Annotated in this window: 42 protein-coding genes and 1 pseudogene (1 of these 43 only partly in view); 27 read left to right on the top strand and 16 right to left on the bottom strand. The window is 40.0% G+C overall.

Annotation, left to right across the window (positions count from 1 at the left end):
* Both EPI11_RS19305 and EPI11_RS12480 read left to right on the top strand, forming a co-directional pair.
* A pseudogene (locus EPI11_RS19305) lies at positions 1-119 on the top strand (PorP/SprF family type IX secretion system membrane protein); the annotation flags it as partial.
* Between the two features lie 19 nt (positions 120-138).
* On the top strand, positions 139-2,004 hold the full coding sequence (locus tag EPI11_RS12480; RefSeq protein ID WP_128390311.1) for an OmpA family protein: 1,866 nt from the start codon (positions 139-141) through the stop codon (positions 2,002-2,004).
* A 163-nt stretch (positions 2,005-2,167) separates the two neighbouring features.
* Here the strand turns inward: EPI11_RS12480 and EPI11_RS12475 are convergent, their stop codons facing one another.
* Positions 2,168-2,761 carry a choice-of-anchor J domain-containing protein gene (locus EPI11_RS12475; protein WP_128390310.1) on the bottom strand — a complete coding sequence of 198 codons (594 nt, stop codon included), beginning with the start codon at positions 2,759-2,761 and terminating at the stop codon, positions 2,168-2,170.
* A gap of 1 nt (position 2,762) precedes the next feature.
* Entirely contained in the window at positions 2,763-5,537 is a 2,775-nt protein-coding gene (locus EPI11_RS12470) for a TonB-dependent receptor (RefSeq protein WP_128390309.1), read from the bottom strand.
* 91 nt (positions 5,538-5,628) lie between these two features.
* Here EPI11_RS12470 and EPI11_RS12465 point away from each other — a divergent pair, with 91 nt between their 5' ends.
* From EPI11_RS12465 to EPI11_RS12435, 7 genes are all read left to right on the top strand, one after another.
* Positions 5,629-6,693: an endonuclease/exonuclease/phosphatase family protein gene (locus EPI11_RS12465; protein ID WP_128390308.1), complete on the top strand. Its 1,065-nt coding sequence runs from the start codon at positions 5,629-5,631 to the stop codon at positions 6,691-6,693.
* A gap of 87 nt (positions 6,694-6,780) precedes the next feature.
* On the top strand, positions 6,781-7,317 hold the full coding sequence (locus EPI11_RS12460) for a 3-hydroxyanthranilate 3,4-dioxygenase (protein WP_128390307.1): 537 nt from the start codon (positions 6,781-6,783) through the stop codon (positions 7,315-7,317).
* A gap of 172 nt (positions 7,318-7,489) precedes the next feature.
* On the top strand, positions 7,490-8,416 hold the full coding sequence (locus tag EPI11_RS12455) for a magnesium transporter CorA family protein (protein ID WP_128390306.1): 927 nt from the start codon (positions 7,490-7,492) through the stop codon (positions 8,414-8,416).
* Between the two features lie 135 nt (positions 8,417-8,551).
* Positions 8,552-10,099 (top strand): L-piperidine-6-carboxylate dehydrogenase, encoded by a 1,548-nt coding sequence (gene amaB / locus EPI11_RS12450; protein WP_128390305.1) that lies wholly within the window; start codon positions 8,552-8,554, stop codon positions 10,097-10,099.
* Positions 10,100-10,243: 144 nt separating this feature from the next.
* Positions 10,244-11,404: an iron-containing alcohol dehydrogenase gene (locus EPI11_RS12445; RefSeq protein ID WP_128390304.1), complete on the top strand. Its 1,161-nt coding sequence runs from the start codon at positions 10,244-10,246 to the stop codon at positions 11,402-11,404.
* 276 nt (positions 11,405-11,680) lie between these two features.
* Complete coding sequence (locus tag EPI11_RS12440) at positions 11,681-12,676, top strand: NAD(P)H-dependent glycerol-3-phosphate dehydrogenase (RefSeq protein ID WP_128390303.1); 996 nt, start codon at positions 11,681-11,683, stop codon at positions 12,674-12,676.
* A gap of 12 nt (positions 12,677-12,688) precedes the next feature.
* Complete coding sequence (locus tag EPI11_RS12435) at positions 12,689-13,672, top strand: TerC/Alx family metal homeostasis membrane protein (RefSeq protein ID WP_128390302.1); 984 nt, start codon at positions 12,689-12,691, stop codon at positions 13,670-13,672.
* A gap of 86 nt (positions 13,673-13,758) precedes the next feature.
* Here EPI11_RS12435 and EPI11_RS12430 read toward each other — a convergent pair whose 3' ends face one another.
* Together EPI11_RS12430 and egtB are read right to left on the bottom strand one after the other, a co-directional pair.
* A complete protein-coding gene (locus EPI11_RS12430; RefSeq protein ID WP_128390301.1) occupies positions 13,759-14,709 on the bottom strand; it encodes an L-histidine N(alpha)-methyltransferase in 951 nt (316 codons plus the stop codon).
* 4 nt (positions 14,710-14,713) lie between these two features.
* Positions 14,714-15,868, bottom strand: coding sequence for an ergothioneine biosynthesis protein EgtB (gene egtB, locus EPI11_RS12425; protein ID WP_128390300.1), 1,155 nt, complete (start codon positions 15,866-15,868; stop codon positions 14,714-14,716).
* Between the two features lie 847 nt (positions 15,869-16,715).
* Between egtB and EPI11_RS12420 the strand changes: the two genes are divergently transcribed.
* The 3 genes from EPI11_RS12420 to EPI11_RS12410 all read left to right on the top strand — a co-directional run bounded on the left by EPI11_RS12420 (position 16,716) and on the right by EPI11_RS12410 (position 20,204).
* A complete protein-coding gene (locus tag EPI11_RS12420) occupies positions 16,716-18,146 on the top strand; it encodes a PcfJ domain-containing protein (RefSeq protein ID WP_128390299.1) in 1,431 nt (476 codons plus the stop codon).
* A gap of 46 nt (positions 18,147-18,192) precedes the next feature.
* A complete protein-coding gene (locus EPI11_RS12415) occupies positions 18,193-19,590 on the top strand; it encodes an RtcB family protein (protein ID WP_128390298.1) in 1,398 nt (465 codons plus the stop codon).
* Positions 19,591-19,676: 86 nt separating this feature from the next.
* The gene (locus EPI11_RS12410; protein WP_128390297.1) at positions 19,677-20,204 is read left to right on the top strand and encodes a hypothetical protein; all 528 of its coding nucleotides are present in this window, start codon (positions 19,677-19,679) and stop codon (positions 20,202-20,204) included.
* Positions 20,205-20,245: 41 nt separating this feature from the next.
* On the opposite strand, the gene EPI11_RS12405 is transcribed toward EPI11_RS12410, so the two are convergent.
* The gene (locus tag EPI11_RS12405; RefSeq protein ID WP_128390296.1) at positions 20,246-20,977 is read right to left on the bottom strand and encodes a metallophosphoesterase; all 732 of its coding nucleotides are present in this window, start codon (positions 20,975-20,977) and stop codon (positions 20,246-20,248) included.
* 200 nt (positions 20,978-21,177) lie between these two features.
* Here EPI11_RS12405 and EPI11_RS12400 point away from each other — a divergent pair, with 200 nt between their 5' ends.
* Positions 21,178-23,361, top strand: coding sequence for a T9SS-dependent choice-of-anchor J family protein (locus EPI11_RS12400; RefSeq protein ID WP_128390295.1), 2,184 nt, complete (start codon positions 21,178-21,180; stop codon positions 23,359-23,361).
* A 56-nt stretch (positions 23,362-23,417) separates the two neighbouring features.
* On the opposite strand, the gene EPI11_RS12395 is transcribed toward EPI11_RS12400, so the two are convergent.
* From EPI11_RS12395 to EPI11_RS12380, 4 genes are all read right to left on the bottom strand, one after another.
* Positions 23,418-24,563 carry an ATP-binding protein gene (locus EPI11_RS12395; RefSeq protein ID WP_128390294.1) on the bottom strand — a complete coding sequence of 382 codons (1,146 nt, stop codon included), beginning with the start codon at positions 24,561-24,563 and terminating at the stop codon, positions 23,418-23,420.
* A gap of 4 nt (positions 24,564-24,567) precedes the next feature.
* Entirely contained in the window at positions 24,568-25,005 is a 438-nt protein-coding gene (locus EPI11_RS12390) for a four helix bundle protein (protein WP_128390293.1), read from the bottom strand.
* A gap of 62 nt (positions 25,006-25,067) precedes the next feature.
* Positions 25,068-25,820, bottom strand: a complete 753-nt coding sequence (locus tag EPI11_RS12385; RefSeq protein ID WP_128390292.1) for an SDR family NAD(P)-dependent oxidoreductase — start codon at positions 25,818-25,820, stop codon at positions 25,068-25,070.
* A 107-nt stretch (positions 25,821-25,927) separates the two neighbouring features.
* Positions 25,928-26,803, bottom strand: coding sequence for an aldo/keto reductase (locus EPI11_RS12380; protein WP_128390291.1), 876 nt, complete (start codon positions 26,801-26,803; stop codon positions 25,928-25,930).
* A 409-nt stretch (positions 26,804-27,212) separates the two neighbouring features.
* Here EPI11_RS12380 and EPI11_RS12375 point away from each other — a divergent pair, with 409 nt between their 5' ends.
* From EPI11_RS12375 to EPI11_RS12340, 8 genes are all read left to right on the top strand, one after another.
* Positions 27,213-28,217, top strand: coding sequence for an AAA family ATPase (locus EPI11_RS12375; RefSeq protein WP_128390290.1), 1,005 nt, complete (start codon positions 27,213-27,215; stop codon positions 28,215-28,217).
* Positions 28,218-28,338: 121 nt separating this feature from the next.
* A complete protein-coding gene (locus EPI11_RS12370) occupies positions 28,339-29,205 on the top strand; it encodes a DUF58 domain-containing protein (protein ID WP_128390289.1) in 867 nt (288 codons plus the stop codon).
* A 27-nt stretch (positions 29,206-29,232) separates the two neighbouring features.
* Positions 29,233-30,849: a BatD family protein gene (locus EPI11_RS12365; RefSeq protein WP_164879168.1), complete on the top strand. Its 1,617-nt coding sequence runs from the start codon at positions 29,233-29,235 to the stop codon at positions 30,847-30,849.
* A 2-nt stretch (positions 30,850-30,851) separates the two neighbouring features.
* Positions 30,852-31,856: a vWA domain-containing protein gene (locus EPI11_RS12360; RefSeq protein WP_128390287.1), complete on the top strand. Its 1,005-nt coding sequence runs from the start codon at positions 30,852-30,854 to the stop codon at positions 31,854-31,856.
* 1 nt (position 31,857) lies between these two features.
* Positions 31,858-32,892 carry a vWA domain-containing protein gene (locus EPI11_RS12355; protein ID WP_128390286.1) on the top strand — a complete coding sequence of 345 codons (1,035 nt, stop codon included), beginning with the start codon at positions 31,858-31,860 and terminating at the stop codon, positions 32,890-32,892.
* The gene (locus tag EPI11_RS12350; protein WP_128390285.1) at positions 32,892-33,689 is read left to right on the top strand and encodes a tetratricopeptide repeat protein; all 798 of its coding nucleotides are present in this window, start codon (positions 32,892-32,894) and stop codon (positions 33,687-33,689) included. The genes EPI11_RS12355 and EPI11_RS12350 overlap by 1 nt, the downstream gene beginning before the upstream one ends.
* A gap of 215 nt (positions 33,690-33,904) precedes the next feature.
* Positions 33,905-35,674 carry a BatD family protein gene (locus tag EPI11_RS12345; RefSeq protein ID WP_128390284.1) on the top strand — a complete coding sequence of 590 codons (1,770 nt, stop codon included), beginning with the start codon at positions 33,905-33,907 and terminating at the stop codon, positions 35,672-35,674.
* Positions 35,675-35,700: 26 nt separating this feature from the next.
* A complete protein-coding gene (locus EPI11_RS12340; protein WP_128390283.1) occupies positions 35,701-36,450 on the top strand; it encodes a tetratricopeptide repeat protein in 750 nt (249 codons plus the stop codon).
* A 178-nt stretch (positions 36,451-36,628) separates the two neighbouring features.
* Here the strand turns inward: EPI11_RS12340 and nadD are convergent, their stop codons facing one another.
* The 6 genes from nadD to EPI11_RS12310 all read right to left on the bottom strand — a co-directional run bounded on the left by nadD (position 36,629) and on the right by EPI11_RS12310 (position 40,596).
* Positions 36,629-37,210 (bottom strand): nicotinate (nicotinamide) nucleotide adenylyltransferase, encoded by a 582-nt coding sequence (nadD, locus tag EPI11_RS12335; protein WP_128390282.1) that lies wholly within the window; start codon positions 37,208-37,210, stop codon positions 36,629-36,631.
* A 4-nt stretch (positions 37,211-37,214) separates the two neighbouring features.
* The gene (locus EPI11_RS12330) at positions 37,215-37,784 is read right to left on the bottom strand and encodes an acyltransferase (protein ID WP_206619118.1); all 570 of its coding nucleotides are present in this window, start codon (positions 37,782-37,784) and stop codon (positions 37,215-37,217) included.
* Between the two features lie 9 nt (positions 37,785-37,793).
* Complete coding sequence (gmk, locus tag EPI11_RS12325; RefSeq protein WP_128390281.1) at positions 37,794-38,366, bottom strand: guanylate kinase; 573 nt, start codon at positions 38,364-38,366, stop codon at positions 37,794-37,796.
* A 53-nt stretch (positions 38,367-38,419) separates the two neighbouring features.
* Complete coding sequence (locus tag EPI11_RS12320) at positions 38,420-39,280, bottom strand: YicC/YloC family endoribonuclease (protein WP_128390280.1); 861 nt, start codon at positions 39,278-39,280, stop codon at positions 38,420-38,422.
* A gap of 71 nt (positions 39,281-39,351) precedes the next feature.
* A complete protein-coding gene (locus EPI11_RS12315) occupies positions 39,352-40,245 on the bottom strand; it encodes a DMT family transporter (RefSeq protein WP_128390279.1) in 894 nt (297 codons plus the stop codon).
* Positions 40,246-40,596 (bottom strand): arsenate reductase family protein, encoded by a 351-nt coding sequence (locus EPI11_RS12310; protein ID WP_128390278.1) that lies wholly within the window; start codon positions 40,594-40,596, stop codon positions 40,246-40,248.
* A gap of 119 nt (positions 40,597-40,715) precedes the next feature.
* Between EPI11_RS12310 and EPI11_RS12305 the strand changes: the two genes are divergently transcribed.
* The 3 genes from EPI11_RS12305 (at position 40,716) to EPI11_RS12295 (ending at position 43,950) form a co-directional block, all read left to right on the top strand.
* Positions 40,716-41,171, top strand: a complete 456-nt coding sequence (locus EPI11_RS12305) for a DinB family protein (protein WP_128390277.1) — start codon at positions 40,716-40,718, stop codon at positions 41,169-41,171.
* Positions 41,172-41,363: 192 nt separating this feature from the next.
* Positions 41,364-42,485: a porin gene (locus tag EPI11_RS12300; protein WP_128390276.1), complete on the top strand. Its 1,122-nt coding sequence runs from the start codon at positions 41,364-41,366 to the stop codon at positions 42,483-42,485.
* 19 nt (positions 42,486-42,504) lie between these two features.
* Positions 42,505-43,950: an anion permease gene (locus tag EPI11_RS12295; RefSeq protein WP_128390275.1), complete on the top strand. Its 1,446-nt coding sequence runs from the start codon at positions 42,505-42,507 to the stop codon at positions 43,948-43,950.
* An 83-nt stretch (positions 43,951-44,033) separates the two neighbouring features.
* On the opposite strand, the gene EPI11_RS12290 is transcribed toward EPI11_RS12295, so the two are convergent.
* The gene (locus EPI11_RS12290) at positions 44,034-44,798 is read right to left on the bottom strand and encodes a DUF3298 and DUF4163 domain-containing protein (RefSeq protein WP_317125641.1); all 765 of its coding nucleotides are present in this window, start codon (positions 44,796-44,798) and stop codon (positions 44,034-44,036) included.
* Between the two features lie 100 nt (positions 44,799-44,898).
* Here EPI11_RS12290 and EPI11_RS12285 point away from each other — a divergent pair, with 100 nt between their 5' ends.
* The 3 genes from EPI11_RS12285 to porZ form a co-directional block, all read left to right on the top strand.
* Complete coding sequence (locus EPI11_RS12285) at positions 44,899-46,044, top strand: cystathionine gamma-synthase (RefSeq protein ID WP_128390273.1); 1,146 nt, start codon at positions 44,899-44,901, stop codon at positions 46,042-46,044.
* Between the two features lie 197 nt (positions 46,045-46,241).
* On the top strand, positions 46,242-47,585 hold the full coding sequence (gdhA, locus tag EPI11_RS12280) for an NADP-specific glutamate dehydrogenase (RefSeq protein ID WP_128390272.1): 1,344 nt from the start codon (positions 46,242-46,244) through the stop codon (positions 47,583-47,585).
* A gap of 156 nt (positions 47,586-47,741) precedes the next feature.
* Positions 47,742-48,477, top strand: partial view of a type IX secretion system anionic LPS delivery protein PorZ gene (porZ, locus tag EPI11_RS12275; RefSeq protein ID WP_128390271.1) — the start only. It continues 1,544 nt past the right edge of the window; only the first 736 of its 2,280 coding nucleotides appear in the window; the start codon lies at positions 47,742-47,744; the stop codon falls past the right edge of the window.

The following is a 48,477-nucleotide window of genomic DNA, read 5'->3' as shown; positions in this document are numbered from 1 at the left end:
ATGCTTACGATCATATCATCTCAGATCTTAATGTAACAACTCCTGCATCGCATGAGATCATGTTATTATTCGATCTGAACTTCCCGAAAAAAGTATCCCGTTCACCACGTTATTTTTAATCTAAAAGCGACTTAAAAAATGAAGAACTTATACATTACCCTAAGTTTTATGCTCGCCACTATGGCAATGAGCGGTCAGACAAAGGAAACTAAAGCAGCGGACAAGCTATATGCTAAACTGGATTATATTGATGCAGCAAAAGCATACGAAAAGCTAACGCCAAGCCCTTATGTTTACAAACAGATAGCAGAGAGTTACTATAACATCTTTAATTCTAAAGATGCAGTAACCTGGTATGCAAAAGCAACAGCAACGCCACAGGATGCTGAAACCTATTACCATTATGCTCAAATGCTAAAGGCAGAAGGTAAATATGAAGAGGCTAACAAGCAGATGCAAAAGTTTGCATCGTTAGCACCAAGTGATCAAAGAGCAGTTTTGTTTAACCAGGACCCAAACTATTTACCAAAGCTAAAAAGCCAAAGTAAATTGTTTGATGATAAAGTACTTGACATTAACGAAGACAAATACGGATCTTTTGGAGGTGTATTAGCTAATGATAATACTTTCTACTTTGCAAGTTCAAGAAATACATCAAGAAGAAATGCTGTAACAAACGAACAGCCTTATCTTGACCTGTATAGCGCTACTTATAATGCAAACGGTACTTTCAGTGCTCCGACAACAGTATCAGATCTTAATACGAAATGGCATGATGGTCCTGCTGCAATAAGTGCAGACGGGAACACGATGTACTTTAATAGCGAGAGCTTTAACGAGCGCAAGCAGTTTGAAAGAGATAAAGCAAACAATATTAAAATTGGCCAGATCTATCTTTACAAATCGGTAAAAGAAGGTGGTAAATGGGGCGAGCCTCAATTGCTTCCATTCAACGACAAGCGTTGGTCTACCATGAATGCATCAATCACTAAAGATGGTAAAACACTTTATTTTTCATCAAACAGAGAAGGTACTCTTGGAGATCAGGATATCTGGAAGGTAGAAGTTAAAGGTAACAACAGTTATGGTGAGCCTGTAAATCTTGGACCTAAAGTGAACACTGAGGGTAAAGAAAGCTATCCGTTCATTACAGATGATAACAAGCTATACTTCTCGTCAGACCGTCCAACAGGTTTTGGAGGACTTGATATATTTGTTATGGATCTTACAAAAGGTGGAGAAATTAAAAATGTGGGTGCTCCTGTAAACACAAACAAAGACGACTTTGCTTTTTCATTTAACACAACAAAAAACATTGGTTTCTTCTCAAGTAACCGTGCTGGGATCGATAAGTTATACATGGCTACTCCGGTATGTGGTGTAGAAGCTATTGTAATCGTTAAAGATGCTAAAACAGGAAGAGTACTATCTAACGCTAGTGTTTCTATACTTGATGATAAAAACAACGTGATAGAAACCCGTGCAGCTGGACCGGACGGTAAAGTTACTTACAGTGTAGATTGTAACAGGGCTTACACGATCCAGGCTTCTATGAGAGGTTATGAGAACAACAGCTTCCCTATTGCTAAAACAAATGGTGGTATTGTTAACGTAGCAGCAGATCTTGTTCCTATCGAAGTGCCTATCGTAACTCCGGTTATTGTACTTAATGAAATATTCTTCGAATTCAATAAGAGTAACATAACGAGAGAAGCGGCATTCGAATTAGACAAAGCTGTAGAGGCTATGAAAGCTAACCCAACCATTGTTGTTATGGTTAAAGCACATACAGACAGCAGAGGTACTGATAAATACAATATGAATTTATCAAACCGCAGAGCTAAATCTACAGTTCAGTACATCATCTCTAAAGGCATTGCTAATGAGAGAATCTCAGGACAGGGTTATGGCGAAAGTGAACCTAAGGTTAACTGTGGCGACAACTGTACTGATGAGCAGCATGCACAAAACAGAAGAAGTGAATTCCTTATTGTGAAGAAATAATTTTCTAAGCAATCATAGAATATAAAAAATCCCGCCATTGGCGGGATTTTCTTGTTTTAAGGCATTTTGTTCTTTTGCTAAGCAAAGTATGTGGATTTTGCTAAACAAAGTCTTAAATGGCTTTATTCTGTGCTTTAGAGCTATTTTAAGGTTGGGTTTGTAATTAGTAAACTTTAATGTTGTCGATAAAGTATCCTGTGCCGGATGAACCGTTTTCAATCGTTGCTTTTAAAGCAAGATGAACAGTACCCGAATGTCCCGAAAGATCGATAGCGCCAGAGTATATAAATTTATACCAATCGTTATATAAGGTTGGTGTTATTGCCTTTAGAGGTATCCATGTTGCAGTAGCTACATCGGTACTATTATAGTTGGTAGAAATAAAAACTTCCAGTTTAGCGCCCTGTTGTGCAAGATGATGCTGTGCCGATTGAAAGCTTAATGTTCTTTTTTCGTTACCCAAGGTTATTGCAGGCGTTATCAGCCATGTAGTAACAGCATCGGTAGTTGCAGCGTTTGCAACAAATTCGGTGTAGCCATTTTTGTCGAACACTTCTTCTTTCCAATATAGGCTTCCTGTTTCGGAAAAGTTGGTGAATCCCGGAATGTCAAGTTGAGTGCCATCCTGTGCTTCCTCAAAATCTTCCAGGTATACAAGAGGGGTAAAGGGGGCTAATGCGGTATCATCATCCTTAACACAGGAAGTTAGTGTCATCACTATGGCTGCCAATAATGTTATCTTAATTGAATTCTTCATGCTAATTAAAATTGATGTACAGGTTGATAAAGAAGGTACGGCCATAGCCATAATAGTATTTAGGGCCAAAAGAAGGCGTTCCACCTGCCATATCATTTTTTAGTTCTTCATAATTAGTATTCCTTGATTGCTCAAAACCGCCTGTTTTATAGGTTTTATTCAGGAGGTTATTTACGCTTGCAAAAAATCCGAAATAGGTTTTTCGGGCTACTTTCCACGACTTGCCTCCCACAATATTGAAGAGGTAAAAGGCATCAAATTTTTCCTGTTTTAGTAAACTTCTGGCTTCTTCTTCGCTTATACCTTCAAAAACATTTCCGGGACTATCCGGATTTTCAAAAAAATTCTTTGTTCGAAGTAATGCAGATGCATCAATATAATTTCCTGCAAGGTAATTTACATTTGCGCCTATCCACCAGTAGTTGGGGTCACGATATTCTAGTCCTAAAGACGCAGCTTGTTGTGGCATTCCTGGTAGTCTGTAATTTTTTAAATAAGCCTTGCCAAAATTTACGGTTGTTAAAGGCGAACCTATTACGGTAGTGCCGTCATCGTTACTGTTTATAACTGCGAGCGCATCGTTGTTTAGTGTTACATTAGGGTTGTTATTGTAGGTATATTGCCCGATTGCCAGCGATCCCATAATTTTAATGGTTCTGCTAAGCGGATATTCCATGCCAAGCTCAATCCCCATCATTTTCTTATTGATCCCGGTTACATTTTCGGCAACAAAAGCATCGGCATCTTCACCTTCAAAAATGCCTTCACCATAAAACGAAGACGTTTCGGCTGCATTTTGTATGGTCGAATAATATCCGGTAAGCCTCGCTTTGAATTTTTGCATCCTGATCACATACGTCATGTCGATGTTAGAAAGTGTTTCGTTTGTAATGCCGTCCATAACCGCGTTGTTAATGCGCGCATTAGCAAAGGTGTTGCGCAGTGAGGGCGCTTTACTCATACGAAGGGCATTAAGAAAAAACAAATGCCTGCCACTTAATTTATAGGTCAACCCTCCTTTAAAACCAAAATTCTCGAATGCCATTTTTTGGCTTTTGCCGAATGAATTAGCAGGGTACAATCCGTTACGATACAATCCTTCCCGTTGATAGTTGGATCGTGAAAAAGACTGAGCCAGATAAAAATCTACTTTGCTATAGGTGAACTTAAACTGCGTAAAAGCATCGATTACATCGGCAGATAAGTTATAATTGTAGCCAAAGGTATCGCCTTTACCCACTTGCCTGTCAGGGTTGTTAAGATCTGCCTGGGCAAAATCGCCTCTGTAAAAATGATCGATATCCTTAAAATACTGCCCACCTAAAAGATCAAGAAGGTTTTGATAATTGTGTGAGCGTAGCTTTTTATAAGCAGCTCCGGCATTTAACGTAATAACAGAAGACAGGCGGGTGTATAAAATAGAATTTGCGGTAAAAGTCTTGTCATCGGTACGGTCTTCATACAAAATGTAACTGCTGTGCCCATCGGTATTCAGGCTGTTAGCCATGCGCATTGCCTGCCAGTCCAGTTGCCTTTGGGTTAAAAACGGAGCATTTGCTGCTTCTGCCGGATCATCAAAATAATTTGGCGTTTTAGTGTAATAGGTTGGATCGGGGTTGGGTGCATTTTGGTAATCCAATCGGCTGTTGCCAATTTTCCCGAACTGATAAGCGATGTTAGACGTAAGGTTCGTTTTGCTGTTTATTTTCCAATAGTGGCTAAACATCATAACGGGTTCTTCGATATCTTTCTCTCGCGAATTACGCTTTTTGCCATTATCCCATCCCCAATAGGCATTGTATTTTACCCCGGCAATATTGGTCACTTCCTGTGTGTTGGGCGAGTTGCGGCCGCGGCTGCTTTGCGCATATATTCCGGTAAAGTTGAGGCTGTGTTTTTCATTGAATCGTTTTTCGAAACTAAGAAAGAGCGAATTGCCTTTATAATTGGTACCTTCAAAATAACCATTATCTGCACCGCGATGCGAAGCAGAAACAACATAGGCAAATCCATTTTTATTTAAACCTGATGCATGAGTCGCCATTGCGCGGTAATTGTAATTGGTATTTGTACCTGCAAACGATAGCCGCGTGCCTGGTTTGTAAATTGAAGCTCTGGTGTTAATTTCTTGTGTGCCCAGCAGATTGCCAAACGTATAGTCAGACGGTGCCGAACCCATTGTGAACTCCTGATTTCGGGTGGCATCATTAAGTCCGCCCCAGTTGGCCCATTGCGGTCTGCCATCATACACGCGGTTCATAGTAATGCCATTTATCATTGTTGTTCCGTACTCGCTATCGAGGCCGCGAATTTTAAACCGTGCCTGTCCCCAGTTAAAAGCAGCTGCCTGCTGAAATACATCGCGCGAAGCCTGTAATAGTCCGGCAGTAGTTTCAGATCCGCTGTTGTCATCACTAAGGTCATTATCTGTTAAGGTAATAATTCCGAGCTGCTGTTCTGTAGTAATGTCTTCTTCCAGAGTAATTATGCCGAGGTCAAGCGGTCTTCCGTTAATAACCTTTAAACTGAAAGTTTGTGGTATGTAATTGGGATGGCTGATAACTAATAGATGTTCACCATCTGGAATGCGGTCCAGTACAAAAATACCATCGGTATTAGTAAAGGTTGTCTTACCTGTGTTCTGTAATGCTATAGTTACAGCAGTCATGGCTTCCTGCGATTTTGAATCGATCACCCTGCCCAGTACCGTTGCTGTTTGTGCCTGTATTCCCTGTGTTTGCAGTAATAAGAAAATGAAGAGTAAAAGTCTGCCCATTAAAAATATCTGTAGGTTTTACCATGTTAAGTATGCCAAATGTAAATTAATTAAATATAATATTTACTTTAGATGAAAAATAACCATTAAAATGTCTAAAAACCTGACTGCCATTATTCTTGTACTGATGTCTGTGCTAACTACAGCAGGGCAGGAGAAGAAATTTAAGGTGCATACGGTAGCATTTTATAATGTCGAGAATTTGTTTGATACCATTAACGATTCCGGTAAGAGTGATGACGATTATTTACCCAATGGGTCTGAAAGCTGGACAGGCAAAAAGTACCGGAATAAACTACACAATATTGCAAAAGTGCTGTCGGAAATTGGCAGGGACGATGCTGCCGATGCACCTGTAATTATAGGGATTGCCGAAATAGAGAACCGTCGGGTTTTAGAAGATCTGATAAAACAGCCCGTGTTAATGGCTAAAGAATACAGTATCATTCATTTCGATTCGCCCGACAGCAGAGGTATCGATGTGGCACTGTTGTACCGCAGGAAATATTTTAAACCTACAAGTTACATCAACAAACCGTTGATCATTATAGACAGCCTTTCGGCGAATAACACTACAGGTAAAAAGAAAAAATCCCAGAGGATTTTTACCCGTGATCAACTTTTGGTTACCGGAGTATTAGATGGTGAAGAAATGCATTTTATTGTGAACCACTGGCCGTCGCGTTATGGTGGAGAAAAGAAAAGCAGCCCCAACCGTGAAGCTGCGGCTGCGCTAAATAGAAAGATAATCGATTCACTTTATCGCATTAACCCCTATGCAAAAGTGATCAGTATGGGTGATTTTAATGATGGTCCTTACAACAACAGCATAAAAAAAGTGCTGGGAGCTAAAGGATTAAAAGACGATGTTAAACCGGGCGGACTCTTTAACCCTATGGAAGAACTTTCAAGAAAAGGTGACGGATCTGTAGCATATCGCGATGCATGGGATCTGTTTGACCAGATGATCGTATCCGAACCACTTTTAAGTAAAGATTATACGTCCTATAGGTTTTGGAAAGCCCGCGTTTTTAATAAAGACTATTTAACGCAGCTAACAGGACAGTACAAAGGATATCCGTTACGGAACGGTAATGGGGAAGCCGGTTACAGCGACCATTTCCCGGTGTATTTGTATTTAATTAAACAGATGTAGAGGTGGTTAAAAACATATTTTGCATCTTTTGTTTCATGGCAAAAGAAAACAACTTACCTTTATTCTAAATTCAAAAAACATCCGCTCATGGCACTCATGAAACCCTTTAATCTTACTAAATGGATAGACGATAACCGCCATCTTTTAAAACCACCTGTTGGGAATAAAAATATTTATCCAATGTCCGACGATTATATAGTTATGGTGGTGGCTGGGCCTAACGCCCGAAAAGACTACCATTACAATGAAACCGAAGAGTTGTTTTACCAACTGGAAGGCAGTATAAAGGTCATTGTACAGGAAGATGGTGAGCGCAAAGAAATGGAAATGCATGCCGGCGATATGTACCTGCACCCCGGTAATATACCGCATTCTCCTGTAAGAAGCGAAGGGTCAATAGGGTTAGTGGTAGAAAGAGTAAGAGCCGGACGCGGATTTACCGACGGACTGCTATGGTTTTGCGACAACTGCAACCACAAACTTTATGAAGTGTTTTTTGAACTGCACAACATCGAAACCGATTTCCTGCCACACTACCAGCACTTCTATAATTCGGAAGAATTACGTACCTGTAACAAATGCGGAACGGTTATGGAAACAGACCCAAGGTATGTAGCCGAATAAAAAACGTTATCATAATATCATCTTTTTTTGCAATTCACCACATTGCAAACAATTAACCGTATCTTTGCGCCAAAATTATTTAAACCCAAAAATGGACGGATATCCCCCCATACGATTAATTGAATAACACATAGAGAATAATTGCATTCTCTATGCTAATAGAGTATGCATTATGATCACTTTCTACAAAAACAACAATGGTTTAGTTGAAACCAAAGACGTTGCAGGCTGCACATGGATAAGCGCAGTATGCCCAACACCACAAGAGCAAAAATACCTGCTCGAAGACTTAAAAATTCCAATTGCTTTTTATAATGATATTGAAGATATAGATGAGCGCCCCCGTATTGAAATAGAAAACGGCTGGTGCCTTATCGTACTGAGAATTCCTTTTGAAAGCGGCGACGAAAGACTACCATACAATACCACCCCGTTGGGTATTATCTTTAAAGACAATATTTTTGTATCGGTTTGTTTTACAGAAAATCACCTTATTCCCGACTTTATTACCTACAGCCAGCGCAAGCAGGCAGACGTAGAACATCATTTTGACCTGGTGCTTAAACTGCTCCTGTCATCAAGTATATGGTTCCAGAAATATCTTAAAAGAATCAATCATCGTATAAAAGTAGCCGAGAATAACCTTGAAAAATCCATTCGAAATGAAGACCTACAGGAATTATTGCAGATAGAAAAATGCCTTGTGTTTTTCATTACTTCGCTAAAAGGCAATGATATGGTGTTTTACAGGATCAAGAACCTAAAGAACCACAAAGAAACCTACGATCAGGAATTGGTTGAAGACGTTGAGATCGAATTAAGACAGGCTCAGGATACCACAAATATTTACAGTAATATCTTAACGGGAACGATGGATGCCTATGCTTCGGTTATTTCAAATAACCTCAACATTATCATGAAAAGGCTAACGTCTATTTCCATTATCCTTATGATACCTACACTGGTAGCGAGTCTTTATGGAATGAACGTACCCAATTCGCTACAGGACAATCCGTATGGTTTTGCGGTTATACTTTTGGTATCATTACTATTATCGATCATTGGTGTAATACTTTTCAGAAAAAAGAACCTGTTTTAAGAGCCGTTAGAGGGCACATAATCAATAAAGATTATTAAATTCTTATTTTTTAAATGGATAGCAGTTCATAAATTGCCGATATATCAAAAATCCATTATATTTGTAAAATATAACAATTCATAACAAAAAAGTTAAATGGCAACACTTACCGACCAATTTGGTATTCAGGACGCCTTATCCCAATTAGGCATAAAGGAGATTAACGATGGTACATCAACCGGAAGCAAGAGTTTTGCTAACGGCCATATTATAGAATCATATTCGCCGGTAGACGGTACATTGATAGCAAAAGTAAAAGCATCTACTGCAGATGATTACCAGGCTGCAATGGCAAAAGCAGAAGAAGCTTTTAAAACATGGAGACTGGTTCCTGCACCTAAAAGAGGTGAGATCGTTCGCCAGATGGGTAACGAACTACGCAAACACAAAGAGGCTTTAGGTCAGCTTGTTTCTTATGAAATGGGAAAAAGCCTTACCGAAGGTCTTGGTGAAGTTCAGGAAATGATAGATATCTGTGATTTTGCAGTAGGTTTATCACGCCAGCTTTACGGACTTACAATGCACAGCGAAAGACCAATGCACCGTATGTATGAGCAGTGGCATCCGTTTGGTACTGTAGGTATCATCTCTGCATTCAACTTCCCGGTAGCGGTATGGAGCTGGAACTCAATGCTTGCATGGGTTTGTGGAGACGTTTGTATCTGGAAGCCAAGCTCTAAAACACCATTGTGTGCTATTGCCTGCCAGAACATCATCAAAACAGTATTAGAAAATAATAACATCCCGGAAGGTGTTAGCTGCTTAGTAGTAGGTAACGAGTCTGGAGATTTAATAAACAATGACAAGCGTATTCCATTAGTATCTTTCACAGGATCTACAAGAATAGGCCGTCACGTATCTAAGACCGTAGCAGAACGTTTTGGTAATACTATCCTTGAACTGGGTGGTAACAATGCTATTATCGTTTCTGAGCACGCAGATATCTCTATGGTATTAGTAGGTGCGGTATTTGGTGCTGTAGGTACTGCAGGTCAGCGTTGTACTACAACAAGAAGACTTATCATCCACGAAAGTATATACGATAAAACAGTAGAAGTTCTTAAAAATGCTTACGGCCAGCTTAAAATTGGTAACCCGTTAGACAGTAATAACCACGTAGGTCCGCTTATTGATAAAGGTTCTGTAAAAGATTACCTTAATGCTATCGAGAAAGCAAAACAAGAAGGTGGAAAAATTATTGTTGAAGGTGGTGTTATGGAAGGCGAAGGCTACGAAAGTGGTTGTTACGTTAAACCATGTATCATTGAAGCAGAAAACCACTTCCATATTGTACAGGAAGAGACATTTGCTCCAATTCTTTACATCATGAAATACAACACTATCGAAGAGGCTATCGCGCTTCAAAATGGTGTTCCTCAAGGACTTTCTTCTTCAATATTCACTAACAACATGAGAGAAATGGAATTATTCCTTTCTCAGGCAGGTTCAGACTGTGGTATTGCTAACGTAAACATCGGTACATCCGGTGCAGAAATTGGTGGTGCTTTTGGTGGTGAAAAAGAAACAGGTGGTGGCCGTGAAAGCGGATCTGATGCCTGGAAAGCTTACATGAGAAGACAAACGAACACAATTAACTACGGTAAAGATTTACCATTAGCACAAGGTATTCGTTTTGATCTATAATCATCGTTCTAAACTATAAAGTGTTTATATTGAGGCTGCCTTTGGGCAGCCTTTTTTTATGCAGGAATTTATCTTGTATACTTAACAATACTTTATAATACCTCGCTACCCTATTTTGTACCTTTGGGTAAATTTTTAAAGACTATGCTTAATTTTGAACTTTATAACCCTGTAAATCTTGTATTTGGCAGGGGCCAGATTGCTAAATTATCGTCACTTATCCCTAAAAATGCCAAAGTACTTTTGGCCTATGGTGGCGGAAGTATTTTTAATAACGGTGTGCATGCCCAGGTAACAGAAGCCCTTACCGGATATGATATTACCGAGTTTGGTGGAATAGAACCCAACCCACGCTATGAAACCTTAATGAAAGCGGTTGACGTAATCCGTGAAAAGAAGCTCGATTTTATACTTGCCGTGGGTGGAGGATCGGTAATAGACGGGGTGAAATTCATCTCAGCAGCCGTAAAATTTGAAGGAGATCCTATCGATATTCTTCAAAAGAGAATAAGGATCGAAAACAATACCATGCCATTTGGTACCGTGTTAACGCTTCCGGCAACAGGCAGCGAGATGAACTCCGGATCGGTAGTTACGATTAACAAAACAAAAGAGAAACTAAGCTTTGGCGGACCGGCAGTTTTCCCGCAATTCTCTATTTGCGACCCTGCAACCGTAGCATCACTACCTAAAAAACAGGTACAAAACGGTGTTGTAGACGCGTTTACCCACGTTATGGAGCAGTACTTAACCTATCCGCACGATGCTCTTTTACAGGATAGGATCGCCGAAGGGATTTTACAGACGCTTATAGAAATAGGTCCGGCTGTAGCCGAAAATCCTGCCGACTACAAGCTGGCGGCCAACTTTATGTGGTGCTGTACTATGGCACTTAACGGATTGATACAAAAAGGCGTACCTACAGACTGGGCTACACACATGATAGGCCATGAACTGACTGCACTCTATGAAATAGACCATGCGAGAACATTGGCTATTATTGGTCCTAATCTATATCGCGTGCTGTTTGAAACTAAGAAAGAAAAATTAGCGCAATACGGCAGAAGAGTATGGAATGTAATGGAAACAGATACTGACAAAGCGGCTCTTGAAGCAATTGAAAAAACGGTTCAGTTTTTCCATATCATGGGAATGGACACTAAAATTTCCAACTATACCGCGGATTATAAGAATACGGCCGATTTTATAGTAAAACGTTTTGAAGAAAGAGGCTGGAAAGCTTTGGGCGAACGCCAAAATATAACCTTAGATAAAGTAAAGACCATCGTAGAGATGAGCTACTAAATAATAAAAGGCATTCCGGAGTTAACCGTGAATGCCTTTTAAACACCAAAAACAAAAATTTTATTTTAACCTTGTTGTACCCCCAATTGTAAACAAAAGTCTAATAGAATAACGGGGTGAATGCCATTAGATTGCAGGCCTTATTCATAATAAAAAGTTAATATTTTCTTAAATAGTTTTTTAACATATGCTCTTTATAAGCTCCTGAATTAAAAAACGGGAATACGTTTGTTAATTTTTGAGTATTTTTGGCTTCTCAAATAATTTTAAGTAAACATGAGTGATACTCCTAAGTTCGCTGTTATAGGTGGTGGAAGCTGGGCAACAGCTATTGCAAAAATGCTATGCTCTAACGTGTCGCAAATTGCCTGGTACATGCGTAACAACGATGCTATAGAACACATAAGGCTTCAAAAACACAATTCAAACTATTTGAGTTCTGTTGAGTTTGATACCAATAAACTATTGCTTACCAGTGATATTAACGAAGCAGTAGCCTATGCCGATTATATAATTTTTGCCATACCATCGGCATTTTTAAGTACCGAGCTGGAAAAGCTTACAGTGAGCCTTGAGGATAAGATTATCTTCTCGGCGATTAAAGGTATCGTTCCCGAAACCAGCCTTATTGTAGGCGAACATTTCCATGAAAAATATGGTATCTCTTATGATAATATAGGGGTTATTACAGGTCCATGCCACGCCGAAGAGGTAGCATTAGAGCGTTTATCGTATCTTACTATTGCCTGCGGAAACGAGAAAAAGGCAAAAATTATGGGTAAAAACCTTAATAGCCATTACATAAAAACAAAAACGTCTGACGATATTGTAGGTACAGAGTATGCTGCCATGCTTAAAAATATCTATGCTATCGCTGCCGGTATTGCACACGGTCTTGGTTATGGAGATAACTTCCAGGCACTGCTTATGAGCAATGCGATACGCGAGATGAAAAAGTTTATCCGTAAAGTGCATAAGATGAAACGTAACATTAACGACTCGGCTTACCTGGGTGACCTTTTGGTTACCGGCTATTCTGTATTCTCAAGAAACAGGATGTTTGGTAACATGATAGGGAAGGGATACACGGTAAAATCGGCACAAATGGAAATGAGTATGGTTGCCGAAGGATACTATGCGGCAAAAAGTGCTTACAATCTTAATAAAGAATATGAGGCAAAAACACCTATCATCGATGCCGTTTACAGCATTTTGTATGAAGGTAAGGATGCCAAATCTGTTTTCAGCAAACTAACCGAAAAACTGGATTAAAAACCACAGCTTATGGACCACATGATCAACCATCCCGGCGTATTGACAGCATTTTCAATAATAGTGGTAATCATGCTCCTGCTGGATCTTGGTGTTTTTAACCGGAAAAGCCATGAGATCTCTAATAAGGAGGCCTTAGCCTGGTCTATTGTATGGATATCACTGGCTATGATCTTTAGTGGTGTTATTTATTATTTTCTGGGTTTTGTTCAGTTTACGCAGTTTCAAAGTGCCTACTGGATAGAAAAGGCCCTCTCTGTAGATAATCTCTTTGTTTTTATACTTGTCTTTGGATTTTTCAATGTACCCAAGCACCTGCACCACAAAGTGTTGTTTTGGGGAATCATTGGCGCATTAGTATTCCGGGCGATATTCATCTTTACGGGCGTAGAGCTCATAAACATGACCTACCTGCCCTCAATGGAGGTTTTAGGCTACAATGTGCGCATTAACGTAGTTTTGTCCATATTTGGCTTCTTTTTGGTTTTTGCGGGTATTAAATCGTGGTTTGCCAACCAGGATGACGATGAGAATAAAGATTTTTCTAAAAGTCCCGGAGCGCGGTTAGTTTACCGTTTCTTTAAAGTGAGCAAAAACTATCATGGCGATAAGTTTTTTACTAAGGAAAATGGAGAAAAAATTGCCACACCATTACTGGTAGTGGTTGCTGTTATTGAATTTACCGACCTTATTTTTGCTGTAGATTCTATTCCCGCCATATTTGCCATAGCACCAAACGATCCTTTTATTCTGTATACCTCAAACATTTTTGCCATACTTGGATTAAGAGCATTGTATTTTTTACTGGCCAACTTTATGCATATGTTTAGTAAGCTTAAGTATGGTCTAGCAATTATACTGGCGTTTATAGGTGTAAAAATGCTTATCAATCCGTTTTATCATATATCTTCACCACACTCCCTAATTGTTGTAGGCAGTGTGCTTATACTGGCTGTAATAATATCGTTGCTATTCCCAGAACCTAAAAAGGAGTAATTGTATTAAATATTGTGAAATAACTATAAATAAAAAGGAATGCAGATTGCGTTCCTTTTTATTTATAAATCGGTAGATAAATGAATTTACTTAACCCATAAACTATCTGTATAATAATGCCTGCAGTCCAGGAAGTTATTTTTTACGGTAAAGCCTGTAGCTTCTGCAAGGGCATTTATTTCTTCAAAGCTGTATTTTCTGGAAAGCTCTGTCCATATCAATTCGTCCTTTTCAAGATGAAAGGTTGTGTCCAGTACTTTACTGTAAAAACTTTGTTTTTTAAGGCTTACTAAATAACTGTTTACCTCCCCGTTTTTAGGGTTGTAATTGCTGTAAAAGTCAAACTGGTCTGATAAAATATCGGCTTCAAGTTCACGGCTCATGCGTTGCAGCAGGTTCATGTTAAAAGAACGGGTAATGCCATGCGGATCATCATAAGCCAGCTGAATTATTCTTGGATTCTTTTTAAGATCCATGCCCATAAGCAGCATATCGCCTTTTTTCATATCGGCATTAAAACGCTCAAGAAGGTCTATGGCTTCATCTTTCTTATAATTACCGATGTTGCCACCCAGAAAAAGAAATAAGTTGGGTAATGTACCTGCAGATAGTTCGTTAAGTACTTCAAAATAATCGCCGGTGCGGGGCTGTATGTCCAGATTCGGTAAAGCGGTTTTCATATTTTGCTGTAGAGCATCATTAGCTTCCTGCGATATATCGATAGGAATGTAAGTAAACTGAGCTTTTTTGTCCATAAAAGCCTTAAGCAGCTGTCGGGTTTTTATACCGTCGCCACTGCCAAATTCTACAATATTAAATTTTGTGGTAAAATTAATGGTATCAAATATGTTACCTGATTGCTGCGATAGTATTTCAAATTCGCATGCAGTAGGGTAATACTCCGGCATTTGCATGATCTGCATAAAAATCCGACTGCCATTATCGTCATAGAAATATTTAGACGATACATGTTTTTCTTTGGTAGTCAGTCCTTTTAGCACATCTTCGGCAAAGTGAGAGTGTTGGGGGGTATTCATGAAATTACAATTTTGCGAGTCGGATGCCATTAAATTGCCAACGTTCCTCAGGGTGAAAAAAATTACGATATGTAGTGCGGCTGTGATGTGGTGGTGTAGCGCAAGAGCCGCCGCGCAACACCATTTGATTGATCATGAACTTGCCGTTATATTCGCCAACAGCCCCTTCTGTTTTTCGAAAACCGGGATAAGGCAGGTAAGCACTATGTGTCCATTCCCAGCGTTTGCCCCAGTCCAGGCTGGGTGCAGCAACTTCCCACTCAAATTCTGTAGGCAGGCGCATCTTTTTCCATTCGGCATAAGCGGCTGCTTCATAAAAACTCACGTGGGTAACAATAGCATTAGGGTGAATATCCTGTATACCGGCAAGGGTGTAGTGCTGCCATTTGCCATCGGCTTTATGCCAGTACAGTGGGGAATTGATTTTGTTTTCGTTTACCCATTTCCATCCTTCATCCAGCCAGTAGTTAAAATTCTCATAGCCGCCGGCTTCCATAAACTCAAGGTATTGAGCATTAGTAACCAGTGCATTTTCAATTTCAAAAGGCTGCAGGTATACTTTATGTGGGGCTAGTTCATTATCAAAACAAAAACCATCTTCTTCAAAACCTATGCCATACACACCTTCGGAAATTGTTAAAAAACCGCTCGATTCATTTTGCTGATTTTCCCATTCTACCTCATCACTATACACGGGAGAAATGGGATTACAGGAAAAAATATATTTAATATCGGTCAGTAACAATTCCTGATGCTGCTGTTCATGGTTAATACCCATTTCGGTAAGGTCATGGAAATCGGTTTTTTCGGCTTTCATTTGTAATAACAGCTCCATGTGCATGTCTACATAATTGCGGTACTTCATCACGGTAGATGTTGCAGGACGGGTTATAGACCCTCTGTTTTCACGCAACACCCTTTTACCCACATTGTTGTAGTAGCTGTTAAATAGAAAACAAAAATCTTCATTGAAAACCGTATAGCCCGCAAGATATTTCTTTAGGATAAACTCTTCAAAGAACCAGGTTGTGTGAGCAAGGTGCCATTTGGGCGGACTCACAAACGATACCGGCTGCGGAACATAGTCTTCAGGATGTAAAAGACTGCATAATTGTTCAGTATGTTTTCTGGCAGAATGGTATTGGTCTAAAAGTGTCATGATCAAAATATTAGTCCTACTAAATTACACATTATGACGGGGGTGTAATTTTTTCTCATTTCTTTTAACACAAAAAATAACAATTTTCTGTACTGTCCGCGCAACCTTTTTAATTTTTGTGTATCTACTAAAAAAGACTGCTATGAAAAAGACTATAATCCTGTAAGGAATATAGAAGTAAAGGTCTTTTTAGTTTCATGTGCTAGCCCATTAGCCTGTGGAATTATGATAGAATAGTTCAAAAGTTGTGTTTTGTAAAAAAGGGTCGTGTTAACAGCGACCCTTTTTTTTACAGGGTTTTAGCCACAAGTTTATATTTATTCTAAATATAAATAAACATCAACATTTTGTTTATTAAGAAATTGCTCTACATTTGCACCCGAATTACAAACAAATAAAAAATAAGCACAATGCGTTTTACTCAACCTACATATAAGCTAACAAATACAGGTAACATTGTTACTGTATCAGGGCCGGGTTGTGTGTGCCACGTTTTTAGATAAGAAATTACTCTATTAAATATACAACCCGGATCTGTAAAGCTCCGGGTTTTTTTATGCTATGATGATAAATAAATTACATAATCTATACAGCTCCTCAAGTGATTGGGGGTACAGCAATTATTGTAAGGAACCGATTATTCCCTTGTGAAAGGAGGAATGTGCCTATGTGTAGGCTAAAGCCCGGTTCTGTAATGGTTCCGGGCTTTTTTATTTTCTCAAAATTCCATGATAGATAGCATAGCGAGATATAGAAGGAGCAAAAAGATAAAAACATAAAATAAATAAATGATCAAAAGAACAAAGGGTATCACTTAGTAGTAAGTGCTGCCGCAAATGGCAAAGCGATGGAAACACAGGCAGTAGCAATAGCAGTAAACAACAGGGCATCAGTATTTGAAGCCCTTGTAGAAAGAACATTCAGGGAGCAAAATACATTCCAGGGGTTTGAAGGCACGATAGAAAGCGTGCTGAGGGTTCATTTCTCGAGAATGAGCGCGCAAAACCATGTATGGAAAAGGGAAACCTTTAGGGATTTGCTTTTAATGTTCTATGCAAAAAAATGCTACACCGTGTTAAGAAACCCCGCTTATATTGAGGTATTGGCAAACATAAGTGCTTTTGGAAACAAAACAGTAAGAGACATAACAAGCTGGAAAAAAGACAGTTTAACGGCCGAAGGTCAGTTGTCATCTATCATAAGGCACTGTTTTGCACAATTTGAAGTACCGGCATTTATGGAAAATGCTTTTGGAGACGAAAGTAAAGTACAAATGTTGTGGTACATACAATTGGGCAGGGGCGATAGTGTACAGCAGTTGAGCGCTTTCCCGGTGGCGTTTACCAAAAGAATGGCGCACGAATTTAGGTCTACTATAAGAGATTGCAGTATACCAAAAGCGATTAGAAGGGCACAGGCTTTAGGCTACAATGCTACTGTAAACAGGGCCGATGCTATTGCGTGGTCTACATTGTCTGACAGTTTTGAGAACGAAGCATTTTACAGTACAGTAGTACAGTTTATGGCAAATGTAACTGATGATGTAACCTTCGATAAATTGCAGGGAGTATTGGAATTCATTGCATCCGAAAAAGCGGCTAGTGCTGCATACAGCATGAAAGGCAGAACATGGGGTGCCTTGGTGAGACAATCTGCCGAATGGCATATACAAATGGCCAAAAAGCGTGAAGCCGAAGGGTTTAGTGAATGGAAGCTGGCCCCAATAAGCAACTATGTAGTTGATGAAGGCGATTGTGTGATAAAGATTGTTCAGCTTACCACCTCTTTAGCCTTGTATGAAGAAGGTTGCGAAATGTCGCACTGTGTGGCAGATTATGATGTTGATTGTGCGGAAGGAATAAATGCAATCTTTTCTGTTAGAAGGTTTACAAAAGGCGAAACAGCCTTTGAAACTCTTGCAACGCTTGAGGTTTTTTTGAGAGGCATGGAAATAGTTGAGGCCAAAGGCAGGTTTAACGAAATGATTTGTGAAACCTCTCATCAAATAATACGCGAGTGGGCATTAAGAGAAAGGCTTGCATTGTGTTATGATTTTATAACATCTGCACAAATGGCTGCGATGCAGGCTGCAGTACCGGCATTTCCCGGAGTAGGCAACGAGCAGGAGATACAGTTAAATAACTATGCAAGAGCACTTGAAGAAAGGCCTGCTTACAGGAATACCAATGACAGTTCTGGCTGGGATACAAAAACAATTTGTATGATCATTTTTATTGCTGTCAAGATATTGATCGCATTTTCAAGATGCAGTAACTAAGGCAGTGTAACTGCTGCCTTGGTTTAATGAAAATTATAAAGAAATAATGGCAAAATTAAGATTAAGAGGCAAAGACCTCATCGATATAGGTTACCCACAAAATACATCCATCAGCATTGCTATGGAGGTTATGCTAAGGCATTTTAAAAGGGAATCTAAGGACAAAGTACTATCACTTTTAAAAGAAGTGCTTCTTGATCCTGAAAAATTTAAAGGAGATGGTATGTATGGCAAAATTGCCGAAGCATTAATGGGAGCTAAAAAAACCGAAGCGCGAAAGCTAAATGCTACAAGGGCTCCATTTACCATTTTTGGTGAAAACGAAATTGAAGAAGGAGCTAAAGAACAGTTGTTTACTGCACTAAAGCTTCCTATTAGTAAAGCTGGGGCCTTAATGCCTGACGGACACTCAGGGTACGGACTGCCGATAGGCGGAGTATTGGCTACAGCCAATGCTGTTATTCCTTATGGTGTGGGTGTAGATATTGGCTGCAGGATGTGCCTTAGTATTTATGATATTAACCCATCGTTTATAGATGGGCATAAGGATAAGTATACTAACATACTGCAAACACAAACCAAGTTTGGTGCTTATGAAGTGCACAAAAGCCCCAACGACCATGAGCTTTTTGAACGTGATGCTTTTAAAAACATTCCGTTCTTAAAAAAGCTTAAGGATAAGGCTTTCCAGCAAATGGGAAGCTCCAGCGGAGGAAATCATTTTGTGGAGTTTGGTATTGTTGAGGTACTGGAAAAAGACAATCAGTTTAAAGTGCCTCCGGGGCGTTATGTAGGCGTGCTGTCGCACAGCGGTTCGCGCGGTTTAGGTGCCAACATTGCAAAACAATATACTACCCTTGCCATGAAGCAAACACCTTTACCGGCAGCTGCAAGGCATCTGGCATGGCTGGATCTCGATACCCATGACGGACAGGAGTACTGGATCGCTATGAACCTTGCCGGAGATTATGCATCGGCGTGCCATCACGATATCCATAAAAGGATAGCAAAAGCATTGGGCGAAAGGCCCTTAGCCATGGTAGAGAACCATCATAATTTTGCATGGAAGGAAACGATAAATGGCGAAGAACTGATTGTTCACCGCAAAGGTGCTACTCCGGCACAGGAAAATGTGTTAGGTATCATTCCGGGGTCTATGACTGCTCCGGGCTATATTGTAAAAGGTATGGGTAATGCACAGTCGTTAAATTCGGCAGCGCATGGAGCAGGCAGGCAGATGTCACGCTCGCAGGCAAAACAGTCCATAACACAAAGCGAACTTAAAAAAGTGCTTAAAGACAATGGAGTAACCTTGCTGGGAGCCGGACTGGATGAAGCACCTATGGCTTATAAGGATATTGCTAAAGTAATGGCAAACCAAACAGAACTGGTTACTGTAGTAGGTACTTTTTTACCTAAAATAGTGCGAATGGACAGAGGTTAGTGATATTCCCCTTCCTAAAAAGGGGAATATCTAATAGTAAAAAATCAAAATAAAATAATTGCCCATGCGGGTTAAAAATAATAACAATGGGAATTAATACCTATGAGATAATGTACATTCAGGCAAGGGATAATTACCCGTATAATGTAGAAGAATGTATAGAAAAGCTGCAGTATGTAATTGCAGCAGATGAAGACCATGCCGGGGCGCACTGCCTTATGGGACACATTTATGAAGAACAGCTGGAAGATTATAAACAAGCCGAGTACTACTACAGGATGACTTTATATCTTGATAAAGACTATATGCCTGTTTACTATCAGTTTGCCCGTATGCTTATAAACGCAGACAAACTGGAAGAGGCACTTAAAATAATCGAAGCAGGGTACAGGGTACAGGGCATAGACAAAAGCCGTCTGGCAATGCTGCACGGTTTTTTGTATGAAAAATATGAGATGTATGCCACGGCAATCGAGTATTATATTCAGGCGAAGAAGTTATGCTTAAACACTTTTTTTATGGACGGAATGGACGATCATATTAAGAGGGTTAAGGCTAAAAAGAGCCTGAATAAAAAACCGAAAAAGAAAGACAAAAAAGAAAAGTCCGAATGATAAAAAGGCTGTCCTAACAAGGGCAGCCTTTTTATTTTTAATTAATTTCTTCCGTCTTCATCGGGATGTAAAGTATGTACAGGATCACTTTGCCAGTATTCTTTAGTATCGGCATCCATTATGGTCAAAACGCCTTTAAAAGCCGCTCCGGTATCTACATTCCACACATTTGCCATATTGATAGGAACCGTTTGCTTAATGCGCGTAACAGGAGTATGCCCTATAAATATCTCCTTATAAAGGGTAAGCCTTTTGGGGTACTGCGGATGATTTGAATCTATGGTTTTATCAAGAGCCAGTGCCATTTCCCAAAGGGTGCGGTCCCAGTAAAAAAGAGGCTTAAAGAATTCATGAGTTATACCGTTAAGATTGGTAAATCCGGCATGTATAAAAAGGCGGTTGCTTTCGTCAAGATGATAATCATGCAGGCTCTCTAAAAAGAGTATGTGCAGCTGTTTTTTATCTTCGGTAAGCGCATTATAGGTTACAGTAGTTATATAGCCACCTCCGGCAGTAAACCATTCATCATTATAATTGCCTGTTTTTAGCCATTGCAATAATAAGTCATCATGATTGCCACGCATAAAAATACAGTTATGAGTTGCTTTAAGATGAATTAAAAAATCAATCACTTCGGGCGACTGCCCCCAGCCATCTACATAATCACCTAAAAAAATAAGATGGTCATTTACAGTAACGGCTGCGTGCTCCATTATCTGCTGTAAAGCATTATAGCTGCCGTGTATATCGCCTATAACAAGAGTTCTGCTCATAGTACAATTTTACGATAATTCTTAAAGCCTAAAAAATAAGGAGTATTAAAGTTTTGTACTGTTCATGAATAATAATTCTTACAGTGTTTAATAGTGTTTTAGCTTAAAATACTGCATAACATCGATATAGGTGTAAATTTATGTAGGAATTAACAAAAAATTAATAACTTTAGGGAACTTAAACTAAACGAGAATAAATTATGAAAAAAACACTACTTGCCGTAATGGCATTGGCATCTTTGTGCAGTTATGCACAACAGCCTATTGAAGGTTTTGAAAACCCCTGGACAGGATCGCCGGCAGCACCACCCGGATGGACCGTTGTTAATGAAGCAGGACCTGCTGTTACCTGGAAACAATCAACGGTAGATGCTGTCGACCAACCCGCTTATCAGGGCAATTATGCGGCTTATCTTAACAGGGAAACTGTTTCTTCCGGAGTAACTAAAGACTGGCTTATTTCTCCTCTTCTTTATGTTCCTTCAAACGGAATAGTCGAATTTTACTCCAGACTTACCCTTGCCGGAGATCAGGGGAGTATTTATAAAGTACTTATAAGTACCAACCCAGATGCATCAAATTTAAGCAGCTATACTGCGCTATACACAGCAACAGAACTACAAATTAACCCGGTGCAAACAGAATATAATAGAATAGAAGTTGCTTTGCCCCCTGCTTTAGTAGGAACAACAGTTCATGTTGCCTTTTATATGGAAGGCAATAATATGGATAGATGGCTTATTGATGATGTTCAGATTAGGAGTCAATGTTCTAAGCCTTTAAATCTTAATGTAAACAATATAACTATTAATACAGCTACTCTTGCCTGGACTGAAGCAGGTACAGCCACTATGTGGGAAGTTGCTGTAGTTCCTGCAGGCGATGTGCCTCCTAATCAGGGAGTAATTGCCTCTGCGAATCCTTTTGTAGTAAACAACCTTGTTGCGGGCGATTATAAATTTTATGTTAGAGCGATCTGTTCTCCTGCGAATGTAAGTGAATGGTCAGGGCCTTTCAGTTTCACTACAATAATCACAGAAAATGTTGTTTCGGGTATTGTAAAGTATGATGCCAATGGCGATACAAACTGTGGCGCAGGAGACGCTGTACTTCCGGGTGCTGAGATACTTGTAAGTATAGATGGAACATTTGCTTATTCAATATATACCAATGCCAATGGAGAGTACAAATTATACAATCTGCCTGATGGGGTTAGTACTTTAAACCTACAAGTGGTTGGATTAGCAGGGTTTCCCGCAATCCCGGTGCTTGTAGAAGAAGTAGAGTTTGATGCAGAAACCCATGAATTGGATATAGCACATTGTCTGCCCCAGCCTGCGGTAGTTAATGACCTTGCCGTATCAATTACTCCAATTAGCGTTGCCCGTCCAGGTTTTGATGCTACATATAAATTAGTCGTTCAGAACAAAGGCAATACAACCGTTGAAGGTGCTACGGTAAACCTTACTTTTAATGATGACAGGATGAATTACCTAAGCGGTGATTTTACTTCGCCTGTTGTTACAACAAATAATATGGTTATCACTCTTGGTGATCTTACTCCTTATTCTATGCAAACGGGTAATATTGTTTTCTCTGTGCTGCAGCCGCCGGTTAATATAGGCGGAGAAACATTGGCATTCACAGCGGTGTTGTCTGAGGAGGAAGATGATGCAACACCGGATAACAACACCGCATTGCTTAATCAGGTAATTGTGAACTCTTTCGACCCTAACGATATTACGGTACACGAAGGCGAGAAAATTTATCAGCACCAGGCAGAAGGGTATCTTACCTATACCATTCGTTTCCAAAATACAGGAACTGCCGAAGCAGTAAATGTAAGATTAGAAAATACGCTTGATGAGTTATTGGACTGGGCTACTTTTGAACCGATAGCATCAAGCCATGTTAATACTGTAATGCGTACAGATGATCAGCTGGAATTCAAATTTGACAATATCAACCTGCCGGATGATAAGGCAAATGAGCCGGGCAGCCATGGATATGTAACTTACAGAATTAAGCCTAAAGCGACGTTTGGAGTAGGTAACACTGTATTTAATACAGCCGAGATCTATTTTGATTTTAACCCTGCGATTGTTACAAATACAGCTAAGACTACGGTAATTGAAATGTTAGGCGTAAACGAAAATCAATTGGCTGTTGCCAGATTGTATCCTAACCCGGTACAGGACCAACTGCAGATTGCTGTACAACAGGGCGACCTGCAAAGTGTAAATGTGTATGACCTTAACGGAAGACTTTGTATTACTTCAACAAATGCTACTGTAGTAAACACACAGGCACTTGTAGCGGGAATGTACTTTGTAAAAGTTACTACAACTACCGGTACGGCTACTTATAAGATAATGAGAAACTAAGTTTTCTTGATATTATATTCGGTCCCAAATTGTTGCAAAACAGTTTGGGGCTTTTTTTATGCATATTTCATTTTGCGGAGTACGCGCATCGCTTCTTTAAAAGACAGGTAGACCTGTTCTTCAGGATAGGCTTTTAAAAGATGTTTGGCGTCGGCCAGTTTTTGTTTGGCGTCATCAAAACCGTTAAGGTAGCATATCATGAGGGTAGAAGGCAGGTTTTGCAGGTCGCGCTGTTCCCTGTTCGATAAAGTAACTCCCTTTTGAAGTTTGGCAAGCAGCGACAGGTTTGCATTATAAATGTGGTACATCATTTTACGGTTGTACTGAGGCGGTTCAAACAACAGTACCGAATCGATCTTGTAATAGCCGTTATCCTGAAAACGGATGCTCACTTCCTCCAGTGGGTAATAGCTCGTTTTGTCGTTAAGCCCTAGTGAAACATATTCGGTTATCGAGAAAGAATCGTCGTTGTAGCTAATACTAACCTCATCGAGTGCTGAGTAAAATAGTTTTACCTGCTCGTTTATAAGCTCGATATCTACACGGGAGTAATAGGTTTGCCCTCTCACCACTTTTTTATGGCCTGCCCAGCAAACTACAAACAATTCCTTGAATACCTTATACTTGGCACTCATGTCTTTATGGCGGTTGTTTATAAAATCCATTACGCCTTCCAGCGTATATTCAATACTGTTGCGTGAGCTATTTTCTATACCGGCTACCGTTTCGGCATTTTGGTGCGCCATGTTGTTTACACCGTTGTCTTCTACCGGAATAGAATTACTCCCGCGTCGCATAAATACTGCTCCGGCGGGTATGGTATAAATGTTTTTCTTAAAATAAGAAGTACCGCTTTTAGGTTTAATTGTTACCAGTCCAACTACCTTATCTTTAGGCAGGTTAGGAAAAGGTACGTTTTCATACTGAATACTGGGCGGATTAACCAAGTAGGCATTAACAAGGTTCTGGATGCGGCTATCGTCATAAAAATCGGTACCTGTAATCTCATTATCATGATCTTCCACACCCACCACAATGTAAGAGTTGTTCTCCGGGTTGGAGTTAGAGAGCGCACAAATATGCTTAACAAATTTTGCTTTGCCCTCTTTGGTATGTAAGTTCAGCTGACGCTTTTTATCATAAAAGCTGCTCTCATCGTTGTGAGCCATCAGGTTTTTAATTAAAAGCCGCTTATTGATCATAGTATTACTGTTCCGGGTTCTGGGTTTGAGATTTCGAGTTGCCCGTTGAGGTCTTAGAAAACTTATTTCCTCTATAATCGGAGCTGTTAAGGTAGGCAATAAACGCCCCTATTTTTCTATTCTCGAAGTCAGTTTTAGTTGCGATTTCTTCAAACTGTTCTTTTGTGATATGGTTTCTGTCAAAAGCTCTGTAGAGCTGCGATCTTAATTCTCCGCAAGAACCTTTGGATATGCTAAGAAAATGAATGAACTCGCGGTTTCCATTTCTTTCAAATCCTTCGGCAATATTATCCATTATTGATCCGGATGACCGACTCATTTGATTTTTTAATTCGAAATCTTTTCCTAATGATGTGTTTTCAAATAACAACCAAACAGCCTGACTGATTTCTCTAGCCAATAACCAAACCTGTAAATCTTCAAATTTCTCAATTTTTGCCATATACAACGTTAATTACATACTAATGAGAAACTCTGAACCCGCAACTCTGAACTCATAACTTATTATAATTTTTTGTTTACTAAAGTTGCACTTGCCTGTGCAGTTGGTAATATCAATAGATCGGCAATATTAACGTGGTAAGGGCGTGTTACTACAAAATAGATAACATCGGCAATGTCTTCGGCTTTAAGCGGCTCAAAACCTTTGTAAACATTACTGGCACGTTCGGTATCGCCTTTAAAACGCACCTCGCTAAACTCGGTGTCTACCATGCCCGGATTAATTGCGCCTACGCGGATGCCATATTGGTTAAGGTCCATACGCATCCCCTGATTTAAGGCATCTACTGCGTGTTTGGTAGCGCAGTACACATTGCCGTTAGGATAAATTTCTTTTCCGGCAATAGACCCGATGCTGATGATGTGACCACTTTTGCGCTCAATCATTCCAGGGATAACCTCTTTAGATACATACAAGAGCCCTTTAATGTTAATGTCTATCATAGCGTCCCAGTCGTCTACATCACCATTTTCTATAGGATCAAGGCCATGGGCATTACCGGCATTGTTTATAAGAATATCGATGTTTTCAAACTCTTTAGGCAGCGATCTTATAGATTGAGCCACTGCTTTTTTATTGCGCACATCAAAATTTAGGGTGTGTACTTTTGTTAGTGCCGAAAATTCGTCCTGCAATTCGGCAAGGCGGTCTTCACGGCGTCCGCAAATAATTAACTTATAGTGATGTTTGGCAAAAAAGCGCGCAGTAGCACGGCCTATACCGCTTGTTGCACCTGTTATGAGTACTGTTTTCATACTTTATGTAAAAATTGAAAAGATTTAGTAATTTAAAGATTGGATGCTGCATTCTGTAATTTTGAACACTGAACACTGAACACTGAACACTGAACACTGAACACTGATTATGGCACTTTATTCCCAATGCTCTCTGTCCACACGGCAAACCAGTCTTCCAGTTCAAGAGTAAGCTTGGCAGCCTTCATTTGGTTTTTAAGCCTTTCGGTATTAATAGACCCAGATACAGGTGTTACTCCTGCCGGATGCTGAAGTATCCATGCCATAAGGATCACATCGGCAGTAACCTCATATTTGGCAACCAACTCGGCAAGCAATAGTTTTAAACGGTGGGTTTGGTCGTTATGTACTTTAAACACACTGCCTATAGGACTCCATGCCATCGGTTTTATCCCGTTTACCATCATATAGTCAAAACTGCCATCGAGCATAGGTTCAATATGAGTAGCAGAGAATTCAACCTGATTATAAGCTACTTCAGTACGGGAGCGGATGAGGTCAGTTTGGGAACTGGTAAAGTTAGAAAGTCCAAAGCTTTTAATTTTTCCGGCTGTTTTTAGTTCGCTTACCGCTTCGGCAATAACATCAGGATGCATCAGCGGGCTTGGGCGGTGCAGCAACAGAATGTCCAGATAATCGGTCTTTAGGAATTTAAGGGAGTTTTCTACACTCCAGGTGATATATTCTTTAGAATAATCATAGTGTTTTACTTTGTTTGGCCTGCTGCCAATGGTGTGCTGAATACCACATTTAGAAATAAGCTGAATGGTATCGCGGTCAATGCCGCTTTTGGCAAATGCCTTTCCAAATTCGGCTTCGGTAGTATAGCCTCCATAAATGTCGGCGTGGTCAAAAGTAGTAATGCCATACTCCAGACAGGAGTGGATCATGCGGGTCATTTCGGCAGTTGTAAAATTAGCCTGCCAAACACCCCAGTTCATGGCTCCGGCAATTATGGGCGAAAGTTGTATGTCTTTATTCAATGTTAAGGGTTTTTTGGAGTATAAAAATAATCAAATGATTTTTCCCTTATGTACTTGTTACTATTAAATTAATTGAAAAAGCCTGTCTTCTGTAAAAATACAGAAGGCAGGCTTAGTTTAACGTGGCTAAATTTAATCTTTAGAAACCAGATATTTAATCTTGTTTAGAAGTGTAAACTCCGCACTTAATTTTAAATATATGTTTAGTCTAAGTATAGTAGTAACAGTCAAAGTGAGTTTTACCCTACATTGAATTTTATTTTTGGCATTATTTTTTCTGTATTGTTTTTATTCAAAGAATCATTAAAAATGCTTAACAACTCATTAACAAGATGAATTATATTAAAATTCTATTTGTTTCGTTAGTTTAACATTACTAAATTCACACTCCAAAATACACTTTAAGGATATGGAAGAAAATACGTCAACGCTGGACATAAGGGCGATCAACGAAAAAATAGAAAGAGAAAGCGCCTTTGTAGACATGTTAGTCATGGAAATGAATAAGGTTATAGTAGGTCAAAAGTACATGATCGAGCGACTGCTTATTGGTCTTTTAGGTCAGGGGCATATACTGCTTGAGGGTGTACCGGGTCTTGCAAAAACACTGGCAATTAATACATTATCACAAGCGGTACACGGTAGCTTTAGCCGTATACAGTTCACTCCCGATTTGCTTCCTGCAGATGTTGTGGGTACGATGATATACAACATAAAGCAAAACGAATTCACCATTAAAAAGGGTCCGATATTTGCAAACTTCGTGCTTGCAGATGAGATCAACAGGGCTCCTGCCAAGGTACAATCGGCATTGCTAGAGGCGATGCAGGAAAAGCAGGTAACCATTGGCGAGGAAACTTTTAAACTACAAAGACCATTTTTAGTAATGGCTACCATGAACCCGGTAGAGCAGGAAGGTACTTATCCGTTGCCGGAAGCACAGGTAGACCGTTTCATGCTAAAAGCGGTTATCGATTATCCTAAAATGGAAGACGAGCGCCTTGTAGTGCGTCAAAACCTTAAAGGATCGTTCGAAAAAGTAAACCAGGTAGTATCTGTAGAGCAGATATTAAGAGCGCAGGAAGCAGTGCGCGAGGTTTATATGGACGAGAAAATAGAAAAATACATTCTTGATATTATATTCGCTACCCGTTACCCAGAGAAATATAAGCTGGCAGAACTTAAGCCACTTATCAGCTTTGGATCTTCACCAAGGGGTAGTATCAACCTTGCTAATGCTGCAAAATGCTATGCGTTCATTAAACGCAGAGGTTTTGTTATACCGGAAGATGTAAGAGCTGTAGTGCACGACGTGCTTAGACACAGAATAGGGGTAACCTATGAGGCCGAAGCAGAGAACATTACATCAATGGATATCATTAACAAGATCGTTAACGAGATCGAAGTGCCATAGTAGTTTAGGGTTAAGTGTTACGAGTTTCGGGTTTTAGAACCCGGATAGTTATGGAAAATGTGTTATGGGTTGCAATTGGCAACTCTAAACCTGCAACCCAAAACCCAGAACTTAAAAAATTATGGATACAAAAGAGATATTAAAAAAGGTACGTAAAATAGAGATCAAGACCCGAAGGCTGAGCAATCATATCTTCTCGGGTGAATACCACTCGTCTTTTAAAGGACGTGGTATGACCTTTAGTGAGGTGCGCCAATACCAGTTTGGTGACGATGTACGTGCTATAGACTGGAACGTTACCGCCCGTTATAACGAACCTTATATTAAGGTTTTTGAAGAAGAGCGCGAGCTTACCATGATGCTTATGGTAGACATCTCGGGGTCTGAAAGTTTTGGTACTAAAAATCAGTTCAAGAAAGATATTGTGACTGAGATCGCTGCTACAATGGCTTTCTCTGCTACACAGAATAATGATAAGATAGGCTTAATCCTGTTCTCAGACCAGGTAGAGCTTTATATACCGCCTAAAAAAGGAAAATCGCACGTGTTGCGCATCATTCGTGAGCTTATTGAGTTTCAGCCAAAAAGCAGGAAGACCGATGTGGGGCTGGCCTTAAAATTCCTTTCGGGCGTGTTAAAAAAGAGAGCCATTGTTTTCCTTATTTCCGATTTTATGGCAACACCCGATTACGAGCATACGCTTAAGATCGCTTCAAAAAGGCATGATATTACGGGAGTGCGTGTGTATGACGCTCGCGAAGAGCAAATACCAAACCTTGGGATTGTAAATATGAAAGATGCCGAAACCGGAGAAACCATGCTGGTAAATACAGGGTCTAAAACGGTAAGGCAGCAGTATTCCAATTACTATCAGGACAGGCTTAAATATTTTAAAGACACCTTTAGCCGCTGCGGTGCAGGTACCGTGAGCACAAGAGTAGACGAGTCGTATGTAACCAAACTGCTGGGCTATTTCAAGTCCAGGTAAATCCTTGGTTAAAACAAAATAAAAATGATTAGGACAAAATTGTATACAGTACTTTTCCTGTTGGCCGCTATAACTGTCTTTGGGCAGAATAAGCAGGTTCAGGCAAGTATTGATTCCACAAAAATTAGAATCGGGTCGCAGTTTAACCTTACGCTAAAAGCTAAAGTAGATACTTCTGCAAGGGTGAATTTTCCTGAAGGCAAAACCTTTGGAAGCCTTGAGGTGCTGCAATCGTATCCGATAGATACGATCAAGGACGGCGCTATGTATGAACTGGTAAAAAAATACGGACTTACACAGTTCGACTCCGGTCGCTATGTAATACCGTCACTACCAGTTATCATTAACAATAAAAGCATTCGCACCGATTCGCTTCTTGTTGAGGTTCGCAATATTGAAGTAGATACCCTCAAACAAAAAATGTTTGATATTAAACCCGTGCTGGAAGCAAAGTCAGACACGGCTTTTTGGTATTGGTTATTGGCGATACTTGCAGGTCTTGGTGTTGCAGCATATGGCGTATGGTGGTATCTTAAAAAAAGAAAAAAACCGGCTCCAAAAGCAGCGAAAGAAGTATTTGTTTCACCTATTGAAAAAGCAACTATCGAACTGCAGAATCTTGAAAAGAAAGAACTTTTACAAAAAGGAGCTGTTAAAGATTACTACAGCGAACTTACTAATATTGCCCGTACTTATATTGAAGAAGCGATACACGTTCCTGCAATGGAAAGCACTACCAGTGAGCTTATAGAGGCCATGCAGATGGCAGTTCGTAAAAAGAGAATGAACCTTACTCAGGATACTTTCGAGCAGCTTGAAAAAATACTGCGCACGGCAGATATGGTAAAGTTTGCCAAATCGCGTCCGCTTGATTTTGAAATTGCCGAAGACCGCAGCCGTATCGAAAAAACCATTGTAGTTATTGATAAAAGTATTCCTGAAGAAAAAGAGGAAGACGATTTACATACCCATTTGTGGCTGGAAGCGCAACGCAAAAAGAAAGAGAAAAAACGCCGTAACCTGATCATCGGCGGATCTATTGCAGCAGTACTTATCGCAATTATAAGTACCGTTGGAATTTTTGGCATGAGTTATTTAAAAGACAACATATTGGGTCACCCTACAAAAGAACTGCTGGAAGGCGAATGGGTAAAGAGTGAATATGGTAATCCGGGTGTAATTATAGAAACACCAAAGGTGCTTAAACGTGCCGATGTAAATGCTATGGTAGGCAAGGAGGCTTTGGCAAGTATTAAAGACATCAATATGTTCCTGTATGGATCTATGTTCGATAAGTTCTATGTTTTGGTTTCGACCACTACCTTTAAAGAACCGGCAGATGTTGACCTTAATGCTACACTTGAGTCTACTCTTAAAGCAATGGAAGCCAAGGGAGCATCAAACGTATTGGTAAAAAGCGAAGAGTTTAATACCGATAAAGGCATAACAGGATTAAGAGCCTATGGTAACCTGTCTATGCCGGACCCTATTACTAAAAAACCGACAAGAGCCTATTATGAGATCTTATTCTTTAAACAGGCACAGGGATTACAGCAGGTAATGATACAGCACGAAGAAGGCGACGAATATGCGATGCAAATATTGGAGAGAGTTAAGAAATCTGTTGAACTAAAAGTAAATTAATTATGAAAGATGTTACTTTTTTACATCCGGGTTTCTTTTGGCTGTTTGCCCTGCTTCCATTGGCTATTGGCTGGTACATCTGGAAAAGGAAAAAACAAACAGCGACATTAAAAATAAGTTCGATCAATGCTTTTAAAGCAAAACCATCGCTACTGGGCAGGTTAAAACCACTGCTTTTTGTAATGAGGATACTGGCACTGAGTTTTATTATCGTGGCACTGGCACGACCACGAAGTGTTGATGTGAATAACAGGACCAAAACCACAAAAGGTATTGATATTGTTATGGCAATGGACGTTTCGGGGAGTATGCTGGCACGCGATCTTAAGCCCAACCGTCTTGAAGCATTAAAAGATGTGGCGGCAGATTTCGTAGATGCACGGCCTAACGACCGTATCGGACTGGTTATTTATGCCGGAGAGAGTTATACAAGAACACCTGTAACCAGCGATAAAGCTTTGGTAAAAGAGTCGATCAAATCGATAAAGTATGACGAAAGCGTGCTTAAAGATGGTACCGGTATTGGTGTGGGTCTTGCAACAGCTATTAACCGTTTAAAAGACAGTAAGGCAAAAAGCCGAATCATTATCCTGCTTACAGATGGGGTAAACAATGCAGGGGTTATAGACCCAAGCATGGCCGCCGATATGGCTAAAGAATATGGTATTAAAGTATATACTATTGGTATTGGTACAAATGGTAATGCCGAGTTCCCTTATGCTAAAACGGCCGATGGCAAGTTCCTTTACAAAATGCAAAAGGTAGAGATCGACCAGGAGCTTATGAAAGAAATTGCTAAAAAGACCGATGGCAAATACTTTAGGGCAACGACCAATAGTAAGCTAAAGTCTATTTATGACGAGATAAACAAACTCGAGACTACAGAGATCGAGGAGATGAAATATTATAATTACGACGAAAAATTCCGACCATTTGTTTGGGCGGCATTAGGATTACTGCTTGCCGAGATACTGGCAAGGAAAACCCTTTACAGAAGCTTTATTTAGTATGTACGAATTAGACGAATCAAAATACTTATACCTGCTGGGTATAATCCCGGTACTGGTGTTGTTGTTCCTGCTTAATTTATATTGGCAGCGCAAAAAACAGCGCGAGTTTGGCGACTTGGACCTGGTTAAAAAACTAACGCCCGAAAGGTCGGTTTTTAAACCTGCTCTTAAGCTGGTTATATTAATGCTGGCATTGGCGGGCATAATAATTGCATTGGTAAACCCAAAAATAGGCACTAAGATAGAAACCGTAAAACGCGAAGGTGTTGATATTGTTTTTGCTGTAGACGTGTCTAAGAGTATGCTTGCCGAAGATATGGCACCTAACCGACTGGAAAAAGCAAAGCAAATTGTTTCTCAGATCATTAACCAATTAGGTACTGATAGGATCGGGATCGTAGGGTATGCAGGAAGTGCCTATCCGGTACTGCCTATAACAGGTGATTATAGTGTTGCAAAAATGTTCCTGCAAAGCATGAATACCGATATTGTTTCGTCTCAGGGAACAGCTATAACCGATGCGTTAGAACTGTCATCTTCCTTTTTTGATGATCCGCAAACCAGTAAATTGGTTATTTTAATATCCGATGGAGAAGATCATGGCGAAGGCAGCGGCGAGGCTGCACTTAAACTGAAAGAAAAAGGCATTAAGCTAATAACCGTAGGTGTAGGTACAGAAAAGGGCGGACCGATACCTTTAAAAGCAAATGGCCGTGTAGAAAGTTTTAAACGTGATAATGAGGGTAATGTGGTGGTAACCAAGTTGTACCCGGATGCGCTTAAAGCTATTGCCACAGCTACAAAAGGCGGTTATGTATATGGTAAGAATACCCGTGAGGTGTCAGACTATGTAAAGAATGCACTGGATAACATGGAAAAAACCGAGTTTGAATCTAAACAGATGGCCGTTTATGAGCCGCAATACCAATGGTTCCTTGGGGCTGCATTTTTACTGCTGTTCCTTGAAGTGTTTTTCCTTGAAAGAAAAACAGCATGGATAAGAAAGCTTAACCTGTTTAATGAAAAAGAATAATGAGGAGACTATTAACATACAGCCTGCTATTATGTACAATGCTTTCATTTGCGCAGGCAAAAAAAGTAAAAGACAATAACCTGCCGAAGGGTAACGAAGAGTTTTTAAAGAAAAATTATGTAGATGCCGAAGCAGATTACAGGATATCGCAGTCCAAACAGCCTACAAGGGCTACGGCTGCTTATAACCTGGGGAATGCCATTTACAGACAAAAGCAAAATGCTGAGGCGTTTAATGCCTATGCTAATGCATTAAAAAATGCAGCTACAAAACAGCAAAAACACATGGCTTACCACAATATAGGTAACCTGTATATGAAAGAGAAAAAGTATCAGGAAGCGGTAGAAGCCTATAAGAATGCACTGCGCAATAACCCTATGGACGATGAGTCGAGATACAATTTTGCATTGGCTAAAAAAATGCTGAAAGACAACCCGCCGCCACCGCCAAAACCTGAAGATAAAGATAAGAAGGACGACAAGAAAGATGATAAGAATCAGCCGCCTAAAGACCCTAAAGGCGGAGATGATAAAAAAGATAAAGGCGATAAGGGCGACGACCAGAAAGATAAAAACAAGGGCGGAGGCGATGATAAAAAAGACCAAGGCGATAACGGAGACCAGAAGGATAAGGGCGAAGACAAAGGCAAGCCTAAACCGGAAGCAGGACCAAGCCCGTCTAAACAGCGTATGGAAAACCTGCTTGACGCCATGAACAACGAAGAGAAAAAGATCCAGGAGAAGATCCAGGCTAAAAAAGCTAAGATCCAATCTAAAAAACAGGAGAAAGACTGGTAACATTTTAACGGGAACCGACACTAATAGAATTGATTGTTGCCATTTTGAGATTTTTCCTCCGTCGAAATGACAGTCGTTTTGTCATTCTGAGCGAAATAAAATGGAGTCGAAGAATCTCTTTGAAGGAACATTTCAAATAAAAAGATTTAAAAGGATCTTGACGAAAATTATAATTTGAAAACGAAATATATTTCAGGTTAAGGATTTAAAAAACGATGAAAAAATACATCTTACTACTATTACTTTGTGTGCAGGGACTTTATGCACAGGTAGAATTTAAAGCTACACCCAGCAAAACCTCGCTGGGCATAAACGAACGCCTTATCGTGGAATTTTCCATGAATGAGGATGGTGATAATTTTACGCCACCTCAGTTCCCCAACTTTAGGGCACAGGGACCTCAGCAAATGATAAGTAATTCCTGGGTAAATGGGAAGCGTAGTTTTAGCAAAAGTTATAAATACCTGCTTATCCCAACTGCAAAAGGTACATTTACGATAGGTTCGGCAAGTATAGAAATAGGCGATAAGGTGTATAAAACGGCTCCAATTAAAATTAAAATTGGCGATGCAGTACAGGGTGCAGATCCTACAAACCCGTATGCCAACAATCAGGCACAGCAGGTACAGGAAAACACGGCACAGGGTGTTCACCTGGTTGCCGAGGTGAGTAAAACGAATCCGTATCTAAACGAACCGGTAACGGTAGTCTATAAATTTTATGTAAGCCATAATACGGCGGTGAGCGGCTGGAAAGAGGTTAACAGCCCGCGATACAATGATTTTTGGAGTCAGAACATCGATATCAAAAACCTTGTTTTACAGGAAGAAAACTATCAGGGGCAAAGCTACCGTATGGTAGTGCTACGCAAAACCGTACTGTATCCGCAAAAAGACGGCAGGCTGGAAATAGAACCGCTTACTCTTGATGTGAATATGGAAGTACCGGATGGGAGAAGGGACTTTTTTGGAAGACAGTCTACCATTGCTACAAACAAGGTAGTGTCGGCAGGCAAGAAATTCATTAATGTAAAACCATTACCTGAGAAAGGGAAACCGGCAGGCTTTACTGGAGCGGTGGGGAGTTTCGACTTTAAAGTTACACCATCTAAAACAACAATAAGCAATGGCGAAACGCTGCAGCTTGACGTAGTGGTATCGGGTAGAGGAAATCTAAAATTATTTACGCTGCCTAAACCACAGGTTCCGTCTGCGTTAGAATTATACGATCCGGAGCACAAAGAGAATGTTACAACGCCGTTAACCGGCATGGAGGGCAGTATATCTGATATTTATACGATAGTGCCGCAGAGCAAAGGAAAATACCCTATAAAAGAATTGTCATTCTCATGGTTCGACCTGGCCTCAGGCACTTATAAGACTATTACGCATAATGAGATTATGGTCGATGTGCTTAATGTACCTGAAAATCATGATAGTGCTTCTAAAAATGCCACTGCCGATAAGAAAAAAGCAGGGGCTGTAGAGCCATTCCGTTTTATAGCGTTGGATACTTCGTTACAGGCAGTTGGCAAAAGCGATTTCTTCGGGTCAGGATTGTTCTACGCACTGTTATTTATTCCGTTCCTGCTAATCCCGGTTATTGTATTGGCTAAGAAGAAAAAAGAAACCTATGATAACGATGTTACAGGTAACAAAATAAGAACCAACAATAAGCTGGCGAAGAAATACCTTTCGGAAGCCAAAAAGCAACTGGGCAGTAAAGAACCGTTCTATGTAGCGCTCGAAAAAGCCCTGCACAATTTCCTTAAAGGGAAGCTTAGCATAGAAACATCAGAAATGAGAAAGGAAAACATACAGGAATTGCTGCTTTCGCGTAAAGCAGATGCGCAAACCGTAAATGATTTCCTTAAGCTGATGGACAGCTGTGAGTTTGCCAGGTACGCGCCTTCATCAGGTGTGGCCATGCAACAGGATTATGATAATGCCGTTACCACAATAACTGCACTGGAAAAGCAAATGTAAGTAGTACAAAGTATCGATACAGAAAAATGAAGAAGCTAGTATATATTTTAATCACCCTGTTATTCGCTCAGGCATCCTTTGCTCAAAACGCTTTTGAGAAAGGGAACGAACTGTATCGCAAAGGCAAGTATGAAGAGGCGGCACAGGCGTATGAGAGTATCCTTAAAGACAAAAAAGAATCGGCAGAGGTATATTTTAACCTGGGCAATGCCTACTATAAACTAAACCGTATTGCGCCTTCTGTTTACAACTATGAAAAAGCATTACTGCTAAATCCAAACGATAAAGACATTACTGTAAATCTTGGCTTTGCCCAAAAAATGGCTATTGATGATATTAAAGCTGTTCCAAAAGTGGGATTCACTAAAATGCTTTACAACATTACAGGCAGTTATCACTATGATACATGGGCTTGGATAGCTGTAGCGTTCGCTTCACTGTGTTTATTATTCTTTTTGGGATATTACCTTGCCGCAACTACTTTGCTAAAGCGTATCTTTTTTATTGGGATGTTTATATCGCTGCTGGTTATTGTGATTAGTATCCTTTCGGCGGTATTTGTAAAATCGGTAACACTAAAAGAACGTCCGGCCATTGTGTTTGATGAAGTGGTGTCTGTTAAGGGCGAACCATCAAAAAGCGCTCAGGATGCCTTTATACTACACGAAGGCACCAAGGTTTTTGTAACCGAAGAAGTAGATAACTGGAAAAAAATAGAACTTGCCGATGACAGCGTAGGCTGGATTGAAAGCAGTGCTATTAAAGAAGTTAAGTAATTTATTTACAGTAAACATAAACAGTTCCTTTCAAATTATAAACTCATGTATAGCTTCGACAAGATCAGCATGACAGTGTGATGTCATTCTGAGCGAAGTGCAACGGAGTCGAAGAATCTATCCTTCTTTTTTAGAAACAAGAAACATATCAGCTATTCCAATTATTGGTGGGATGGTGTTACTTCGTATAAAAAAGGTTATGCTCTACATATTCCCATACATTACCTGGAAGCAGCGGCCTAACGTTTTTACCTTCTTTTATACTATCACGAATAAACGTAGACGATAGTTCCAGTATAGGTGCATTAATGTGTTTAATGCGTGCGTGTGTCATTAATTCAGGGTCTGTTTCGCCTGAGTTTAAGCGTGGGTAAACATAAATGTCGTGGTTTTGAATAATAACCTCATAGTTTTTCCATTTATGCAGTGAGTTCAGGTTGTCTTCGCCCATAATAAGCGAAAACTCATAAGTTGGGAATTTTTCCTGTAAATGTGCCAGCGTATGAACCGTATAATTAGGCTGAGGCAGGCGAAACTCAATGTCGCTTGGCTTTAGTTTCGTATAATTTTCTGTTGCCAGAAATACCATTTGTAAACGATGATGATCGTCCAGCAGGGTGCTTTTTTTCTTGTGAGGGTTATGAGGCGTCACTACAAGCCATACCTGATCCAGGTCGCTGTATTCGGCCATGTGGTTGGCAATGATAAGATGCCCGGCATGTATGGGGTTAAATGTCCCGAAGTATAGCCCTACTTTCATGGTGTTATTTTAAATAGGCGGTGCCGTGTTTGGCAGCCATTTGCTTTAGCAATTCCTTATTTTCCATAGAAACATCTTTTGCTTCAGAGAATTCTTCCTCAAAAGTGTTTTCTGCGGTCATTTTCTTTTTCTCCTTTGCAATATAAACATCAGTATGCATCATAAACTTTGCCGGATTTCCTGCATAAAGGCAGTTGTTTGGTATGTCTTTTGTTACAATAGACCCTGCCCCAATAATAACATCGTTACCAATAGTTACCCCGGGCATTATTATACTGCTTGCGCCTATAAAAACACGATTCCCTATTTTTACATTCTTAATCTTGGTATATTCAAGAAAGTTCCAGGTGCTGGCATCATGAGCAAGGATATGCACATTTGGAGCAAGGGTAACGTTGTTACCAATTTCTATGTGATAGGAATGCGAACCGTCAATAATACAGCCTTCCTGAATATTGAAATTAGTGCCTACTTTAAGGCCTTTTCGCTTTAAAGCCTCAAGGGCATTCAGGTTTTCCATGCCTAACAAGCGTTTTACTATAGGCTTGGCCCAATTGATAAGTTTACGCTTCATGGTTCACATTTAAGATTTTATAAAATCTTTTACTAATTGATAGGCTTCCTGCTTGGCAATATCCAGGGCATAATTTTTTATAATAGTATCAAACTGCGGCGCTGTAGCCAGTTCTACTGATGCTTTAGCGATACGCATATTGATTTTATCTTCACTTTCTGTAGAACGTTTTTTAAGACGTATCTTAAGTTCGTCGATACTTGGCGGTTTTACAAAAACAGCAAGTGTTTCTTCGGGGAATTTACTTTTAATACGCAATCCTCCGGCAACATCGATATCAAAAATAACGTTTTTACCTTCGGCCCAAATGCGTTCTATTTCGGTTTTTAGTGTGCCGTAAAAATTATCACGGTATACTTCTTCCCATTCTACAAAATCTTCGGCTTTAATATGTTTCTTGAATTCTTCAAGCGATATAAAGTGATAATCCCTTCCGTCAACTTCTCCTTCACGCGCGTCACGTGTTGCTGCAGATACCGAAAATGCCAGATTTAAATCCGGCTGTTCCAGCAAGTGTCTTACTATAGTGGTTTTTCCCGACCCGGATGGCGCCGAGAATACTAATAATTTGCCTTTCTTCATTGTATTGTATGCTATTCTGTATGCTTAATTTATGCTAATGGCGCGGCCTATAGTTAAAGCACATTAAGTACCTGTTCTTTAATTTTTTCAAGCTCATCCTTCATCTGTACAACCAGTTTCTGCATTTTTGCATGGTTAGATTTAGAGCCCATTGTGTTGATCTCGCGACCCATTTCCTGCGTGATAAAACCAAGCTTACGTCCGTTTGCTTCGCTTCCAGCAAGTGTTTCGATGAAATAGTTAAGGTGGTTTTCCAGTCTTACTTTTTCTTCGGTAATATCCATTTTCTCAAGGTAATAAATAAGTTCCTGCTCAAAGCGGTTCTCATCTACCGTTACCGTAAGTTCGTCTATCGCGGTGCGAAGTCTGGTTTTTACATTCTCGATACGTTCACCATCAAGTGAAACAGCTTCGTTCATGTAAGATAGTATATTGCCTATTCTTAAAAGGAATTCTTTTTCTAACGCTGCACCTTCAGAAACCCTGAAGTTGTGAATGTTCTCTAATGCCTGAACGATAACACCCTGTATGGTACTCCATTCGTTTTCGTCGATTTCCTCACGTTCTGTTTTAAGGGCATCGGGCATACGCACAGCCATCTTCATTAGTTCAGTCACATCAGCACCCGGAATTACATCCTGCATTTGCTTAATGTAAGCCTTTACAATAGGCACATTGATCTTAGATGAAGTTTCTTCGCCGGTAACCTCAACAAATAGCGAAAAATCGACTTTGCCGCGTTCCAGTTTCTGCGCTATCTGGTTTCTAAGTCCCAGTTCCATTTCCCTAAGTGCAGAGGGCATTCTTACGCTAACATCAAGACCTTTGCTGTTTAGCGATTTAATTTCTACGGTAATCTTTTTTGTAGGTAATTGTAAAGAGGCTTTACCAAAACCCGTCATCGATTGTATCATGTAAAAAATTTAGTGCGACAAAGTTAATAAAAATAAACTATGGGCTTCGTTTTGAAGTAAATTCAGGTAAATTATACTGTTTTTATCTTTCCCGGAGCTGTAACCAGGTACACCCCAACAAAAATGAGCAATGCTGAAAGCAGCTTTACAAGACTCAATTCGTCCTTGCCCAGTGCAATGGCAAATACCGTAGCAAAAAACGGCTGGAGGTAAATAAAGACAGCTACAGTAGTAGGTTTTAGCTCTTTCATAGAAAGCAGGTTAAGCAGGTAGGTTAGAAAAGTGGAGATTACCACGACAAATATTACCTTAACGGCAACATCTACAGGCATTCCCGGCCAGTTTACCTGAGACAGCTGTTTCCATCCAAAGGGGAGTACCATGATAAACCCAAAAAGATAGATCCATTTTACAAATGAAAACGGGTTGTACCTATCCATAAGTTTCTTGACCAGAATAAGGTAAAGCGCATAAGACACTGCATTTACAAACACGAGGAAATTACCCCAAAGTGCATTTTCGCCATTGCCAACTGCTTTGCCATACAAAATAAGCAATACAGTACCCACAAGCCCCAGTAGGATACCTATGGCTTTTTTGCCTATTATTTTTTCTTTAATAATGAATGCCGAAAGTACCAGTACCAGCATGGGTGTAGTGACCATGAGTACTGATGCCATAATAGGCGAGGTAAGGCTGAGCCCTTCAAAAAAGGTAAGCATGTTTAGTGCTACACCAAAAAAAGCGGCTGCTACAATGCGTGGAAAATCGATTAGGGCGATTTTTTCTTTGCGAACGAATAACGAACAGATCCAGAAAAGTATTGCCGAACCGCCCACACGCAGTACAATAAAACCAAACGGTTTTACAAAAGCAGGCATTACGTCTTTAGCAACGGTAAACGTTATACCATAAATTATAGACACCAGTGTGGCGGCTATAAGAGCAAGATTGCGTTTGCTCATTTAAGACAAATGATCGATGGCTGCCTGTACCACTTTTGGGCTGTTGCCCACAAATATGTTTTCGCCGTCTACAATTACAGGGCGGCTCAAAAAAGTATAGTGCTCTAAGATGAAACCCTTGTAGTCAGCTTCGGTAAATGTCATGTCTTTCATGCCACGCTCTTTGTAAAGGGTTGCTTTTCGGCTAAAAAGTGCTTCATAGCTTCCGGCAAGGCGGTGCATTTCTTCAATATCTTCAACAGTTATAGGCTGGCTTTTAATGTCCTGAAGTGTAAAGCCTTCAATATTAGGAAGCGATTTTATAATGCGTCTGCATGTATCGCAGGTTTTTAGATGGAATATTTTTTTCATGGTGCAAATGTAAAATTTAGCCACGAATTGTGCGATTTTTTAATTGAAATTTCTAATGATCCAAATTGAATAATTCATAGTAAAAGCACTATTTTTATTCCGCAAAAAAAAGAAACAATATGGAAACCGAATTCAAGATTACACGCACCAGCAGGGAGATATATACCAAACTGTTTGAAAAATATACGCTAGAGCAGCTTAACAAGATACCGGATGGTTTTAGCAATAACCTCATCTGGAACATTGGGCACATTATGGTATCACAGCAAATATTGGTATACCGTGGTGCAGGGCAGCCATTATCAATAAGCGATGATCTTGTAAGTTTATATATGAGGGGTACACGACCGGAGCGCGATGCTACCCAAGAGGAAGCAGACCAGATAAAAGAACTGCTATTCTCTACCATTTCTAAAACCGAAGAAGACTACCGCAACGGATTATTTACTACTTACAGTGCCCGCAAAAGCGAACTGGGCTTTAGCCTGGACAGTATAGAAGACGCTATTGCGTTTAACAATTACCACGAAGCGATACACCTTGGGATTGTTATGAGCCTTAAGAAGTTTGTTTAGACTCTGAATATAGATCTTAACGATTCTTCTACCTCTAATTCGATAAAAAAGGAATCGTTAAGATTATCATAAAATCTGTAAAGAACTCAAAACACCGATTAAAATCGTTGTTTTATAATATTCTCTTACAAATAAAAAAGCTATATTTGTTAATAAGGCATTTTTTGTTAAAATTATTAACGTATACGGCTTATGAAAAAAATACTACATTTTTTCATCCTTATTCCCTTTCTCTCTCTGGCTCAGCATGATCCTAACGATACTATCACCGATTATTCCAGCCATGGCCGAAAATTTTCTACCGCTGTTTTCTTTGTTGGGCGTTATAACATGTCAGCCGATAAAGATGTAGATTATAAAGGCGTTCACCATACAGAACCTGATGAAGCTGTAACCAATTCTTTCGATTTAAAATATGTGCGCCTTCAGGGTGTATTTCATGTTAACGATAAGATAAGCACCAATATACTGGTTAATCTCGCCGATTTTAAAAACAATCCTACAAACAAAGTACTCGAGAATGCCTTTGTAAAATATGCTTACGATAAGCACATTAATGTACAGTTTGGGCAGTTCAGGCCTTACTTTGGGCTTGAAGATGTATTTGCTTTCCAGCTGGAAAACTCATACGACTGGTCTAATCAATATACCCTTTTTGGCAATAACAACTGGCAGTCATTCCAGATAGGTGCCGCCCTAACCGGTAGTCTTCATGATATAAAAATTCCACTTAGCTATTATTTTACTGTATACAATGGAAATGGCAAGAACCAGATAAGCGATAACAACAGCCAAAAAAATTATGCGTTGCGGTTTGAGTACAATCTGTCTAAAAGCCTTCGGCTTGCTGTAAATGGCGCTACATCACGACTGGGTAAAGTAACGGGTAATGCTTATGGCGGTGACGCACAATTGCACTATGTACTATCGCCCCTTTTAGAAATTAATGCTGATGCCGAATACAAGCGCGGAACCAATTTTTTAGATTATACAGCCTCAACGCTTGAGATACCTAACCTGAACGATTTTGTGATGCAGGGTTTTTATGTTGCGCCTAAGGTGCGGTTTAATTATAATAAACCCCGTATAAGGGCATTTGAAGCAAGCTTTAGGTATGAAGCTCTCGATCCTAATACCAATGTAGGGCGCAATTCCTACCAAACATTTACGCCTGTATTAAGTATTATAGGATCGGGCGATTATCACGCGAAAATCTCTCTTGTGGGGGTATTTAACCGCTATAAGACCAGTATCCCTAATACCGGTAATTATAACAGTAACCTGTTCCTTACACAAATACAGGTACAATTCTAATACTTAAAATTTCCTGCCAATGAAGTCTGAAGTAAATTACAAAATGATGGCGTTAAGCGCCTTGATTGGAGTGATACTCTGGTACATTCCCGTTCCCGAAGGGTTAACCGAAAATGCCTGGCATCTGTTTGGTATTTTTGTTTTTATCATTATGGGTATTATTGTTAAGGCAGCACCTATGGGTACTATGGCCATGCTGGGTATAGCACTTTGCGCTTTCTCTATGGTACTCGCGCCGCCCGATTCTAAAAACCCTGCTGCCGACGGTATTACAAATGCCCTTAGCGGTTTTGGCAGTTCCATCATCTGGCTGATAGGGATGGCGTTTTTCATAGCTCGCGGATTTATTAAAACAGGACTCGGTTCCAGGATTGCCTATTATTTTGTAAGCAAAATGGGCAAAACTACGTTGGGATTGTCTTACGGGCTCAATTTTGCCGATTTACTGCTTGCTCCTGCAGTACCCAGTAATACCGCAAGGGCGGGCGGGATAATATATCCCATCATGAAATCGGTAGCGATGAGTTTAGGGTCTGATCCTGCAAAGCCCGAAACCCATAAAAAAGCAGGTTCTTTCCTTACGCTTAGTACTTATAATGCCAACCTTATAACCTCAACCATGTTTCTTACAGGTACGGCAAGTAACCCTATGGCACAGCGTTTTGCTGCCGAATTGGGTATAAAGATAACCTGGGGAAGCTGGGCAATTGGTGCAATAGTGCCGGGATTGCTGTGCATGTTGTTAATGCCTTGGGTGTTATATAAGGTAAGTCCGCCACAAATGAAAAGTACGGGCGATGCCCCGCAAATGGCAGCTCAAAAATTAAAAGAGATGGGTCCTGTGTCCAGGAATGAATGGATAATGGTAGCTGTTTTCTTCCTGTTGCTGGTGCTTTGGATATTTGGTGACCTGCTGCATATAGATGCTACTACAGCGGCACTGCTTGGATTGTGTATCCTATTGCTGTCACAGGTATTAACCTGGGAAGATGTAAAAGCCGAAAAAGGTGCATGGGATACGGTAGTTTGGTTCTCATCATTAGTCATGATGGCGAGTTATCTTTCTAAACTTGGGTTTATTCCGTGGCTGTCGGGTAATATCGAGAATTACATTAAAGACTTTAGCTGGTACCTGGCATTCCCTATAATAATATTGCTTTATTTTTATCTGCATTATATGTTTGCCAGTGCCACGGCACACGTTGCAGCTATGTATTTTGCCATGCTGTCTGTAGGGGTGAGCGTAGGGGTGCCTCCTGTAATGTTAGCTTTGTTTCTAGGATATTGCGGCGGTATATTCGGTACGCTTACACATTATGGCCACGGTCCGGCGCCTATTCTATTTGGTAGTGGGTATGTGCCTATTAATACCTGGTGGAAGGACGGCTTTATACTTAGTGTTGTTTACCTGCTGGTGTTCTTTATTGCAGGTGGTGCCTGGTGGAAAGTGCTGGGTTACTGGTAAGAAATAATTCACAAGGGTTTTTATATAACAAAAAGAGCGTCATACTTTATGACGCTCTTTTTTATTTAGAACCTTTTTGAGGCTTATTTGATCTTTAAAAATTGTTCTATCTCACTGTATGGGAAAAGTAACTCTTTTTTACCTTCAGCATACGATGCGATCTCGTAGGAGTTATAATAAAGCAACAGTCCGTTTTCTTTAAAGAAGATGTTTTGCGGTAAGGCAAATTTTTCGTCCTCAAACATCAGTCCGGTAGCATTGATATTCTTGCCTTCAGGAATTTTAAAGGTCTCTCTGAATTTCTTTTCGGCATAGGCTGTAAAACCGGCCTCATCTTTAAAAATATCAGATCGTTTTAGTTCTTTTCCTGTTTCCGGATTGTACAGCAATGAAGTATTACCTTCATAACCGTGAGCTCCGCCGGTATAAGTGTAATGGTTAAGTTTAATATTAATCACCTTATCGGTATTATAATCTACAGATCCTTTTACTTTTCCTTCCCAGCCAATGGCATCTTCCGGGAATTTCTTTTTAAGTTCTTCATACGACCCAATGAACGATGCATTAAGATCGTCATAGGTTGTTGCAGTATAAGGTTTTTCGCCAAAGAAAATAATTCTTCTAATGGTATTAAATACGTTTTTGTTAATGCTGTCTGCAACTACAGGAACACCTTCGGCCACGGGTATTTCAATATTCACACTGGCACATTGATCGGTGCACGGCAGTGAGGTTTTCTTGTTATGGGTTTCGGTTTTAAAAGTAAGTGCTGTTTCTTTTTTGTCTTTGCCGCAGGCTGTAAGTAAAACCGCCACAAAAAACAGGGAGAGGTATCGTGTCATAATCATTAAAGTGTTATTGTTTTGCAAAACGCGTCTTTCGGTATAGACGGAACAGGCAATTTACAGTAAATTTGCTCAAAATAATTGACAACGAATTCAAGATTATATGAAATTTAACACTAAAGCCATACATGGTGGGCAGCATTATGAAGCCCACACCGGCGCAGTAATGCCTCCGGTATTTCAAACATCTACTTTTGCACAAAAAAGTCCGGGTGTACTTATAAATGGATACGAATACAGCCGTGGTGCAAACCCTACACGTACTGCCCTGGAAGATGCTTTAGCAAGTATTGAAAATGGTGCACGCGGTCTTGCATTCTCGTCTGGTCTTGCAGCTACAGATTGTGTTATGAAACTGCTTAAACCTAACGATGAAGTTATTGCTATGGACGACCTTTATGGCGGTACCTATCGTATGTTTACCCGCATCTATCAGGATATGGGAATTAAGTTCCATTTTGTAGATATGAACGACCTGGATAAATTCCAGTCGCTTATTAACGAAAATACTAAACTGGTTTGGATAGAAACACCTACTAACCCGTTAATGAAAATTGCCGATATCGAGGCTATTGGTAAAATAACAAAAGCTAACAACATCCTTTTTGCTGTAGATAACACTTTTGCAACGCCTTACCTGCAGCGCCCTATTGATATGGGAGCAGATATCGTTATGCACTCTGCCACTAAATACCTTGGCGGACACAGCGATGTTATTGCCGGAGCACTTATTATTAAAGATGCTGAGCTGGGCGAAAAAATGCACTTCTTGCAGTTTGCAACAGGGGCAACCCTTGGGCCGCAGGATTCTTACCTTGTGCTAAGAGGTATTAAAACATTACATATTCGTGTACAGCGTCATTGTGAAAACGGACAAAAAGTGGCCGAATATCTTGAAAATCACCCTAAAGTAAAAACAGTATACTATCCGGGTCTTAAAAACCACCCGTTCCATGATGTTGCTAAAAGGCAGATGCAGGGCGGTTTTGGCGGAATGGTATCATTCACATTCGAATCGGGAGCAAAGGCAGATTCTATTAAATTCCTTGAGAATCTTAAAGTGTTTACACTTGCAGAATCGTTAGGCGGAGTAGAATCGTTAGCAAATCACCCGGCTTTAATGACACATGCCTCTATACCGGAAGCGAAACGAAAAGAAATTGGAATATCTGACGATCTTGTGCGCCTTAGCGTAGGAATAGAAGATATCGAAGATCTTATTGCCGATATTGAACAGGCCTTAAAATAGTCTGATTTTTTTAACGATATAAATGTCCGTAGATCAAAGTGTCTACGGACATTTTTTATTTATATTCGGAACGAAAAATAGTACAAATAATTAATTAGCAGTCATTTATGGCTTATGTTTTTATGTGTTATTCTATAAAAATGTATATTTACTAGTATGATTCACTAAGCTTTTTAACGAATAAAACCTACCAAAACATGAGCAATAGTTTACAAACTTTTATGGATGCTGTTACTGTAAGGAACAGCCACGAACCGGAGTTTCTTCAGGCTGTACATGAAGTCGCCGAAACGGTACTTCCGTTTATAGAAAAAACACCAAAATACCAGGGCAAAATGCTTTTGGAACGGATGGTAGAGGCTGAAAGGATTATTATGTTCAGGGTTACATGGTTAGATGATAAAGGAGATATACATGTAAACAGGGGGTATAGAATACAAATGAACTCGGCAATTGGTCCTTACAAGGGAGGGCTTCGATTTCATCCGTCGGTTAATCTTAGTATTCTTAAATTCCTGGCTTTCGAACAAACGTTTAAAAACAGCCTGACTACGCTGCCTATGGGGGGTGGTAAAGGTGGATCGGACTTTGATCCTAAAGGGAAATCAGATAATGAGATCATGCGTTTCTGCCAAAGTTTTATGACAGAGCTTTGTAAACATATTGGTGCTGATACTGACGTCCCTGCCGGAGATATTGGAGTAGGAGGCCGTGAAATTGGTTTTATGTTCGGGCAGTATAAAAGGCTTAGAAATGAATTTACGGGTGTGCTTACAGGAAAAGGGGTTAGTTACGGCGGATCGCTCATTCGCCCGGAAGCTACCGGTTACGGCTGTGTATATTTTGTAGAAAGTATGCTTGCTACAAGAGGAGAAAGCTTTAAGGGTAAAATAGTGGTTGTGTCGGGATCTGGTAATGTGGCACAGTATGCGGCAGAGAAAGCAATGCAGCTGGGCGGCAAAGTGGTAACTTTTTCAGATTCTGCTGGGTATATTTATGATGAGTCCGGGATTGATGCAGAAAAGCTTGCCTATGTTATGGAAATTAAAAATGAAAACTACGGAAGGATAAGCGACTATCTTACTAAATATCCAAATGCTAAATATATAGCAGGTGGCAAACCATGGGAAGTTAAGTGTGATATCGCACTGCCCTGTGCCACCCAGAACGAACTTGATGGAGACGAAGCAAAACAATTATTAGCTAATGGATGCATCAGTGTTGCCGAAGGTGCTAATATGCCCTGTACACCCGAGGCTGTTATAGCCTTCCAAAATGCTAAAATTCTTTTTGCACCGGGTAAAGCATCAAATGCAGGAGGTGTGGCAACATCGGGGCTGGAAATGTCGCAAAACTCGCTTAGGCTTAGCTGGTCTAAAGAAGAGGTAGATGACAGGCTTAAAAATATTATGAGTGCTATTCACACATCTTGCTTAACTTATGGCAGTGAAGGCGGAGGATATATAGATTATGTAAAAGGCGCTAATATTGCGGGTTTTGTAAAAGTAGCCGACGCTATGCTGGCACAGGGAGTAGTATAATTTTGTGTAGGATACAAGCAGCATGCACCAGAAACCGGTAGTAAAATAAATATTTAAACCAGATCAAAACAGCCTAACTTCTTTATTTTAAGCAGTCCTTATACAAAAACCGCTATAATTGCGTTTTAGCTTATATTTGCGCAAATAAATGCTTTAATGAAAAAGGTTCTATCACTATATTTTTTATTGCTTTCGTTTACTATCCTTGGGCAGGAAAACCAACCCTGGAGAAGTTTTTTTTCTTATAACGATATTGTAGATGTTACAGAGTCTCCAAGCAAAGTGTTTGGTGCTGCCGGCAGTGCCATTTTTGAAAAAAATCTTGGCAATAATAACCTAAAAACAATAACATCTGTAGATGGTTTAAAAGTAGAAACGATTACAGCGATTCATCATAGTTCTGCATTCAACAGAACGCTTGTAGGCAATAGTAACGGTTTACTTTTGGTTATTAAAGGAGATAATACTATAGTTAACAAAATAGGTATTGTACAGGAAACCACAGTAGCAGCAGCAAAGAAGAAAATAAACAGCATTTATGAGTACGAAGGCAAAGCTTATATTGCCTGCGATTTTGGTATTGCAGTTTTTAATCTCGAAACGTTAGAGTTTGGTGATACCTATTACCTCGGTCCAAACGGATCTGAAGCTGCTGTTTCACAATGTACCATTGCAAACGGAATTATTTATGCCGCCTGTACTAACGACGGAATCAGATCGGCATCCATAGCAAACCCAAACCTTAACGATTATAACCAATGGCAGCAATTATCGGCAGGTCAATGGACAGGTGCCGTAACTTATGCAGGAGGAGCATGTTTTTCGGACACAAATGGTACATTATTCAGGCTTATAAATGGTAATCTTGTTTCTTTTGTTTTAATGCCAAGTC

Origin of the sequence: Flavobacterium cerinum (assembly GCF_004028155.1) — a bacterium.
GTDB classification, from domain to species: Bacteria; Bacteroidota; Bacteroidia; order Flavobacteriales; family Flavobacteriaceae; genus Flavobacterium; species Flavobacterium cerinum.
Note: the sequence above shows the minus strand (reverse complement) of the source record. Positions and strands in the feature narration are given on the sequence as shown.

What these genes read in the sequence shown, in the direction of transcription:
- EPI11_RS12480 (WP_128390311.1), top strand. Translation starts at nt 139, where the DNA reads ATGAAGAACTTATACATTACCCTAAGTTTTATGCTCGCCACTATGGCA.
- EPI11_RS12475 (WP_128390310.1), bottom strand. Translation starts at nt 2,761, where the DNA reads ATGAAGAATTCAATTAAGATAACATTATTGGCAGCCATAGTGATGACA.
- EPI11_RS12470 (WP_128390309.1), bottom strand. Translation starts at nt 5,537, where the DNA reads ATGGGCAGACTTTTACTCTTCATTTTCTTATTACTGCAAACACAGGGA.
- EPI11_RS12465 (WP_128390308.1), top strand. Translation starts at nt 5,629, where the DNA reads ATGTCTAAAAACCTGACTGCCATTATTCTTGTACTGATGTCTGTGCTA.
- EPI11_RS12460 (WP_128390307.1), top strand. Translation starts at nt 6,781, where the DNA reads ATGGCACTCATGAAACCCTTTAATCTTACTAAATGGATAGACGATAAC.
- EPI11_RS12455 (WP_128390306.1), top strand. Translation starts at nt 7,490, where the DNA reads ATGATCACTTTCTACAAAAACAACAATGGTTTAGTTGAAACCAAAGAC.
- amaB (WP_128390305.1), top strand. Translation starts at nt 8,552, where the DNA reads ATGGCAACACTTACCGACCAATTTGGTATTCAGGACGCCTTATCCCAA.
- EPI11_RS12445 (WP_128390304.1), top strand. Translation starts at nt 10,244, where the DNA reads ATGCTTAATTTTGAACTTTATAACCCTGTAAATCTTGTATTTGGCAGG.
- EPI11_RS12440 (WP_128390303.1), top strand. Translation starts at nt 11,681, where the DNA reads ATGAGTGATACTCCTAAGTTCGCTGTTATAGGTGGTGGAAGCTGGGCA.
- EPI11_RS12435 (WP_128390302.1), top strand. Translation starts at nt 12,689, where the DNA reads ATGGACCACATGATCAACCATCCCGGCGTATTGACAGCATTTTCAATA.
- EPI11_RS12430 (WP_128390301.1), bottom strand. Translation starts at nt 14,709, where the DNA reads ATGAATACCCCCCAACACTCTCACTTTGCCGAAGATGTGCTAAAAGGA.
- egtB (WP_128390300.1), bottom strand. Translation starts at nt 15,868, where the DNA reads ATGACACTTTTAGACCAATACCATTCTGCCAGAAAACATACTGAACAA.
- EPI11_RS12420 (WP_128390299.1), top strand. Translation starts at nt 16,716, where the DNA reads ATGGAAACACAGGCAGTAGCAATAGCAGTAAACAACAGGGCATCAGTA.
- EPI11_RS12415 (WP_128390298.1), top strand. Translation starts at nt 18,193, where the DNA reads ATGGCAAAATTAAGATTAAGAGGCAAAGACCTCATCGATATAGGTTAC.
- EPI11_RS12410 (WP_128390297.1), top strand. Translation starts at nt 19,677, where the DNA reads ATGGGAATTAATACCTATGAGATAATGTACATTCAGGCAAGGGATAAT.
- EPI11_RS12405 (WP_128390296.1), bottom strand. Translation starts at nt 20,977, where the DNA reads ATGAGCAGAACTCTTGTTATAGGCGATATACACGGCAGCTATAATGCT.
- EPI11_RS12400 (WP_128390295.1), top strand. Translation starts at nt 21,178, where the DNA reads ATGAAAAAAACACTACTTGCCGTAATGGCATTGGCATCTTTGTGCAGT.
- EPI11_RS12395 (WP_128390294.1), bottom strand. Translation starts at nt 24,563, where the DNA reads ATGATCAATAAGCGGCTTTTAATTAAAAACCTGATGGCTCACAACGAT.
- EPI11_RS12390 (WP_128390293.1), bottom strand. Translation starts at nt 25,005, where the DNA reads ATGGCAAAAATTGAGAAATTTGAAGATTTACAGGTTTGGTTATTGGCT.
- EPI11_RS12385 (WP_128390292.1), bottom strand. Translation starts at nt 25,820, where the DNA reads ATGAAAACAGTACTCATAACAGGTGCAACAAGCGGTATAGGCCGTGCT.
- EPI11_RS12375 (WP_128390290.1), top strand. Translation starts at nt 27,213, where the DNA reads ATGGAAGAAAATACGTCAACGCTGGACATAAGGGCGATCAACGAAAAA.
- EPI11_RS12370 (WP_128390289.1), top strand. Translation starts at nt 28,339, where the DNA reads ATGGATACAAAAGAGATATTAAAAAAGGTACGTAAAATAGAGATCAAG.
- EPI11_RS12360 (WP_128390287.1), top strand. Translation starts at nt 30,852, where the DNA reads ATGAAAGATGTTACTTTTTTACATCCGGGTTTCTTTTGGCTGTTTGCC.
- EPI11_RS12355 (WP_128390286.1), top strand. Translation starts at nt 31,858, where the DNA reads ATGTACGAATTAGACGAATCAAAATACTTATACCTGCTGGGTATAATC.
- EPI11_RS12350 (WP_128390285.1), top strand. Translation starts at nt 32,892, where the DNA reads ATGAGGAGACTATTAACATACAGCCTGCTATTATGTACAATGCTTTCA.
- EPI11_RS12345 (WP_128390284.1), top strand. Translation starts at nt 33,905, where the DNA reads ATGAAAAAATACATCTTACTACTATTACTTTGTGTGCAGGGACTTTAT.
- EPI11_RS12340 (WP_128390283.1), top strand. Translation starts at nt 35,701, where the DNA reads ATGAAGAAGCTAGTATATATTTTAATCACCCTGTTATTCGCTCAGGCA.
- nadD (WP_128390282.1), bottom strand. Translation starts at nt 37,210, where the DNA reads ATGAAAGTAGGGCTATACTTCGGGACATTTAACCCCATACATGCCGGG.
- EPI11_RS12330 (WP_206619118.1), bottom strand. Translation starts at nt 37,784, where the DNA reads ATGAAGCGTAAACTTATCAATTGGGCCAAGCCTATAGTAAAACGCTTG.
- gmk (WP_128390281.1), bottom strand. Translation starts at nt 38,366, where the DNA reads ATGAAGAAAGGCAAATTATTAGTATTCTCGGCGCCATCCGGGTCGGGA.
- EPI11_RS12320 (WP_128390280.1), bottom strand. Translation starts at nt 39,280, where the DNA reads ATGATACAATCGATGACGGGTTTTGGTAAAGCCTCTTTACAATTACCT.
- EPI11_RS12315 (WP_128390279.1), bottom strand. Translation starts at nt 40,245, where the DNA reads ATGAGCAAACGCAATCTTGCTCTTATAGCCGCCACACTGGTGTCTATA.
- EPI11_RS12310 (WP_128390278.1), bottom strand. Translation starts at nt 40,596, where the DNA reads ATGAAAAAAATATTCCATCTAAAAACCTGCGATACATGCAGACGCATT.
- EPI11_RS12305 (WP_128390277.1), top strand. Translation starts at nt 40,716, where the DNA reads ATGGAAACCGAATTCAAGATTACACGCACCAGCAGGGAGATATATACC.
- EPI11_RS12300 (WP_128390276.1), top strand. Translation starts at nt 41,364, where the DNA reads ATGAAAAAAATACTACATTTTTTCATCCTTATTCCCTTTCTCTCTCTG.
- EPI11_RS12295 (WP_128390275.1), top strand. Translation starts at nt 42,505, where the DNA reads ATGAAGTCTGAAGTAAATTACAAAATGATGGCGTTAAGCGCCTTGATT.
- EPI11_RS12290 (WP_317125641.1), bottom strand. Translation starts at nt 44,798, where the DNA reads ATGATTATGACACGATACCTCTCCCTGTTTTTTGTGGCGGTTTTACTT.
- EPI11_RS12285 (WP_128390273.1), top strand. Translation starts at nt 44,899, where the DNA reads ATGAAATTTAACACTAAAGCCATACATGGTGGGCAGCATTATGAAGCC.
- gdhA (WP_128390272.1), top strand. Translation starts at nt 46,242, where the DNA reads ATGAGCAATAGTTTACAAACTTTTATGGATGCTGTTACTGTAAGGAAC.